A 43,249-nucleotide genomic window follows, 5' to 3' on the forward strand; every position below is an offset into this window, starting at 1 on the left:
TTGTGTACGCCCAGCATGGGCATGAACTTATGAGGTGAAAGTCCTCTGTAGGAAGATCACCGTTTACTTTGTTGAATCAATACAGTAAACGATAACTACTAGTAAATGGCAAGGGCAAAATCGCGAGGTTTTGTCTGGAGGAAGCCGCTAGCAAAACTGCGAGCTGATGAACAAAAACCTCATATGAGGCGTAGGCTGAAGGCGAGCTGGCACAAGACAGCGAAGCCAAGTGATCTAACGGCCACCGTAAATGAGGCAGTTGCGCAGTGACAGTTCATGTTCTTATCTGGGGAGATCTGTTTACCGTGCGATCGGCTCAACAACCAGTCAGGCTCTGGTATATAAGTGTCTCGGCCCTCAGAAGTCATCGCTCTGAGGGAGCAAACTAGATGAAAACCGATAGCGCGATCAGGGGTAACTCTGAATCGTGAGTAAATAGAAGTCAGCAGAGGGCATAGTAGCCAAATACCAGCCGTAATGGGCTGGACAAGGTGAATCCGATGGCGGCCCCGCCCAAACATTCAGAGAAAGGAGGAGCCTTGTCAAACTTGAACACACGAATGCCGACCGGCAATGACGTGACTCGGCATTATGACCTGAAGCCAGCCTTTAGCAACAATCTGTTCGAACAAATGCTCCAACCGGCAAACTTACAGCAGGCATGGAAACAAGTTCGAGCCAATAAAGGAGCCGCAGGAGTTGATGGCATGTCCGTCGATGAGTTTCCTGCATGGGTAAAGTCCGGTGGCTGGGAAACTGTAAAGGCGGAGTTATATTCCGGCGATTACCAACCCAAACCCGTTCGGCGCGTTGAGATCGAGAAACCTGATGGAGGTAAGCGACCGCTTGGCATCCCAACGGTAACGGATCGTGTCATTCAACAAGCCATTGCTCAAGTGCTCACGCCTATCTTCGACCCAACCTTCTCAGAACACAGCTACGGGTTCCGAGCAGGCCGAAATGGGCAACAAGCAGTAAAGCAGGTACAGCAGATCATTAAACAGAAACGACGTATTGCCGTAGATGTTGACCTGTCTAAGTTCTTTGATCGTGTCAATCACGACTTGCTTATGTCGCTGTTGAACCGACGGGTTCATGACAAACGACTAAAGCAACTGATTGCACGATATCTTCGAGCTGGGTTTATCGATAACCAGCTTTTCCATGAGACACGTGAAGGGGTGCCGCAGGGTGGTCCGTTATCACCTCTGCTGGCCAACATCATGCTTGACCCTCTGGACAAGGAACTGGAGCGGCGTAGTCACAGATTCGCCCGTTACGCTGATGATTTCATCATTCTGGTGAAAAGTCAGCGTGCAGGAGAACGTGTATTGAAAAGCGTCACTCACTACCTGCAAAACCGCTTAAAGCTTGTAATAAACACACAGAAAAGTCAGGTTGTGAAAACCAGTGAGAGTAAGTTCTTGGGATTTACATTCAAGAATGGACATATCAAATGGCACCCCAAAACGCTGCTGAAATTTAAACAGCGAATACGTGAGCTGACTAATCGAAACTGGGGCGTCAGCATGAGCTACCAGCTCTTTAAAACCAGCCAGTACATACGCGGCTGGATTAACTATTTTGGTATCGCCAACAGTTACCAGCTATGCTGTGATCTGGATCACTGGATCCGACGCAGAGTCAGGATGGCCTACTGGCGGCAATGGCGAAAGCCACGCACCAAGGTAAGAAATTTAATGAGATTGGGTGTGCATGTTCAATCCGCAGTCGCGTGTGGAATTACAAGCAAAGGTCCGTGGCGCAGCTCTAAAACCCCTGGGATCAATCAGGCATTATCTAATGAATTTTTGACGAAAGCAGGTTTAGTGTCACTGCGCGATGGATGGATCAAGCTTCACTACTCTGAATGAAACGCCCTGTGCGGATCCGCATGCAGGGTGTTGTGGGGACTGGAGGCTAGAAACCTCCGGTTACCCGATTGACCTGCTTTTCTGCCAAATGCAATTCCATCACGGCTTTTAACAAGCGAAACAGCTGAATAGACGCATTAATCTCTTCGCGCCTGTTGGTCAGGCTTTCTACGTTTAAACCCAGCGGAATGTTCAATTCAACGCAGTGTTGTAAAATCTGCTGCAAATTATCCCGGCAAATTTTAATAGATTCGGTCAGCGGATTAGCTGCATCCAAAATGCGGTACTTACTGGCCTCTGGCACAGAAATGCCCAGCCACTGCATAAACTGCAACGTCTGCTCACCACCACAGGGAGTAAAAGTTAAAATAATCCGCTGTGGGGTCAGGCCTTGCTTTTTGCAGCTTCTGGCGTAACTGGTTAATAAATCAATAGTGGCCTGAGCGTTATACACTGCCTGCGAGATAAAAAACTGGCAGCCTTGTGCGGCCTTATCGATTAAGCGCAAGTGTTCATTGCCTTTTTTAGCATGGCGCTCGGCAATGGCGACGCCACCCAAAAAATAATTTGCCGGATGTTGCTGTAGTTGCTGATACGCCTCAGGCAGGCTTAGTTTAATATCACCGGCAGAGGAGGGGCTGCCAACCAGCACCAGATTTTGCAACTGATAACCAGCTGCGGTATCGCTTAGCCACTGGTTAAATTCTAAGTTGTCGCGTTGTGCGACACTTTTGTAAGTAATCACATCCTGGGTAGACAGGTTACGCAGTAAGTGACTGTATTGTCTGGGATCCAGGGTGCTGTGAAACGGGAAGGGCCGCGCAGATTCGACCCGGCTACTTTCATCCTGAATGTCATACACTATCAGACCGTCGTATTCCACTTCATGTAAGCGAGCTAACAGCTTACTGGCAATGCGCTCGGTTTTGTCTGCCGCAGTACCAGCTTTTGGCGGAGTGGTGCCAATTAGGTAGACCCCCTGCCGCGGATCGGTAATTTTCTGCTGAAGTGATAACGCCATCTGAGTTAAATCCGAGAATGTTGATGGCATTAAGTATACAGCTATTTAGACGTCTGGCTATCTATGATGTGTGATTTTTTTTCAGTGATCTATGAATTTAAGGCATAGGTTTAGGCATGCTCCGGCAGTAAATAGCTGAGAATAGCAGTCGTCAGAAGGTGGACATAAACAGAAAAGCATTATATTGAATTAACTACAAAGCGCTGACAATAACGCCTTTTTCAGCAAGATCTGTCAGTAAAGTATCTGCCGCGACCTGAATTTGGGCCGGGCTAAGTTGTGGTAGCAATGGATACATACGCTGCAGCAGTTGATTAAATGTCAGCCCCGCGGCTTCGCTAAGATGATGCAACAGCAGTAAGCTTGCCTGATTAAGATTAACAAAGACCACATTGTCCTCAGCATTACGGTAAATTAAAAAAAAGCTGGGTTCATCAGCCGTATCAGGTTGAAAGTCTTCAGCAAGGCGTTGCACCGGAAAACGATAAGCCGCCAGCATGGCCCGCTCAGAAAGTGCCAGCGGCACTTGCTGCAGCTCAGCCAAGGTCAACGCTGGTTGCTCTGTGCTGTCTTTTACTGTGCCGACATAGAGCTCAGCCCACTCGTAATGCGCCAGTTCGGCTAAAAAGGGCGGGTGCTGGCCTTGTAGCGGACTATTTTGCACAAAGTCGACAAATTGCTCGGCAATATGCAAAAAATACGGAGACTGACAAGGGTACTGGCTGAAAAACTGCTGTTGTAAAGCCTGCCACTGCGCCTGGTATTGCGGCGTACTGTGATAAATGCGCGCTAATACCGGAAAGGCATTATTGATAAAATTGCAGACATTATTAAAAAATAACTCGCGATACACCTGCAACCGCTCGCTGGCGATGCCTTCTGGTGGCGGCTGGGTGTCCGGGCTGCGGATATAATTGGCAAACATCAGCTGGGTATGTTTTAAAGTAGCCATTACGCCTGCCTGCTGTTGCTTTGGCGGTAACGCTGTTGCAGCTGTTTAATCTGCTGCAGTTCAGTACACAGTTCAGCAAAAGGCGGCAGATTAAAATCCCGCTCGTATAAAGTTGGTTTTACCCCATGCTGCTGATAGGCCTCTGCCAATAACTGCCATACCGGAGTGGCTATTGCTGCGCCATGGGTGTCAATTAATAGCTCACTGCTTTGCTGATAATGCCCGGCCACATGATAATAAGCGATACGCTCGCTGGGCATCGCTTTTAAAAAAGCGCTGGCATCGTAGCCATGATTAACGGCATTAACGTAAATGTTATTTACATCCAACAGTAGCTGGCAGTCGGCCTGTTGTAACAGCTGGCAGATAAAGTCTTGCTCTGTTATTTGCTGGCCCGGCGCGGCATAGTAAGACACATTCTCCAGAATAAGTGGCTGCTCCAGAATATCCTGCACAGTGCGTACCCGCTGGGCCACATAGTTTACTGCTTCTTCGGTAAAGGGGATGGGCATAAGATCATACAAATGGCCATCGGCCGAGCAGTAGCTTAAATGCTCACTGTACAGCTGGATGCGGTGTTGTTTTAAAAAGGTTTTAATTTGTTTGATAAAGTCGATATCGAGCGGATCAGGGCTGCCGATAGATAAGGATAAACCATGACAGGCAAAGGCATGTTGCTCAGTCAGCTGTTGAAAGTCACGCGCTAATTTACCACCATAGGGCAGCCAGTTTTCAGGCGCCACTTCAAAAAAGTCGATGGCAGCTGGTTTTTCGGCAAGCAATTGCGGCAGCATTTCGCGGCGCAGGCCTAAACCGGCGCCGCTCAGCTTGGGGAGAGTACTCATCGTTAGTAATGACTTAGCAAACTTAACTCAACGCCACTTCAGCCAACATTAGGCCGCACCACATTTGCCTTCACCGCATTTGTGCTCTTTTGCTTTATCTGCGGCTTTTTTGCGAGCGTCTTTGGCTTTATCCTGTGCTTTTTGTTTTTGCTGATCAGCCTGTTTAGCTGCTTTATCGGCGCCGCACTTTCCTTCACCACATTTGCCTTCACCGCATTTCATTTCTTGCGCTTTATCTGCTGCTTTGTCGGAGGCTTTATCTTTGGCCATATCAGCACCGCACATGCCTTCACCGCACATGCCCTCACCACATTTCATTTCCTGTGCTTTGTCGCTGGCTTTATCGGTTTTGCTGGCGGCTTTATCAGTTTTAGCTTTGGCTTGCTGCTTCGCTTTATCAGCACCGCACTTGGCTTCATTACTGCTTATTTGATAAGCCATCGTTAATGGCTGAGCAACAAAGGGGTTGCTGTTGTCAGATGCGCCGGCCGTTGAGGCCAGGGTAAGGCTGCCGATAGCCAAGGCTAATTGCGCTTTATTCAGGGTTTTCATCAGGTGTTCCTCATAGATATAGGGTCATAGAGTATAGACTAAGCCTAAACAGATGCCGTCGTATTGTAAAGCGACGATCATCTTTGTCAGGCGACAATGTACCTTAGTGTTTTTCAATACTGGGTCACACTTTTTAACCAGAACTCCGGCAGATGGTCAGTGGCCCAGATAAGCAGTTGCTGATCCAGCCCGGTTAAGATCATCAGGCCAACCAGTAACAAACTATAGCCCAGCATTTTTCTAGCCAGTTCACTGCCAGCCGCCATTTTTGGTAAATATCGTCTGGCGGAGCCCGCAAATAAGTAAGCAATAGCGATTAACGGGATAGCCGCGCCAATGCCAAACACTAACATTTGCAGCCCCGCATACAGTATGGTTGTAGCACTGCCGGCCAATCCCAGCGCCACGCCCAACACGGGGCCAGCACAAGGGCTCCAGATCGCACCCAACAGTAGGCCCAACCAAATGGCCCCACCCGGTTTTTGCTCCAGAGTGCTGGCTAATCTATCTGCTTTAGCCGCCAGCGGTGACAATAAACCGCTACTGCCTTTTGTTAACCTGGGTACAACCAGCACCAGGCCAAACAAAATCAGTACGCTGGCAAACAAGGGGCGGGTGACGGTTTCAGTTAAGCCCAGCGCTCCGCCCAGACCGTGCAATAGCATGCCCATAATTGCAAAGCCAACAGCCAATCCCGCGCCTGTTAGTAACGGCGCAAACTTGTTTTTGGCCAGGCCGGAACTGGCCATGACCGGCAATACCGGCAAAATGCACGGTGAAAGGGTGATTAGCATACCTGCCAGCAATAGCAAGGGGAGCAAGCTATAATCGATCATGATAGCGACTCCGCTGTTATAAGGCTTTTTTCAGTTCATCTTTAATCGCCATCTCGTCAACCAGACCGCGACTGCGTGATACTTCCTTACCCTGGCGAAAGACGATAATGGTACTTTGCCCGGTCACATTGTATTTTTTGTTCAGGTTTTTTTCGGTTACCTGATTGTACTGCAGCACAGTTAACTGTTGTAAGGCGGGGTCCTGTAGTGCCGCTTGAATAGCGGGCACCTGGCGGGCGCACACCGGACAACCGGCTTTAGTGGCGACCAAAACAAAGCTGCCGTGTTGTTCCAGTTCGGCAAGTTGTGCCGCAGTATAGGCGGGTAAGCTTAAATTATTTGCGGCAACCGGCTTGAGCCAAAGCACAACGAATACCAGGGCAGCCAGTGTCAGGTAATTAAAATAGGTTTTAAACATGGTGGTTTTCTCCGTAACGAATAGTGTGGTTAGCAGCTGAATTATGCTGTCCTGACTTAATTGGCGATGAGGTGGCAAAAGGTTACAAAAAAAGCGTAAATTATTTTTGATGCCGGCTGTAACCTTTTGCGCTGTGGCTGACAATACTTAATGACAAGCTGTCTGACAGGGTAAAACATGAACGAGTGGCCAACGCTGCTACAGCGAGCCCAGCAAGGAGATAAACAGGCATATCAGGTCTTTTTAAAAGGCGTGTTGCCCTTTTTGCAAATGCGGGCGCGGCATTATGTCGCAGCACAACAACGGGATGATTTTGTACAAGAGGTGTTATTAACCATACACCGGATATTACATACCTATCAGTATGACTTACCGGTTGAACCCTGGCTGAGCGGTATTTTGCGACACAAATATTATGAAAACTGGCGTAAAACCGCTCAGCAGCAACGGGAGTCTTTGTCAGATGATGATAGCTGGCATCCGCAGGTGGCACTGGATGAGGATGAACAATATGCTGTGGTAAGCCGCATGTTAGCGCCATTACATCCGTTACAGGCGCAGGCACTTTATGCTACTAAGGTTGAGGAGTTTTCTGTGGCTGAGACCGCAAGCTTAATGCAGCGTAGCAGTAGCTGGGTAAAAGTGAATGTGCACCGGGCGATACAACTGCTTAAAAATGAACTGACTGAAGCTGAAGCGGCAACGGGAGCAAGTGATGAGTGATAACACCGATTTATTAATTGAAAAGCTGGTTGCCTCACATCGGGCTGTAACCCCATTCTCGCCGGCGCCAATACTGTTGCTGTCGGTCATGCTATTAAGCGCTGTGGCGGCATTATTTGTGCTGCCATTAGGCATTCGAACCGAATGGGGAGCGGCAGCACTATTAAAAACAGGGACCTTGCTGCTGCTTACGCTCACTATGCTAAATCTCACGCTACAGCTCAGTGGGCCACAGCAAGTGAACTGGCGGCAAGCCAGAGGGTTTTGGCTGTTATTGCTGTTGAGCATCGGCTTTTTAATGGGTTTTACGCTTCAGGCGCCGGCGCTGAGTGTGTCGCAAGCCACAGGCGTACCGTCATTTTGGGGGTGTGTCAGCTGGGTCGGTTTTATGGGTGGCGGCGCGCTGTTAGTACTGCTGCGAATGTTCCGCAGGGCCAGACCGGCCCAGCGTCAGCGATTAGCCTTGGCATTATCCTGTTGTGCGGCCTTGTTAGCCGCCAGTATCTATAGTTTGCATTGTACGGTCGATGCGGTTAGCTACCTGCTTACCGCATATTTGCTGGCGGTGATGCTGATTGTATTGTCAGGCTGGTTATGCAGCCGGCAGCTTTGGCACTGGTAACGCTTTCGTGAGCGGCAATATCAATGAACCCGGTACATCCGGCAAAAATAATCCAATACAGAATCGGCATCTAAGCGCTGAAAACGCAATTGGTATTTGCTGGCGATAGCTTCACCCAGGGTGCGCAGCGTTAACTCTAAAGGCGCGCCGGCCGGGCGTTGTAACTGATGACTTTCATATAAATAGTTCAGCGCCGCCGTGGTGTAGGACTTGCCCGGTAAAGGTTGTAGCAGTTTAAGCTCTTGTAAGCGTACGCCTAAATCGCGAATTTTCTGCAGGCAATGTTGTTCGTTCATGTGTCTTGCTCCCACTGTGCGATATTTTGAAGCTACTGTTAGCTGATAACTAGTTATCGGCACCTTGGTACTTAACTTGAATAAAAAGCCTTGATTGATAAATTCAGCAACTTTTGTGGGTGGCTTTTGGTAGTATAGGTGGCAGAGTATTTTTTAAGTAAAGGTATGGCATGACCAACACCGTTTCGCCCGTCGCATTAAGTCCAGAGCAGCTGGGACCGCAACTTAGCAAAGCGCAAATTCAACAGGCACTGCAAAGCACTGAAGTGATACCTGGCTTTATTGGCCAGGACAGGGCCAAGTCGGCACTGGCGTTTGCCATTGGCATGGATATGCCGGGCTACAACTTATACGTGATGGGTGAGCCGGCGCTGGGGCGCTTTACCTTGGTGCAGGAAATTTTACAGGCGGCAGCCAGTGAAAAAGCGACACCGCAAGAATGGTGCTACCTGAATAATTTTGATGATGAGCGGGTACCTATTACCTTGCGGCTGCTGCCGGGCGATGGCCGGGTGCTGGTAAAAAAACTTGAAGCCCTGATTGACGAGTTACTGGATACCTTTCCGGCCGCCTTTGATAACCCGGGGTATCAGCGTAAGAAAAAAGCCATTCACCGTGCCTTTGATGATCGCTACGAAGAGGCGATTGAACGGGTAGAGAAAAAAGCACTGGAAAAGCAAGTGGTGCTGTATGAAGAAAACGGTGCCGTCAGTTTTGCACCGATTATCGATGGTAAGCCGCTGGACGATCAGGAATTTACCAAGCTTACTGAAGAGCAGCGCCAATATTTTTATGGCCTGGTATCTGAGCTGGAGCTGATTTTAAATGAGCAGCTGTTAGAGCTGCCGCAATGGAAGCGGGAACTGTCAGAACAACTGCGGACGCTGCGTAAAGACACTATAGAGCAGGCGATTAAACCCTTGCTCAAACAACTTGAACACGACTATGTGGCTGAGCTGGGTGTACTAAAGTATTTGCGTGACATGCGCCAACATCTGGTCAAAGCGGTGTTAGAGCTGTTACCGGATGAGTCTGACAGTGATAAGCAGGAAGAGTCGGATAACCGCGAAATTTTTATTGATGAATTTGTGCCCAATGTGCTGGTGCATCATCAGACGATGTCCGGGGCGCCGATCATTTTTGAACCCAACCCCAGCTATGGCAATTTATTTGGCCGGGTAGAGTACAGCTCTGCCAGTGGCTCGCTGTATACCAATTACCGTATGGTGCGCCCCGGAGCCTTGCACAAAGCCAATGGCGGCTATTTGATTTTAGATGCCGATAGGTTGTTATCGCAGCATGCGGTGTGGGATGCCTTAAAGCTGGCGTTAAAGTCGGGTGAAGTGGTGATGGACACGCTAAGCGATCATGCGGTTACCCATTCCACTATTATTACCCCTAAGCCGATACCGCTCGATGTGAAGGTGGTGCTGCTCGGTTCACGTGACTTGTATTATTTAGTGCAGGATCACGATGAAGAGTTTAACGAATTATTCCGGGTACTGGCCGACTTTGAGCATTATCTGCCCTGTAATGAGCAAACCTTAAGTGTGATGTCGCTGCAAATTCAGGCGCAGCTAAAAGAACTGGGGCTGGAGAGCCTGTCTGAGTGCGGTCTACGCCAGCTGATGTTGTTTAGTTTCCGCCAGGCTGAGCATCAACGTAAGTTATCGGCACGTTTTGCTGACGTGTTAGAGCTGGTGCGAGAAGCCTGTTTTTACGCCAGTCAGCAAGGTGAGGACACGGTGAAAGCCAGCCATGTTAAACAGGCATTGGCCGGCAAGCAACACCGTACCGGCCGCATCAGTGAGAGCTTTTTAGAAGATATTCAGGAAGGACAGATTTTAATTGATACCGATGATTTGGATATCGGTAAAGTAAATGGCCTGACGGTACTGGAAATTGGTGATACCGCCTTTGGTACCCCGGCCCGTATCAGTGCCACTGTGTTTGCCGGCTCCAGTGGTGTAATAGATATCGAACGTGAAGTCGAGCTGGGTAAAGCCATCCACTCTAAAGGGGTGTTACTACTAACCGGTTATTTAGGTGCCCGTTATGCCCGCGATTTCCCTCTGACCTTAAGTGCCAATATTGCCATGGAGCAATCTTATGGTCATATTGATGGCGACAGTGCGTCATTAGCAGAAGTTTGTGCATTAATTTCGGCCATTACTGAAGTGCCGATCAAGCAAAGTCTGGCGGTAACCGGTTCCATAAACCAACATGGCCAGGTGCAGGCCATCGGCGGCGTCAATGAAAAAATTGAAGGCTTTTTCCGGCTATGTCAGTCTCGGGGGTTAACCGGTGAGCAGGGTGTGATTATTCCAGCCAGCAATCAGCTTAACCTGGTGTTGCATGATGACGTAATAGCCGCAGTTGCTGCCGGTGAGTTTCATATTTATGTGGTTAAAACCGTGGACGAAGCGCTGGGCTTGCTAACAGGCATGCTGGTCGGCGAGAAAAACAGCCGCGGTCAGTACCCGAAAAAATCGTTAAATGCGCTAGCCGTAAAACGCTTGGAGCAGATTGCCGAGCTGGTTAATGGCAGTGTGGATGAATAACTTTAGTTAAGTGGTTAACTTCACATATAAAAAACCGGCGCTATGCGCCGGTTTTTGTTTAAGTGTCCGTTAGCCGGTGCTTAGCGATTTAACCGTTTTTATTTGTCTTTTGCATTAAAAGCAGTGCAGATAGCCAAAACAGACAGAAGCCGTACAAGGGCCAGTCGCCGAAACGGCTGTATGGGGTAAAGCCAGTGGTTAAGTTGATGTCATCTTTGATAATGGCTTCAACAAATTGTGGCGCTTGCTGGCGAATGCTGCCATCAGGGTTGATGGTGGCGGTAATGCCGTTGTTGGTGGCACGCAGTAGCGGCCGGCCAAACTCCAGTGCGCGCATCTGGGCAATTTGTAAATGCTGGTGCGGGCCTATGCTGTCGCCAAACCAGGCATCGTTACTAACGGTCAACAATAATTGAGTCTTTTCGGTAAAGTTGGCTTTTATTTGCCGGGGAAAGGCAATTTCAAAGCACAGGGCAGGCAACAACTGATAGCCATTAGCAAGTAAGTTTGGCTGCACATAGTCGCCGCGGCTAAACGAGCTCATCGGTAAGTCAAAAATGGGCGCTAAGCGTCTTAGCCAATTTTCAAAGGGTACAAATTCACCAATCGGCAATAAATGGTGCTTACTAAAACGGTTCTGATGGCCATAAACATAGTGGCCCTGCTGCGCAGCAGCGCTGTCTTTTCCTACCACAATCAAATTATTCCAGGCTTGCTGGCTATGAAAGTGGTAATCCAGAATGCCGGTAATCACCGCCGTATCCTGATAAAACGCCGCACTATCCAGATTTTGCAGGTATTCCCCGGCTAAGGGCTCTAACTGCGGAATAGCGGCTTCTGGCCAAATGACGATGGCTACGTCACTGTAATGTGGCCGGGTCAGATCCAGATATTTCAGCATGGTCGGCCATTCCTGCTCCGGCTTCCAACGTAAATCTTGTTTTATATTCCCTTGGACTAATAACACTGCTACCGTATCAGCGCTGTATTGCCAGCCGTGCAGCGGCCGTAACAGCGGGCCTGAGGCTAACAGCAGGCCGGCAATCAATACCGGCACGTAGCGACGCAGCACCGCTGTTTGATGTAACCCTGAGGATGAGGTTGCGCTGTCGCGGAAAAATAATTGCGCCAGCGCAGCGGCACTAAAGGCGATAATAAAGCTTAAGCCGGTTTCACCTAGTAATGGCGCAATGGGCGCGAGCCCAGCCTGAGTTTGACTATAACCCAGTGATAACCAAGGAAAGCCAGTAAGCATAATGCTGCGTAGCCATTCAGCAAAGAGCCAGCTGATCGCAAATAATAGCGAAGTGCCGGCTAACTGGCGCTGCAATAGCCAGCTGAGTACTGCTGCCAGCGCCGGAAATAGCGCCAGATAACTTACCAGTAACGCCATCAGCGCCAGACTGGCAATCAGCGGCAAGCCACCAAACTGATCAATACTGACATGTACCCAGCTAATGCCAAGACCAAACCAACCCAGACCATAACTAAAGCCTAACAGTGCTGACTGACGCCAATGATGACTTTGCTGGTTGAAGTAAACCAGTAAGCCCAGGCTGAAAAACGGCAGCCACCACATGGTATAAGGGGCAAAGGCCAGCGTATTTAGTAAGCCGGCAATCAGTAAGCACAGGCATTGCCACAGTAAACTCCGGGTAATCAAGATTAACTACCATTCCCTGTAGCATGCTCTGTGGTTTTGCTATCAGGGGTCTTGCCACAAATGACCTGCAATTGCATTAAACGCCGGCTATTCGCTTTGCTGACTTTAAAGGTCAGGTTTTGCAATACTATGGTTTCGCCCCTTGTTGGCATATGGCCAAAAGCATGCAGCACTATACCGCCAATGGTATCTGCGTCTTCTTCATCAAACTGGGTACCAAAACTGTCATTAAATTCATCCAGAGGCGTCAGTGCACTGACCTGAAACACTCTGGAGGCCATTTTTTTGATGTCATCATCTTCTTCATCGTCGTGCTCATCTTCAATCTCGCCAACGATTTGTTCCAGAATATCTTCAATGGTCACCAGGCCAGATACGCCGCCATATTCATCCACCACTATCGCCATATGATAGCGTTTTTGCCGGAATTCTTTTAACAGTGCATCTACCCGTTTACTTTCGGGGATAATCACTGCCGGGCGCAATAAATCACGTAAGTGCCAATCGGGGTTAGCCGGATCCAGTGCGTATTGCAGCAGATCTTTAACCAGCAAAATACCTTCAATATGGTCTTTATCTTCATTGACCACCGGATAACGGCTGTGGTTATTTTCCAATAAAATCGGCAAAAACTCGCTGACCGGTTGTTCAATATCGATGGTAGCCATTTGTGAGCGTGGCACCATAATATCTCGGGCGCGCATGGTGGAGACAGACAACACTCCCTGCAGCATGGCGCGGGTGTCATGATCAATCAGTTCGCGGTCAGCTGCAGCACTGATAATATCGTCGAGATCGGAAAGGTCTTGAGGTTCTGCACTAAAAATACTGGCGATACGTTCTAACCAGCTGCGATGCGCAGAACCGCGGCTAGAGTGGGGATTGTCGTCACTCATCAGTGAACTGGTGCTCCGTTAATGAAAAGAAACCTATTCGTCATCCAACAAATAAGGGTTAGTTATGCCAAGCTGTTGTAAAATTTGGATCTCTTCTGCTTCCATTTGCTCAGCATCAGCATCATTTATATGGTCAAATCCCAATAAATGCAAGCAGCCATGTATTACCATATGCGCCCAATGCGCTTCTAACGATTTTTTTTGTGTTAAGGCTTCCTCTGCCACCACGGGCGCGCAGATCACTAAATCACCCAACAGCGGTAATTCTATGCCTGCGGGTGCCGTGAAAGGGAAGCTTAACACATTGGTCGGCTTATCTTTTTTTCGATAGCTAAGGTTAAGCTGTTGGCTCTCAGCGTTATCGACAATGCGAATGGTGACTTCTGCCTCGTCTTGAAACGGCACAATGGCGGCTTCCAGCCATAACTGAAATTGTGCTGCGTCAGGCAGATCAGCGGCAGTTGTCGCCAGTTGTAAATCAAGAAGAATACTCATGCCGGCTTGCTGCCTGCGCTTGGTATTTTAACTGCCTGAGCGGCTTTGGCCGCTTCTGCTGCTTGCTGCTCTTTGGCTGCTTCATGTGCTTCATAAGCCTGCACGATGCGCTGTACTATAGGGTGGCGCACCACATCTTTGGCATTAAAAAAATTAAAGCTGATGTCGTTTACCTCCGATAGCACGTCTATCGCATGTTTTAAGCCGGAATACTGCCCGCGAGGTAAGTCGACTTGGGTAATGTCACCGGTAATCACCGCTTTGGCACTAAAACCAATACGGGTTAAAAACATCTTCATTTGCTCGGTGGTAGTATTTTGGCTTTCATCCAGAATAATAAAAGCATCATTTAAGGTGCGGCCACGCATATAGGCCAGTGGCGCAATTTCAATAACGCCGCGCTCCAGATATTTTTCTACTTTTTCAAACCCAAGCATTTCAAACAGCGCGTCGTATAATGGCCGTAAATAAGGATCGACTTTTTGCGCTAAATCGCCGGGTAAAAAGCCTAGTTTTTCACCGGCTTCCACCGCCGGGCGGGTCAGCACTATGCGCTTTACCATACCAGACTCCAGCGCGTCTACCGCACAGGCTACCGCCAGATAAGTTTTACCGGTACCAGCAGGGCCTATGCCAAAGCTGACATCATGCTGCAGTACATTGCTGACATAAATGGCTTGGTTCTGGTTGCGCGGTTTAATCAGGCCTTTTTTGGTTTTCAGGCTGAATTCGCGGGTTGGGCCGGTATCCGCCTGATACTGGATATCAAATTGCTCGCTTATCATCAGGTGGACCTGCTCAGGCGTAATGGCAGCGGCCTGAGCATCTTTATTGGCGGTAAGTTGATACAGACTGCTCAACATATCACTGGCGGCCTGCACATTCACTTGCGGACCACTGATGGTAATAAGGTTATCCCGATGACTGATTTCTACCAGTAAGCGCCGTTCAAGATGCTTGAGGTTATCATCATAGGGGCCAACCAGGAGCGTTAGCCGGCGGTGGTCTGCCGGCGTCAGGCTAAGTTCAGTGCTGATAATCTGCTCAGACAAAGTGACCATCCTGTATTAAGGCAAAATGTGGCATCATGGCGTGTATGTAGTAACACCCAGTACGTCGGCTTTCGGCTGGCGGGCTAAAATTTGTGCCGGGCTGATGGCACGTCTTAAGCCCATCTCTGCTTCAGTGCGCAGTAGCTCACCGCGCAATGAATTACTGAACACATCGGTAATCTTCACGTCAACAAACTGGCCCACCATCTCAGGAGTACCTTCAAAGTTAACTACCCGGTTATTTTCAGTACGGCCGGTTAATTCCATAATATTCTTTTTGGAGGGGCCTTCTACCAGAATACGTTGCTCAGTGCCTAACATGCCACGGGCAATCCGCAGCGCTTGCTGATTAATACGGTCTTGCAAAATATACAGCCGTTGTTTTTTGGTGTCTTCGCTAACGTCATCTGGCAAATCTGCGGCCGGTGTGCCGGGACGGGCACTGTAGATAAAGCTGAAACTCATATCAAAATCTATCGCCTGGATCAGATCCATCGTGGCCTGAAAATCGGCATCGTCTTCACCGGGGAAGCCGATAATAAAATCAGACGACATACTTAAATTTGGCCGGATTTTCTTTAACTTGCGAATTTGTGCTTTGTATTCCAGCGCGGTATGGCCACGCTTCATCAGATTTAAAATGCGATCTGAGCCTGATTGCACCGGCAAATGCAAGTGATCCACCAGCTCAGGCACATCACGATATACCTCAATAATATCATCGGTAAATTCAATGGGGTGTGATGTGGTATAGCGAATGCGATCGATGCCATCAATAGCGGCAACTAAGCGTAATAACTCAGCAAAATGGCAGATAGCACCATCATGAGTCTGACCGCGGTAACCATTAACGTTTTGGCCCAGCAGGTTTACCTCGCGCACGCCCTGTGCTGCCAGTTGGGCAATTTCAAACAATACATCATCCAGCGGGCGGCTGACTTCTTCACCGCGGGTGTAGGGGACGACGCAAAAGGTACAGTACTTAGAACAGCCTTCCATAATAGAGACGAAGGCGGTAGGGCCTTCGGCTTTGGGCTCTGGCAGGCGATCGAATTTTTCTATTTCAGGAAATGACACATCCACTACCGGCGAGTGAGAGCCACGCACGGAATTAATCATTTCGGGTAAGCGGTGCAGAGTTTGTGGGCCAAATACGATATCAACATAGGGCGCGCGATCGCGAATCGCTTTACCTTCCTGAGAGGCTACACAGCCGCCGACACCGATAATCAGATCCGGGTTTTTCAACTTTAATGGACGCCAGCGGCCGAGTTGATGAAACACTTTTTCCTGGGCTTTTTCGCGAATAGAGCAGGTGTTCAGCAAGATCACATCTGCTTCTTCTGCTTCTTCGGTCAGGGTATAGCCATGAGTGGCATCCAGCAGGTCAGCCATTTTTGATGAGTCGTACTCATTCATCTGGCAGCCCCAGGTTTTAATGTGCAGCTTCTTGCCCATTGTCTGTCGTTACCTGTGTTGTCGCATCTAAAAAAGGGAGCGTATTTTAGCCTGTTCAGCGCCACAGTGCCAGCCTGGTGCGTAAAAGCTTTTTGTACCCTTATAGCAGGCGCTGGCGTGTGGTCACATAGCCGGCATAAAATATCACCGCCACCCCAGCCACCCAGCCCCAGGTCACCGGCTCTTGCCAGAACAGGTAACCAAAAGCCCCGGCAAACAGCACACTGCTATAGGTCCACATACCAATATCGCTGGCCGGAGCAGTAGCAAAAGCCCGGGTCATCGCCAGCTGACCAATGGCAGCAAAAATACCCATGCCGACAAAAGCCAGCCATACTTCTGTGGGTAAGGCTTGCCAGTAAAAAGGTAAGGGCGCGGCTGAAAACAGTGTGGTGAGCAGCGAAAAGTAAAACACGATCCGTACGGCTGACTCGGTGCGGGCCATGGCGCGAATAGTGGTTTTGGTAATGGCCACTAAAAATGCCGAGAACAACGCCAGCACTAATACTAAATTTAAACTGGGATCTGGGGTGGGCAGTGCCAGCACCACGCCAACAAAACCCAATGCGATACCGGTTAAGGTTAGTCGTGTTGGCCGTTCATTCAGCCAGATGCGCGCCAGCAGGGGAACAATAAAAGGCGATAACATGATGACCATCATGGCTTGAGCTAATGGCAGTTGTGATAGCACATAGAAAAAGCAGTACATCGACACCAGACCACTGATAGCGCGGCTCAGGTGTAAATACCAACGCGAGGTTTTTAGCATGCTAAAGCCATGTTGATATAAAAAGGGCAACATGAGTACCAGAGCAAACAGGTTGCGGAAAAACACGATCTGTACTTCTGAGGCCATATCACTGCTGTATTTGACCACAGCACCAATAGCGGCGAAGCAGGCTTCAGCCAGTAATAACAGTAAAGCACCTTTTACAAGATGGGGTTGCATGTGGCTTCCATAGCGGGCTCAGCGGGCGGCGCTATTATAACAGGCTACAGCCGTAACCACTGTTTGTTGCTAACTTATTTATCGCAGCCAGCGAGCAACTGGGCTTGATGACGGCACTCTTATTGCGCAGCGGGCTGGTTGAACTGATTACTGTTCAGTAAGGTTAACAATGCCTCTGCCGGCATAGGTTTGGCGAATAAAAACCCTTGTATAAAGTAGCACTGGCGCCGGGTGAAAAAGGCCAGCTGTTGTTCGGTTTCTACGCCTTCGGCTATGCAGTACATGCCCAGGCTGTTGGCCATACTGAGCATGGCATCAATAATGGTCTCATCGTTATGATCTATGCCAATATCTTTAACAAAACTGCGATCAATTTTTATTGCGTCTATTGGCAATTCTTTTAAGTATTTTAGTGAGGAGTAACCGGTACCAAAATCATCCAGAGCCAGCTCTATGCCCAGCTTATTTAACGCCAGCATAGTATCTATAGCGCTTTGGTGATCACGCATCAGCGCACTTTCGGTAATTTCAAAGCGCAGGCAACTGGCGGGCAACTGATAAGCTTTTAGTAAAGCCGCAGTATGTTCGGCCAGTTCAGCTTGCTCCAGATGCTGAGTAGATAAATTAACCGATAAATACAATTGATGGCCGGCTGCGCGCCACTGCGCTACATCTTTTAGTGCAAGCTTTAACAGGCTTTGGGTCATTTTAACAATCAGCCGGAGCTCTTCTGCCAGGGGAATAAACTCGCTTGGTGGGATCATGCCATCACGGCTTTGCCAGCGCAGTAAGACTTCAACGCCAACAATCGACTGGTTTTGACTGTTGATAATGGGTTGATAAAAGTTCACAAACTCTTGTTGCTGCAATGCCTGGCGTAGCTGAGTTTCACGCGCCAGTTGCAGATGGGCCTTTTCGTTCATTTCACTGATAAAAAACTGGAAGTTATTACGTCCGGCTTCTTTGGCATGGTACATGGCCACATCAGCATGTTTTAGTAATTCAGTGGCATTACTGGCATCATCCGGATAAATGGCTATGCCGATACTGGGTGACACACCCACCGTATGTGGCCCTAATTGCATAGGCTCACTGACTGAGGTTAGCATTTTACGCGCTACATGGCTTAGGTTGTGATTAGCTTTGTAGCCTTCCAGTAACACGACAAATTCATCCCCGCCCAGCCGGGCTACGGTATCGCTCTCCCGTAACGTCAGACTGAGTCGGCGTGCCACTTCTTTTAGCAATAAATCGCCAACGTCATGGCCAAGTGAATCATTGATATGTTTAAATTTGTCCAGATCAATAAAGCACAGTGCCAGTGGGCGTTTATCGCGGCGGGCTTGTTCAATACCATGAAGAATGCGATCCATCAATAGTGCCCGATTGGGTAAACCGGTAAGGGCGTCATAATTTGCCAGGTAGCGCAGTTCTTCTTCCGCCAGTTTTTGGGCAGTAATATCGGTAAACACCAACACATAAAAGGCCACCTGCTGCTCGCCAATGGCACTGATATTAATAAGGGTAGGGCGCTCCCGGCCATCGGGGGTTATCACCTGCTCCTCGCCCTGCCAGTGTTCGCCGAGTTTTAAACCCCTTAGCAATCGGGTATAAAAACGTCTTCGCACCAGACTAATACCCAAATGGTGAGTGCGCGGGTTATCCAGGTAATCTTCAATCTTGCCGAAGGCGGTGGTAAATGACTGATTTGCCGCTATGACTCTCTGCTGTGCATCAAGGATCACTACCCAGTCACGGGTTTGCTGAAAGGCCTCACCAAACAGCTTGGCTTGCTCCATACTGGCTCGGGTTTCGGTAATGTTACTGTAAGTGCCTACCGCAGCAGCTACACTGCCATCAGCATGCAGTTGTGTGGCGCGCCCCTGATCGCGGAACCATAACCAATGGCCTTTTTGATGTTTTAATCGGTAGGTCACGGCAAAATCATGCTCTGGCTGCTGTAAAAAACGCTGCCATTGTTGGCTGTATTTATTTTTATCTTCGGGATGAATAAGAGATAGATGCTGTGGCAATGTCATACCATCCATCATTTCGCTGTAACCAAGCATAGTACTGGGGCGAGAGGAAATCAGCATGTTACTGCTGGCTTGCCATTCAAAGGCGCCACTGTCGACCGAGTGTAAAGCTTGTTTCAAACGCTGTTCACTGGCTCTAACCTCTTGGTTTGCAGTCTGTAGCAGTTGCTGCTGGTTTCTGCGATAACGCCATAACACAATAATAAACAAGGCAGCTATTAGCAGATATAGCGATATAGCCCAATAAGACAGCCAGGGTGGCGGAGCTATAGTCAGTTGTAAGCGGGCAACCGGACTCTCTTTATTCGTATTGGGCGCAATGGCAACTACGTTAAAGGTGTAGCGGCCCGGACGAAGTTGTGGGAAGGTGACTTCAGAATGGCTTTGTATTGGGTAACTGACTGCATTCGAGCCCTCCAGCCAGAAGCGGTAGCGAATCTTATGAGCCTGATAGTAATTAAGTGGGCTAAAACGCAGTTGAATACCCAGATCCCGATGACTGAGCTTGAGTTGTTGGTTATTCAGCACGCCAACACGCGGAAGAAAGTCACCTGCCAGAACATTCACCCCGGTAATAACCACTCTGGGTTCAGGTAAGGTCTTTGGCAACAATTGAGGATCCACCAGCACTATGCCGCGCATACTGCCAAAAGCCAGCTTACCGTCAGCCATTTTAGTGCTCATACCGTCGTTAAATTCGTGAACAGCCAAATCATCAGCTTTGTTAAAATGTTCAATAGAGAGGTTTGTCGGGTTCAGACGACTCAATCCCTGATGGCTGCTAAACCAGATAAAGCCGAGTGTATCCTGTTGCAGCGCATAGACTCCGTTGGATGTCAGTATGTTTTTTGCGGAAAAATGATGGATGAGTTGCATCGTCTTAGCGTCAAAACCGAGCAGACCTATACCCTGCATCCCCACCCACAACACATCGTGCTCGTCTAGCAGCATGTTAGAGGCATTACGGTGTAAATGCGGAAGAAAGTCAGGCACCTGATAGATTAAGCTCAGTTGCTCCAGTTTGATATGGTAACGCCATATTTGATCAGAAACGGCTACCAGCAAGCTATCGTCTTGATCAGGTGCCAGGCCAAGAATGCCGTGAAAGTCACTTATCTTTAACTGGCGACTAAAAGCCTTTAGTGGTTTAATTTCACCAGTAGCCGGTTGATATTGATAAACTTGTTGACGGTATAAATAAATAAAACTGCCATCGTTATGCCGGTAAAAGTAGAAAGCGCCTTCACCAAGTAAGGTGGCATCTTCTTTATTTTTCAGGGGCAAATCAACTAACACACCTTGTTGTTTGTCAAAATAATTCAAACCAGTTGCGGAAACAAACCATAATTTTTGCGGGTTTTCAGCAAAAAGTTGTATCACTGTACCCTGGTGCCATGTTGCTTTAGGGTCATCACTGATAAAAAAACTTTGCGCCTCACCACTTTGGATATCTATAGCATGCAAGCCGTTATCGCTGCCGTACCAAAGCCGCTGCCCGCTGTGAATAATGTCATAGACCTTGTCACTGCTTATAGCTGAGACTTTGCTGGTAGCTGAATACTGGCTAAAAGCGCGACTGCTAGGGTGCCAGTAAAAAGCGCCATCATCCCGCGATGCTAACCAAAAACCGCCATGTTCATCTTGCACTATATCTAAGATATTGTTGTTATATAGATCCAATTTGCTATCGCTAAACCTCAACAGTGTTTCAGCTACACTCTGTTGCTCCCTGTGCATCTTTAATAAGCCTTGATCTGTCGCCAGCAATAATTGCTTATCTTGCCAATGTAATGCCCAAATATTGCGCTCAGGCAAAAAAATATCGGCTTGGTAAGCGGTACCTTCGGCCAGGTAGTGCTGAATTTGTGGCAAGGGTATGCGATAAAGCCCTTCAACAGTGCCCACCCATAGATAGCGATCATCAATACGAAGAAGCTTTACATGAAGTTGATCGGCATTGGTGTTGGCAAAAGGTAGGTGCTGAAGAAACTGGCTTGTTTTGCTTTTTAGTTCCAGGTGGTGCAGCCCATGACTGCCGCCCAAAAAGACAGCACCATCAGAGTATAGCAATGTTCTGAAAAAGACATCATCCTGCTGGCTGCTATCAATGCTGTATAAAATCTGAAGATTGCCTGTAGTTAACTCAAGTTGGTATAAGGTATGATTTGTCAATAAAAGCAGATTATTGATGTCAACTTCTACCATATCAAGAAAATACTCGTGGCGGTGTTGCTCAGTGTTTTCAGGTAACTTGATGATTATATCAAATACGCCATCTTCTGGATGGAACAAATACAAGCCGGCCAATGTCGACAAGGCCCAAATTCGTTGCTGGCTGTCTTCAAGAATGCGGCTGAAGGATTGCTCTTGCAGGCTATGCTGGCGGCTTTTAAGTTGCACCACCTCACGGCTATCAAATCTATTGATACCTCCTGCTGTGGCTAGCCATAAAAAGCCCTGACTATCGATGATTAAGTCGTTGACAGAGCCCTGGCTTAAACCCGAATCAGGGGTTAGTGGCATCAGTACCGGCGTGTTTGCAGAAACCGGCATAGCCGGAAAACTCAGCACACTGAGTCCAAGCAGAGCGCAGGCCAACACAGCTGCAAATTTCAAGCTAAGTCCCTCTGATTCAAAAATATATTCTTCTTTTTTTATGGCAGGTAACGACCATATAACGCAGTGCTCATCTTGTCCAGTGCTGTAACAGCGCCTTAGCAGTTAGTGCCATTATTAGCTTAGCGCGCGCCATACAAACTGCAGCAATATTACTACCAGACAACCGCATAACACTAGCCATTGCTGTTGACGCAGCAGTCGCAATAAGCGCTGAATATCTGCAGGGGTAGGTTCATTTGCTGCCTGCAGCCGCTCACGTGTCAGCTTGTGTTGAGCGTAAAACAACGGTCCACCCAAGCGCACATTTAACTTGGCTGAGGTCAACCTGAGCAGTGCGGCCTGACTCAGCCGAAAATAGCCGCCAGAGGATTGCCTAAGCGCGTTAATACTGTTGCGCAATGCACTTTGTAACAGCAATAAAAATGTCGCCAGCCAAAGACCAGGTAATTGGCCGATGGCATAGAGTACGGCACTGCAAAGGCCAAAATGGCGGTTATGCTTAAGTTTAACCGACCATTGTTGCGCCATTGCCTGCACCAGAGCATAAGTCAGGGCCAGCAAAGCGCCACCGAGAAGATACCAGAAAAAGATCGCCAGGTACTGGCTGGCAAAACGCAGGCTGGCACTTTCTATTAAGGCCTTACTTAAACCCAGTTCTGATAACTTATCGGTATCTCTTAATAGCAAAGGGCTGGCCAGTTGACGGGCCAAGCGCAATTGAGGTTGCTGTAACAAGCGGGCGATACGAGCGATTTGCACCTCATACGGCTGCCAGCTCAAGCAAATAAACAGCAGTAATATGTCAATCATCACTGGCCAGGCAGAAATCATCAGCAGACCATAAGCTATGCCTAAGGGCCAGAGCAGCATCAGTAATAAGGCAAGGCCACCGGCTAACCGTTGTTGTGCTGCCGGCCGGCTATAATCGGGATGCACTTTAGCGGCCAGCCGTTTGGCCAGCCACATAAAAGCGGTGCGTGGCTGCAGCTGCAGCCTGCTGCTTAAATAATGGCTGGCAAGTGCGGCCAAAAGCCATACAGCGGCAGGGCTGCTGATGATTGCCAGCCAGTCGGGTGTCACGCTGTTTTATCAGCCGCAAGTTTGGGTAGCATTACAGTGACCATAGCAGAGCTGTTTTTGGCAGCGATGCTCAAAAAGGCCTCAAAAGAGGTGGGAGACTCTTTACCGGCAATATCACTTAAGCTGCGGATCACCACAAAGGGGGTATTCAGCATATGGCAGACTTGTGCAATAGCTGCGCCTTCCATTTCTACTGCCAGCATGGTTGGGAATTGCTGGCGGACCCGGGCAATGCGCTCAGGGTCACACATAAAGCTATCGCCGGTAGCAATGAGGCCTTTGCGGGTTTGGCAAAAACCCAGCTCGCTGATACTTTGCTCGGCGGCACTAACCAAGGCGGCATCGGCGATAAAACTGGCCGGCATTTGCGGTACCTGGCCAGGGGCATAACCGAAGGCCGTGACATCAACATCATGGTGGATCACATCAGTGCTGATCACCACATCGCCCACCTGCAAATCGTCGGCAAAGCCGCCTGCAGAACCGGTATTGATAATACAGTCAGGCGCAAACTGGTTGATCATTAAGGTAGTTGCCACGGCTGCAGCCACCTTGCCTATTCCCGATTGCACTATCACCACTGGCTGTGATGCCAGTTCACCCAGATAAAAAGTATAGCCACCCAGTTGCTCAGTACGACAGTGTTGCAGCTGCTGTTTTAACAGAGCGACTTCTTGCTCCATCGCCCCGATAATTCCTACTAATTGCATAAAGCGCCTCTGACAATAAAATTGCCATTATAAAGCGCTGCTGCACTAAAAGCTGCTATTAAGCGTGATTTTGTTGCAGCTGTATTTGGCCAACCGTTTTGTTATCGGTCAGACGACCTTGCTGGTAGTCAGCGATGGCCTGCTCTATTTCGGCTACGGTGTTCATCACAAAGGGGCCATACTGCACTACCGGCTCATTCAGCGGCTTAGCGGCTAATACTAATAACCGGCAGTCATGCTTAGCCACCAGCGTAACCAAAGCGCCGGGCGTTAACACCCCCGCATGGTGCTCTGGCACTTGTTGTAACTCTCCGTCGGCTTTGCGCAGCGCAACACTGCCTTCAAAAGGGTAAATCATTGCCTGATGAAATTCTGGCAGCGTTAATTGGTACTCAGTATCAGCCTTAAGCGTCACATCATAATACTGTGGATCCGTGCTCAGACCACCAATAGGACCATGTTGTTGCTGGCCATTAAGTTCGATACTGCCGGCGATCAGCTTGAGGTTAACACCAGGCGCGGGTGAAAACTGCGGGATTTGCTCGGGTTTAATATCCACATAGGCCGCCGCTTTCATTTTTTCTGCCGCAGGCAGGTTTAACCACAACTGAAAGCCACGCATCAACCCTTGCTCTTGTTGCGGCATTTCTGAGTGAATAATGCCGCGCCCGGCCGTCATCCATTGGACACCGCCACTTTTTAAGTGGCCTTTATTACCCATATGATCTTCATGCAACATATGGCCATCGAGCATGTAGGTCACGGTTTCAAAACCACGATGCGGATGCGCCGGGAAGCCTTTGATATAGTCATTCGCCTGCGCTGAGCCAAAGCAATCCAGCATTAAGAACGGGTCTAGCCTCAGCTTTGGGTTTTGCCCCAGGCTGCGTTTGATTTTAACACCAGCACCATCAGATACACTGATAGCCGGAATAAGTTGGCTAAGTTGTCTCATAACACCTCCAAATAGTAATAAGTCATTTAATAACAAATTTTTCAGAATGAAAATGGCATTTATAGACAGTTATTATTCAACTTTATAGAAAGATTGTTCAGTTCTAGTTAAGTTCAAGCTGTTATAGTCCGTTCTACAACAACAAGGAGCTCATCATGAAAAAACTTATCTTATGTACAATATTAGGCGCAGCCTTATTCAGTGCTCATAGTCAGGCAGACTTACGTTGGAATTATATTGGCGCCGGTTACGCTGATGCCTTTGGCGATGGTCCCTACGTAGAGGCTTCATTTAAGCTTGATCCCTCATTCGTACTGCAGGCCGATTACAGCCGCTTGTCACGGGGCGCTGCCAATTATAATGTGATGAGCGTTGGCATAAACTATTTGTCTAACTTTAAACTGGATTTCACCCCGCGTAGCCAAACTTATTTGATGCTGGGCTTAGATAATGTATCAGGTGCGGATGACAGTACAGGAGTCTATGGTGGTGTTGGCTTGCGTCATCCGTTAACAACGCAGGTAGAATTGTTTACCCAGGCTAGCTATCATACCGTTGGTGATGATTACGGTAGTTTTGCCGGCGGCATTGCGTTCTTTTTAAGCCCTGATTGGGCTGTACGTAGCAGTATGGCCTTAAATAGCGGCAAAGTGAGTGATGAGTTCCGTTTGGGTATGTCTTATCAGTTCTAACCTAAAGGTGAAGACATAGCCTAATGTAGTCAACCAGAATGTTAAAAGCCGCTTAAAGCGGCTTTTTGTTTTTTTAACGTCTTGAACAGTTTAACGCTGAGTAATCATTGCAGATGGGCAGACTTAATCTTATTATCAAAGAGTGCGGTGGCAGGGTTTTGCTTTTTTAAAGGGCAAATGTCTGCATAGTTAAGTCTATAAAGTTGTCATAACAGGTGAGTAAATTTATGCCATTGAGGGCAAGCCGTCATTTATCAGGGAGCTTTTTATGTTAGATGCCTTTTTTATTCAGTTAAGCACTGAGCCAGAAACCATTAGTTTTGAGCAAAGCATTGAGATTATTGACCAACATTATCATTTTACGCCAACGGCGTTTCAAAATGGCCAGCAGGCGAATCAGGCCGGTGAAAACAATGGCGCCTGTAAAATTCTGGCTTTTGGACAATTACACCAGTTATCTGAGCCGCAAACCCTACAATTATTTGGGCATTTTTATCAGCAAGTCATTGCCACGCCAGCCGGCACTGATCATCAGAATATCCGTAATTTTATGCGCACCGGTTGGGATGGTGTGGTATTCAGTCAATCGCCGTTAACATTAAAACAGGACTGAATATCTCCCGCTGTTTTTTGCTTATCTTCTGTGACAGCAGGTTGACCACTTGAGGTTATCCTGCTGCATATCAGTCATTTGGCTGTTATCTTTGTGTATTAATCTGCTTTTCACTGCCTGACCAGCTAACAACTGGTAGATTATTCATTTAGTCAAAGACTATACGGGGAAGTGTGTGTGGTGTAGCCGCTGTTTAGTATTAGTATCCTTGCTGCTGGCAGGGTGTCAGCCAACAGAGACAGTTAGCTCGGATCGAGGTAATGGTGATAGTCGTGACGTTCGTTCTTTGCCAGTGGCTGCGGCTGAAGTGAAGCACCGTGATTTATCACGCCGGTTAGTGTTGTCGGCTGATGTGCGTGCCCGTCAGGTAGTGCGGCTAACGGCTCGTAGCCGCGGTTTAGTGGAACAGATACTGGTAGAAGAAGGGGATGCGGTCAGTGCTGGCCAGTTATTGCTGGTATTAGAGCTGAGTGAGCAACGCGCCGAGTTGCAGCGGGCGGCTGCGGTGTTAGAGCAGGCAAAACTGGCTTACCAGCGGCAACAACAGCTATTTGCGCGTAATTTAACCAGCGCTGCGGATTATCAGTCGCAAGCTGCGGCACTAAGGGTGGCCGAAAGTGAGCATCAGCTGTGGCAAACCCGGTTAGCCTTTGGCCAGATAGTAGCGCCGCGCAGTGGTGTGGTTAGTATGCGGGCAGTCGAGTTGGGTGAGGTGGTGCGCGAGCAGGATACCTTACTGGAAATCTCGGCCATGGATGAGTTAGTGTTGCATTTGGGCGTGTCTGAGCGCGACGTCGCTCAGTTACAGGTTGGCGCCGAACTTAGCGTGCAACTCGATGCCATGCCCGGCCTTGATTGGCCTGCGCAAGTCAGGCGTATTTTCCCCGCTACCGACAGCCTGAGCCGCTTTGTTACCGTTGAGGTAGCACTGCCGGCAGAGGCCTATAGTCAGGGAGTAAAACCTGGCTTTTTGGCCCGGGCTAATATGTTGATTGATGCCCGCGAGCAAGTCCTCGCGGTACCGGCCTCTGCGGTGGTTAATCAGGATGACAAGCCCTATGTATTCCTTATCCGTCAGGACCGGCTGCACTTGCAACATGTTGAGCTGGGTGTCAGCCGCGGCCAGTGGCTGGAAATCAGCAGTGGCCTGCAACAGGGTGATATAGTGCTGGCCAATGCCAGTCTGGATATGCAGCATAATCAGCCGGTGCGGATTGTCGGCTGGAGGGGCTAGCATGACAGCAGAGACAAAGACCACTCGCGGCGGTATCACTGGTTGGGCTATCGGCCGGCCGGTCGGTACCATGGCGTTAAGCTCGGTTATCTTAATTATTGGTTTGTTTTTTATTCAGCGCTTGCCGGTAGATCTGCTGCCTCATATTGAATATCCACAAATTAGGGTATCGGTCAATTATCCGGGAGTGGCGCCTGAGGTCATGGAAGAGCAGGTAACCCGGGTATTGGAGCGCAATCTGGCGTCGGTCGAAGATTTAGTGCATCTGGATAGCCGTGCATCTGAAGGCCGTACCAACATTAATCTGCATTTTGGCTTTGGCACTAACCTGGATATTGCGCTGCAAAACACTGCCCGGGCGATGGAGCGGGCCCGCACCCAATTGCCACCCGACATTGACCCGCCTCGGCTATTTAAATTTGACCCCTCAGAAGCGCCGGTGTGGCAGGCAGGCTTTAGCTCTGCAGTGCGCACTGAAGTGGAAGTGCGCGATTGGATTGAAAACCGCCTGACCCCCCATCTCATTTCTATTGCCGGTGTATCGTCAGTAGAAGCTGCCGGCGGCTTGCAGCGAGAGTTGGAAATTATTGTTGATCAACACCGTTTAGCCGCCTATGGCTTAACGCTGGATGATGTGGTGCAAATGCTGGCGCGTGAAAACCTTGATGTGGCCGGTGGTTGGGTCACCTCAGCCAGTTTTGATGTCATGGCCAAAACTGAGGGCCGTTTTCGCTCGGTAGCGGAGCTACAGCAATTATTGCTCAATGTGCCGGGCAGTCCGCAGCAAATACGGCTGACCGAGGTTGCCGAGGTACGCGATGGTTATCGTGAGCAACGGGTATTTTCACGCTTAAATGGGGTACCTGCGGTGCAGGTGTCTATTTTTAAACTGCCACAGGCTAATACCGTGCAGGTGGTGGAGCAGTTGCAACAAGTGTTAGCCCGTTTGCAGCGTAGCGGTTTTATTCCGGATGATATTGAATTAAATGCCATAGACGATCCGGCGTTTTTTATTCGTGGTGCTATTGCCAGTGTCAGCAGTGCTGCCTTGCTGGGTGGCGCCCTGGCGATGCTGGTGGTGGTCTTGTTTTTGGGCAGTATCCGCAAAAGTTTTGTGATTGGTTTATCTATTCCAATTGCACTGATGGCCACCTTTGCCATGATGGGACAGAGTGGGCTGACTATTAATATCATCAGCTTAGGTGGTCTGGCATTGGGTATTGGCTTGTTGCTGGATAATGCCATTGTCATGCTGGAAAACATTTACCGCCACTACAACAAGCTAGATAAATCACCGGAGCAGGCGGCTCGTGATGGCGCGGCAGAGGTAGCCTCAGCCATTGCGGCTGGCACCATGACCAACCTGGCGGCGGTAGTGCCATTTTTGCTGATCACTGGCATGGCTGCGCTGATTTTCCGGGAAATGATTTTAACGATCTCCTTTGCCATTCTCGCTACCCTGGCGGCCGCCTTGACCCTGGTGCCGATGTTAGCGGCTTTGCTGGGGAAAATACGCTGGCAAAGTGGTTTAAACCACAGCTGGCCTATTACCGCCTTTAATTCGCTAATTGAAGGCTTACGCCACCGCTATGCGGCGTTGGTGCCTTATATATTACGTGGCCGTTATCTGGTGTTGCTGTTGGTGGCCTTGTTGTTTTATGGCAGCCTGCAGCTATCTGAGCGCTTGGGTTCTGAGTTTTTACCGCCGGTGGATGATGGCTCAGTATCGGTCAGAATGCAGCTGCCCCCTGGCACACCGCCAGATGAAACCAACGCTGCGGCGCGCGTTATAGAGCAAAAGCTGCTGCAGTTACCCCATGTACAATCACGTTTTGTGCTGGTAGGGGGCCATTTAGGCAGCGGTGTAATTAACGAGCGGCCGGGCATGGCCAACTTTAGATTACAGCTGACGCCTGCCAGTCAAAGGCCCGATATGACAGCCGGAGAGTGGGTTAGCATGGCGCAGCGTGAGTTAAGGGCGCTGGCGATTCCGGGGACGCGCATCAGTGTGCGGCCGCCCAGTATTCGTGGCTTGCGTTTTGGTCGCGGCGGGGCCGATTTTTCGGTCGCCATAGTGGGTGAAGATCTACAACAATTGCGTGAAGTCAGCATTGAGGTGGCCAATCGCTTACAGGGCATAGCCGGTTTACAGGGCCTGGAAACCGCCCGGGAAGAGCAAAGCCCGCTGTTACAGGTAAGGGTGGATCGGGAGCGGGCGGCTGACTTTGGGCTTAGGGTATCAGACATTGGCCGGGCTATTCGGCAGGCCGTTAATGGTGCTGTGCCCACCCGTTACATTGATGGTACTCAGGAATACGATGTCAGGGTACGGCTACCCAGATCCCAGGTGCAGGATGCCGAGCAGTTAGGCCAATTGTTATTGTTCCGCCAAGATGGGCAAAGGGTGCAATTGCGCGATCTGGCGCATTTTGAACTGAGCGAGGGACCTGCGCATATTGAACGCGAAAACCAAAGCCGGGTGCTGCGTCTGACCGCTGATATTAATACGGCTGAGGCCGATGTTGCTGCCATTATTACCGAGGTAGAAGCGCGGCTGGCAGATTTAACCTTGCCCCCGCAGTTTAGCCTGGTGCTGGGCGGGCAATGGGAAACCATGCAAGAAAGCCAGACCGAGCTTTATACCGTGATAGCACTGGCCATTTTTCTGGTGTTTGTGGTGTTGGCGGTGCAGTACGAAAAGCTCAGTAACCCGCTGGTAATTATCTTAACTGCGCCCTTGGCACTGATTGGTGTGGTGGTGGCGTTGTGGTTAACCGATAGCCTGTTATCGGCGCCGGTATTAATAGGGGTGGTGCTACTTATTGGTATAGTGGTGAATAATGCCATTTTACTGGTAGAGTATATTGAAATAGAGCGCCGGGCGGGGGTGGCGCTAGAGCAGGCCATTGCCCATGCGGCCAGTGTGCGACTAAGACCGATTTTAATGACCACCTTAACCACGGTAATGGGTATGTTGCCATTGGCATTAGGCCTGGGTGAGGGCGCGGAAATTATGCGACCACTGGCGATCTCTGTGGTGGGGGGCTTATTAGGCTCAACCCTGTTAACCCTTATTGTGGTGCCCGCCTTGTACTATATTATCAATCAGTCAGCACAGTGGTTAGTCTGGCGTTTTACCGGGCGCTTAACCGGGCAAGGTACGGCGACGGCCGACACAGTGAAACATCCTAAATAAACACATTTAGCCTGGTATGCATAATGCTGATATCATCAGCTAAACCATTTCAGGTAAAAAGGAGCGGGGCAATGCGCAACGGGCTATTAACGGTATGCTGTGGAGTGTTGCTGGCGTTTGGCTTGCAAGCTGCGACAGTACAGGAGCAGTTAACAAAAACCGCCACGGCTCAGGCGTTATCTGAGCAGGCACTGGCACCGGTGATCGAGCGGGCCCTGCAAAGCTTTAATACCCCAGGCATGGCAGTAGGTATTAGCTTTCAGGGCGAGCGGCTTCATCTGGCGGGCTATGGTCAGCGCGATCTAGCCCAGCAATTACCGGTTAATGCCCAGACATATTTCCGGCTGGCCTCTGCCAGTAAAGCCTTTACTGCTGCCAGTGTCGCTATTTTAGTCGATGAGGGCAAACTTAACTGGGATGATAAAGTTATCAGTCACCTGCCTGCCTTCAGGTTAAAAGACCCCTGGGTGACGGCAGAATTTACCATCCGGGATTTACTCAGTCATCGTAGCGGTTTGGTCAGCGCCGCCGGCGATAGCATGATTTGGCCTGAGCCCTCAGGTTTTAGCCGCGCAGAAGTTATCCATAACCTGCGATTTTTAACGCCAGAGTTTGGGTTTCGCAGTCGCTATAGCTACAGCAATGTGCTTTACATCACCGCTGCAGAGCTGGTCGCGACGGTATCAGGTCAGCCTTGGGAGCAGTTCGTCGCTGAGCGAATTTTTAGCCCCTTGCAAATGCAATGTTTTGCCGGAGCTATGCCCAGCACATCATTAAGCAATATTGCGCTGGGTTATCGGTTTGACGCGGATAGCGGTTTTATTGAAATACCCCGTAATCATATTAATGGCCAGGGGCTGATGTCAGCGGCGGCGGGCGGCGTGGTCTGCAGTGCCGCTGATACCCTTAACTGGCTGGAATACTTGTTACAACTGCAGCAGGGGAAAGCTGTACCTCAGGTTTTCAGTGCCCGGCAGCTGGCGCAAATGTGGTCGCCACAAACCATTATGACGGCATCAGCACGGGATCAGCAGCTTAACCAAACGCATTTCAGCCATTATGGCTTGGGCTGGCGTATGCATGATATGCACGGCTTTAAAGTGATCACCCATACCGGCACCTTGTCAGGCTACCAGGCCTATGTTGCTTTAGTACCAGCACAACAACTGGCGGTGGTATTGCTCAATAATGGCTCGGACTCAGGCGCCAGAAATGCGGTGATGCAGACGATTTTAAAGGCGCTGGTGCCAGAGCTGGAGCAGGTAGACTGGATAGCCGATGAGCAGGAGCAGCAAGAGTTACGCCGGCAACGTGCGGCGGCCCGGGTCGAGTTACCTGTGGGCACCGGCCAGGTGCAATTGCCATTGGCTGACTACAGTGGTGATTTTGCCGATCAATGGTTTGGAGCTATGCAGCTGACGGAGCAGGCGGGCCAGCTTCGCATTGAATCGGCGCGTATGCTGAATCTGCGCGGCAGTTTAACGCCTTTTGTCGATCACAGTTTTGTGATCAAGTGGGATGATGCCAACGCCGCCCGTGACAGCTTTATTCATTTTCAGGTAAATGGCCTACGTCAGGTCACAGGCTTTACCTTGTCACCCTTTGCGGTAGAAGCCCCCCTTGCCCATGAATGGCGGGATATGTTGTTTTTAAAGAAACAAATGTAGGCAGTTTATCAAACAGCTGTTAGGTGTTTATGTTTATTGCTGCTACTGTTATGGATAGAGCAATAATAAATTCCTAAGGAACAGTAGCCTATGCGCAGCAACCTCCCCGTCACCATGCGTGAGCGGACCTTTTCCGCGCAGGTAAAACTGATTTCCACCACAGATTTAAATAGTAAAATTTTGCACTGCAATGACGCTTTTATTGATATCAGTGGCTTTTCTAAAGAAGAATTAATAGGACAACCACATAATATTGTGCGGCACCCGGATATGCCACCACTGGCCTATGAAATTATGTGGCAGCATCTAAAAACCGGTAAACCCTGGATGGGATTAGTTAAAAACCGCAGTAAAAATGGCGATTTTTACTGGGTCAATGCCTATATTACCCCGATAACAGAGCAGGGTAAAATAGTAGGTTATGAATCGGTGCGCTCTTGTCCCAGCCGCAGTGATGTGGCGCGGGCAGACAAACTATACAAAGCGATCAATGCCGGGGGCTTTAAATCTACCCCGTTTTATCTTAAAAAAAGCGCACTGTATTTATTAGTGGCGTTCATTGTTAATGCGCTGCTGTATAGTTTGGGTTCTTTGGGCTTGCTGCAATTAGGCTTGTTGGTCACAGTGCTCAGTTATGCGTTCTTAGCCGAGCTTAGCCGCCGGGAGTCAATACAGGCAGTTAAAGCTTTATTAGGAGATGCCTTTACTCATCCGTTAGCTTCCAGAACTTATACAGATGATCAGCCAGATGTGGGCGAACTTAAAGTCGCCATTATGAGTTCGCAGGCGCATTTAGGGGCAGTGCTGACCCGGATTGAAGATGCCGCGGTGAATGTATCGCGCCAAGCTGAGCGCGGTTTAAAGCAGGCGGATGCCACTATGTCGCGTATCAGCCAGCAGCAACAGGAAACCGAACAAGCGGCTACCGCCATTAACGAAATGACCACTACTATTGCCGAAGTATCCCAGCATGTGCAACACACCGCAGAACAAGCTGAGCAGGCCAATGAATTGGCCGGGCGCAGCAGGGAATCAGCGGCTACAACGCGCAAGTCAATAGAATCGCTGCGTAATACCGTTCAAAATATCAGTAGCTCAGTGGCCCAGGTGTCTGAGCAAACTCATAATATTGCCAGTGTCGCCCAGATGATTGAGCAAATTGCCGAGCAAACCAACTTGTTAGCTCTTAATGCGGCCATTGAAGCAGCCCGTGCCGGCGAGCAAGGACGCGGCTTTGCTGTTGTGGCTGACGAGGTACGCAACCTGGCGAAAAGGACTCAGGACTCTACCCGAGAAATTCACAGTATTATTAATGAGTTAAGTAACAGAGCTGATGCCGCGGTAAAAGTAGCTGAAGACGGCACCAAGGGTGCAGAAACCGGCTTACAACAGGTTAAAGATACCGAGCAAATGCTAAATGGTATTTCCGAGTCAGTAGAAGCTATCGCCTCAATGTCCATTCAAATGGCCACTGCTGTAGAGCAGCAAGCGCATGTGGCGGAAGATGTGAACCGCCAGGTCGTCAGTATTGCCTCGCTGGCCAATGACAGCCTGACCGAAGCAGATAATTCGGCGAAAACCACTCGCCGACTACAGCAGATAGCCAACGAGTTGCACGAATTAGTGGTGCGCTTTAAACGCTAATTTTGTCTTCTGTTACAAGTATTTTCTTATAAAAAAAAGGCCAGTATTACTGGCCTTTTACAATATGACTTTTGCTAGACGGTAACATTGATATTTTGTCCAACATTGCCCACTGGAGCGGGTAATGCCAGTGGCTCAACGGTTGCCATGGCACTTTGTACCAATAAATTGGTCATTTGTGCCTGCTGGTTTTGCTGATTTTTTGCCATCACTGCACCTAACAGCTCGAAAGCCTGGGCCGACGCTAAGGCGCCCACGGACTGACTCATAGATCCTCCTATTTAGCCAAAGGTCACCATTGTATCGGCAGGTGCAATATAAACTTTAGGCATTTTTTTGCCGCATCCATTTTATTTTTTGCTATTTAATTTTGGCTTGAGGGGAAGCAGAAAAATGAATGCCGCCCGTTGCAGCGGGCGGCATTCCAACTTAGCGCGGAGTGACTCATTTCTCCAATGCGTTAAGATGCCCGGATAAGCGCAGTTGATTGCGCTTTAATCTGTGAATGCGATAACACCGGTGTCAGTGAATTGACGGGGGTTACTGCAGGCTTTAGTGAGCGTACTGGTCGGGTAGGACCTTTTTTCACTAAACCTTTAAATAAGGGTTCGACAACAGGGGCTGGTTTACCTAATTTTGCCGCCAGCGCGCTTTGTAAATCTGCTGCAGTATAACCGGCTTTAATTTTAATACGTAAGTAGGGAATGCCTGCAGTCTCTAAGGCGCCGCTGACAAACCAATCAGGTGCCGCTTTATGACCATCCTTGCTGCTATTGTTCACTAAATCAACTACTGCGACAACTTGTAAGTCATCGGGCCGACACAGCACAAAGTCCAGATATTTGGCGTTAAGTTTAAGGTTAATACTTCGCTTGGCCTTATCTGCTGCTTGCGGTCTTACGTCAAGCAAGTCAGCCAGCTTTATGCGGTTGAGTATTTTATACTCATTGCTGACGGCTTTTTCGAGTAAGCCTAAAAATGAGCGTTCTACCGGGCTGAATAAGCTGGCACGCTTTTGCACCTGAAATGGGTTGCTATTATCAATAAAACGGCTTGCGACCATAGCGACCACTATGACCAGTAGCACCAGTAACAATAGAACAAATTCCATGCATACCTCCGACGACAAATTGACGGTAATGTGTTGTCAACTTTATATAACTGCATGCATGCATTTGCTGTGCCAATAAATTTACTTTGTGAGGTGTTTGTACATTTTTGTGGGTGATGCTTGGCATAGTGGCCATTAATAGCGTTTATATTAAAAATGCGCTTATAGTAGTGATACACCTTTATAAGCATAACGTGCTTAACTGTAACTTTCGCAATAAATGAGGCTGGATATGGCTGATACAATTACCCGGGCAGGTTTAACTATAACCGGCCAGTTTAACAGCGACTATGAGCAAATTCTGACCACTGACGCCTGTGCTTTTGTCAGCGAACTGGTGCGTGAATTCCGGCCACAACTGACCGCCTTACTGGCTAACCGCATTAGTCGTCAGCAGCAGTTTGACAAGGGCGCTTTACCGGATTTTTTACCAGAAACGGCTGCTATTCGCGCAGCTGACTGGCAGGTAGAGCCCATTCCAGCCGATTTGCAGGACCGCCGGGTAGAAATTACCGGCCCGGTTGATCGCAAAATGATCATTAACGCGCTAAATGCGGATGTAAAAGTCTTTATGGCCGATTTTGAAGACTCTCAGGCGCCCAGTTGGTCCGGGGTCATTGAAGGCCAGATTAACCTCCGCGATGCCAATCTTGGCACTATTAGTTATACCGATCCGCACAGCGGCAAGCATTATGCGCTTAACGATAACCCGGCGCTGTTGATTGCCCGGGTGCGTGGCCTGCATTTATGGGAAAAACATTTACTGGTGGATGCTGCTCAGGTGCCTGGCTCGCTGGTTGATTTTGCGCTGTACTTTTACCACAACTGGCAAACCCGGCTGAAAAATGGCTCAGGCGTTTATTATTACCTGCCAAAACTACAAAGCCATACTGAGGCCAAGTGGTGGGATGAGGTGTTTAGCTTTACTGAGCAGAAATTTAAGGTAGCTAAGGGCACCATTCGCGCCACTGTGCTGATTGAAACCCTGCCTGCTGTGTTTGAAATGGATGAAATTCTGTATAGCTTAAAAGATCATATAGTGGCGCTGAATTGCGGCCGTTGGGATTATATTTTCAGCTATATCAAAACCTTAAATAACCACGCAGATCGGGTGTTGCCAGACCGGCAGGTAGTCACCATGACCAAGCCGTTTTTAAACGCTTACTCGCGCTTATTAATTAAAACCTGCCATAAGCGCGGCGCCCTGGCGATGGGTGGTATGGCGGCCTTTATACCGGCCAAAGATGCCAGCGAAAACGAAAAAATCTTGGCGCGGGTGACTGCCGATAAAGAGTTGGAAGCCAGTAACGGCCATGATGGTACCTGGGTGGCGCACCCCGGTCTGGCGGCTACGGCTAATGGCGTGTTTGCCAAGTATTTAGCCGGTGGCAAGGTGAATCAGCTGGATGTTAGCCGCGAGCAAGACGCGGAGATAACAGCGGCTGAGCTGTTAGCCCCTTGTGAGGGCGAGCGCACTGAAGACGGTATGCGCACTAATATCCGGGTGGCGCTGCAATATATTGCCGCCTGGATCAGCGGTAAAGGCTGTGTGCCTATCTACGGCTTAATGGAAGATGCCGCTACGGCGGAGATTTCCCGCACCTCGATTTGGCAGTGGATTAAGCATGGAAAAAGTTTAAGCAACGGTAAGTTAATTACCAAGGCCCTGTTTGCCGACTTTTTAGAGGAAGAGGCAAAAGTAGTGTTGCAGGAAGTAGGAACTGAGACCTGGCAAAGTCAAAATTTTGACCGGGCACAGCAACTGCTGCTGGACATTACCACAGCTGATGAACTGGTCGAGTTTTTAACTTTGCCGGCATATCAGCTGCTTGATTAACCTGAGTAAACCAAACCAAAGGCGCTGCCATTGCTGACAGCGCCTTTTTTGTTTTGGCGCTTGTGGGAGTTGTTGCGACATGCCGGATACATCACTCTTCCTCACTCGTCAAACGCACTAATTCAACTCATCTGCCGTTTCAACAATCAACCGCCTGAACCAAATATGGCTGGCATCCTGGTGCAGTAGCGGGCTCCAAATCATCTTTAATTCAATCGACGGAATGGCAAAGGGCGGGTCCATAATAGCCATGGTAGGGTCATTCTCATATAACTTGGCTGCGCGGCTGGGCAGGGTGGCAATTAAATCTATGCCCACTGCCAGGTGCATGGCGACATGGTAGTTACGGGTAAATACTGAGATATTGCGCTGTTTGCCCAGTTTAGCCAGGGCTTCATCTACCCAGCCGAGTTTTTGTACATCTTTCGGATCCATGCCCACGCCAACACCAAAGCCGGTTTTACTGACCCAGATATGCTGCGCTTTTAAATAACTGTCTAAATTAAAGTGTTTAACCACAGGGTTACTGGCATTAATCAGGCAGGAAAAGCTGTCACGCCATACGGTTTTTTGGTGAAACGACTGCGGCAACTGATCAAAGCGGTTAATCGCCATATCAACCTTGCCGTTTTCAACATCATGAAAGGTCACATCTGAAGGTGTCATAATATCCAGGCTGGTCAATGGCGCCTGCACGCGCATCTTCTTCAATAATGCAGGTATCAGCGTTGAAGCGGCGTAATCGCTGGCCATAATCCGGAAAACCCGCTGGCTATGTAATGGCTCAAAGTCTTTATTAGGTTGCAGCGTTTCTTCTAGCGTCAGTAATACACCCCGCACCACCGGCGCCAGCTCACGGGCGCGTTCGGTCGGCACCATGCCATCAGAAGTGCGCACTAATATAGGATCATTTAATAAATCGCGCAGCCGTTTTAAGCCATTACTCATGGCCGGCTGGGTAATATTTAACTGGTTGGCGGCCCGGGTCACGTTCTTTTCGCGCAGTAACACATCCAGATAAACCAGCAGGTTTAAATCCATCTTATTAATATTCATCTGCAAAATGCCTTTGGCTATATCTATCACTGAGTTGAATCATAACATTGGCCAGGCTGTGGCCGTCAAGCTGATATTGCCATTCACCAAAAAAATGATGGACATCATTAAAATCAGCTATATGAATTGTTGTTTTGTTATCTATAGTGAATACCAACAACACGCACAACAGTTTTAGTATGAGGAAACGGCCATGACAGCTTATCAAGATGATATCAAACACTTCAACCAGGTATGCCAACAGGCTGGCGCCGCCTGGAATGCCATCAGCCCGGAATATGCGGCGCGGATGAAGCTGCAAAACCGCTTTAAAACCGGATTAGACATCGCCCAGTATACTGCAGACATTATGCGTGCTGATATGGCGGCCTATGATGCCGATGCCAGCCAGTACACCCAGTCACTGGGTTGCTGGCATGGTTTTATTGGCCAGCAGAAATTGATCGCTATTAAGAAACATTTCGGCAGCACCAAAAGAAAGTATCTGTATTTGTCGGGTTGGATGATAGCGGCGCTGCGCTCTGAATTCGGGCCACTGCCGGATCAGTCGATGCATGAGAAAACCTCAGTACCGGCCTTAATAGAAGAGCTGTACACCTTTTTACGCCAGGCCGATGCCCGTGAATTAGGTGGCTTATTTAACCAACTTGATGACGCGACTGACGACGCTAAAAAAGCAGAGATTCAGGCGAAAATAGATAACTTTGAAACCCATGTAGTGCCGATTATTGCCGATATTGATGCCGGTTTTGGTAATGCTGAAGCGACCTACTTATTGGCTAAAAAGATGATTGAAGCAGGTGCCTGTGCTATTCAGATTGAAAACCAGGTGTCGGACGAAAAACAATGTGGCCACCAGGACGGTAAGGTCACCGTACCCCATGCCGATTTTCTGGCAAAAATTAATGCGGTACGCTACGCCTTTTTAGAACTGGGCATTGATAATGGCATTATCGTTGCCCGTACCGATTCACTCGGCGCTGGTTTAACCAAGCAAATTGCAGTAACCAACCAGCCGGGCGATTTAGGCGATTTATACAACAGTTTCCTTGATGGCGATGTAATAACAGGCGCCGACGATATTGCTAATGGCGATGTCGTGGTAAAAGCCAACGGCAAACTGTTAAAGCCAAAACGTTTAGCCAGTGGTTTATTCCAGTTTAAAGCAGGCAGTGGTGTGGACAGGGTCGTGCTGGATTGTATTACCTCCTTGCAAAACGGTGCCGATTTACTGTGGATTGAAACCGAAAAACCTCATGTTGGCCAAATTGCCGAAATGGTAAACCGCATTCGTGAAGTGGTACCTAATGCCAAGCTGGTGTACAACAACAGCCCATCGTTTAACTGGACGCTTAATTTCCGCCAGCAGGTGTTCGATGCCTGGCAGCAAGCTGGTAAAGATGTCAGCCAGTATGATCGCAAGTTACTGATGAGTGCCGAGTACGACAGTACTGAGCTGGCACAGGAAGCTGATAACCGTATTCGTACCTTCCAGGCCGATGCGGCGCGTGAAGCCGGTATTTTCCACCACCTGATCACGTTGCCGACGTACCATACTGCCGCCTTGTCGACCGACAACCTGGCAAAAGAGTATTTTGGTGATGCCGGCATGCTGGGCTATGTCGCCGGGGTGCAACGCAAAGAAATCCGTCAGGGCATTGCCTGTGTCAAACACCAGAATATGTCAGGCTCTGATATTGGCGATGATCACAAAGAGTATTTCTCGGGTGAGGCTGCGTTAAAAGCCGGTGGTAAGCACAATACTATGAATCAGTTTTAAAGCTTAACCTAAGGTTATGTTTTGCTACGTGGTCAGTGGATAGACCCCAGGCAGCCGCAAGGCTGCCTTTTTTATCAAGCGATAGCGCCAAAATTTAACAGTTTGGCGTTGCTATCTTTAGTAAAGCGATGATAGGCAACATTATTCGTCGTTGTTTTCCCAGCGCATCAATAAAATGGTTAGATAAATTTTTGTAGGTAGGGATAGAATAAGGCCAAAAGTACAACAACCCGCAACAATTAATATTCCTGGCACTCCCATTTTTTGGGGCAAATCAGCAAAAGCCCACAAAAAATGCCCCAGCATGAAAATGGCAAAACCACTAAACATTATAAGTTTAAGCCAACGTATTTGATGCTCTTGGGTCATGAGAGGCATTCCACAGAATAGTTGGTATAGCCTATCCTGATGAGCTGACTATTATATTGATCTTGCTCATCAACCTGGCTGTTAAGTTAAAGCACTCAGCTGGTTATTGTTTTTGATTAATGGCTCAATATCAAAGGTGTTTCAGGCTAAACAAAAAGACTTCATCGTGTTATGTTAGCATTTAGATAACAGTTGAATAGATCTTATGGGCGAAACTTTCTTTTTTGGCGATTGGCAGGTAGATCCAGCGGCTAATACGCTGCGCCAGGGTAAATTGCTACAACAGCTTGAACCTAAAGCCATGGATGTATTGCTACTTTTGTGCCGGCAACAAGGTGAGGTAGTCAGCAGTGACGAGATTGTCAGCCAATGCTGGCCGGATACCGACACCGGCGATAATCCGCTGCATAAAGTGATTACCCAGCTGCGCAAGGCTTTAGGCGACAGTGCCACACATTCCCGTTATCTTGAAACCATCCGCAAGCGCGGCTATCGCACTGTGGCTGAAGTGCGCTTTCCGCTGGGGCAGCAGCAAAGTGCCAGCAGCCAAAGTTGGCAGCAAGGTTCACCCTTTCCGGGCTTACAAGCTTACGATGCTCGCTATGCCACAGTATTCTTCGGCCGTGGCACCCAAATCACCACCTTATTACAACGTATTGCCCAGCAAGTGAAGTTTGGCCGTGCCTTTAATTTATTATTAGGCCCCAGCGGCAGTGGTAAATCGTCACTGATTAATGCCGGTGTGATGCCAAATCTGATGCAAAGCGGCGGTTACAATGGTATTGAAGTGGTGTCTTACAGCAGCCTCGATTTAGCCGATGTGGCTAAAGGCGAATTGTTTAGCAGCCTGGCCAGTACCTTGCTGGATTGGGAGCTAAACGAGCAACCGGTGTTTGCTGGCGAAAGTGCCCTTAGTCTGGCCACTAAGTTACAGCAACACAGCGCTGAGTTGTGCGCCCACTGCATTACTTTACTGGGCAACAGCCGCCAGCAGACTAAACGCTTTACGCTCTTTGTTGATCGCTTAGAAGTCTTGCTATCCTCGCCACTTTTTAGCGAGCTAGAACGCACAGATTTTGTTGCCTTACTGGAGCAACTGGCTACCAGCGGCGCGGTACTAGTGTTAAGTGCTTGTCGCAATGAGTTTTATCCATCTTTAGTAGCATACCCGAGCTTAATGGCGGGTAAAGCGCGCGGTGCGCACTTCGATTTAGCCGCCCCGGGTCGGGCTGAGCTGCTGCAAATGATCCGCTTACCGGCGCTCGCCGCTGGTCTTAGCTTTGAAACGGATCCTTCCACTGCCATACCACTGGATGAAATACTCTGTAGCGAAGCGGCCAGTAACCCTGATGCACTGCCAATGCTGCAATATACCTTGCAGCAATTGTATTTACAGCGCAGTAGTGACAACCAGCTGCTGCTATCAGTATATAAAGCGTTGGGCGGTATTGAAGGCGCTATTGGTAAAAACGCCGAGCAGGCCATTAAGGGCTTACACAAAACCGAACAAGACAGTTTGCCTCGGGTATTGTCGTTACTGGTCACCTTGCGTGAAGACGAACAAAGCATTACCAGCCGTAGCGCCCGTTTAGCGCAACTAAAAACTGAAGCTGAGCGCGCACTGGTAAATACCATGGTTGAGCAGCGCTTGTTTGTGTCGCACCTGCAACAAGGCGTTCCCTGCTTTAGCATAGCGCACGAGGCATTGTTAAGGCGTTGGCCGCGTGCCACCGCCTGGATCAGCGAACATTTTGACAGCTTAAGCGTAAAAAGCCGCATAGTGCATTTAAGTCAGCGCTGGCGCGCTGAACAGCAAAACGGCGCCTATTTACTGGCCGAAGGTAAACCGTTGCAAGAAGCTTCACTGTTAAAGCAAAACCGCTTATTTCAGCTTGATAACGAAGAAGCTGAATTTATTCAGGCATCACAGAACAAAGCCCGGTTAAAGCGCTGGACCCGCCGCGGAACCTTCGCATTGCTCTGCCTGCTGACCTTCAGTGCAGTAACCATGGGTATCCGCAGTTTTAACGCCGAGCAACAAGCACAGCAAAAACGCCTGGCAGCTGAAAACCTGCTGGGTTTTATGGTGGGTGAATTTGCCGACAAGCTGCGTAGTATCGGCCGCATGGATTTACTCGACGGTATTAGCAATAAAGCACTGGAATACTTTACCGATTACTCTGCTGCTGAGACGAATTTAAGTAGTGCCGCAAGGCTGCAACATGGCCAAACCCTAGAAGCGCTGGGTGAAGTGGCTTATTCGCGGGGCCGAGTAGATGAAGCCACCGCAGCCTTGCAAGGGGCCAGAGTGCAGTTAGAAGCAGTACTTAGCGAACAACCAGATAATTTAGAACTGTTAAAAACCCTCGGCGCTAATGCCTTTTGGCTTGGCCAAATACAGTACGACGCCAGCAATTGGCAAGCCACCCAGACGGAGTTTGAGCGTTATTACCAGTACAGTGAACGTATGTACCAACTGGCACCAGATGATTTAGACGCCATGATGGAACTGTCCTACGCCACCAACTCCTTAGGCTCGCTGGCAATACAGCGTCAGCAATTTGCTGTAGCGCGAACACACTTTGAAGAGTCGCTGCAGCTACGGTTGTTGGTGCAGGCTCGTCAACCAGACAATCAACAGCGGTTAGCTGACATTGCGAATACCCGTTCCTGGCTGGCAAGTGCAGCGCTGGCTGAGGGAAAAGTGCATCTGGCAATTGAGATCCACCAAGAGTTGCAGGCTGATTTGATAAATGCCACTTCAACGCCAGAACCTTATTTGCTTGATATTCTGTCGAGTAGCTACACAAAACTTGTGGATCTACTGATTTACCAGGGAAAAACAAATGAAGCGCAAACCGTTTCTAGTCTGGGTGAGCAAGCTTTATCCCAAGCAATAGAACAAGATCCGGAAAATAGTCGATGGCTTAGAAATAAACATTTTATTGATTATCAAAAGTTTAATATCAATCCCGGTTCTAGTGCCAAACAAATAGAATACAAGCTTGGTTTGTTGACTGAGACATTAAATGGGCAAAGTAAGGTGCTGTCAAACACCAATACTAAAGACATACAGGCAAGACTGTGGCTTTCAACAGCAATAAAACTTCACGAGATTAACCATTTTGCGCTTAGTAAAAAATACGCTGATTTAGCTTATGCTACTTTTAGCGAACTTATCGAGCAACACCGGGAGAATCACAGTTACGGTCTCGGTCTGGCCGATACTCAGCTATTGCAAGCCAAATTTTTATTGGCAACCGATAAGCGAGATATGGCGTTAGATCTCTGCCATCAAGTTAAAGGCCATTTATCGGTGATCACCGCAAAAAATAAAGAACCAAGGTTCATTATTACGTTTGCAAAGGCGCTGAATTGCTTAGGGGAGCTGCAAGACAACCCTGACATTCTTGCCATATTGCAGCAAAATGACCTAG

At 48.9% G+C, this 43,249-nt stretch carries 34 protein-coding genes; 13 read left to right on the forward strand and 21 right to left on the reverse strand.

Annotation, left to right across the window (positions count from 1 at the left end; translation table 11 throughout):
- The first annotated feature begins 539 nt into the window (after positions 1-539).
- Positions 540-1,874 (forward strand): group II intron reverse transcriptase/maturase, encoded by a 1,335-nt coding sequence (gene ltrA, locus V7D78_RS07015; RefSeq protein ID WP_333607731.1) that lies wholly within the window; start codon positions 540-542, stop codon positions 1,872-1,874.
- 46 nt (positions 1,875-1,920) lie between these two features.
- On the opposite strand, the gene V7D78_RS07020 is transcribed toward ltrA, so the two are convergent.
- From V7D78_RS07020 to V7D78_RS07045, 6 genes are all read right to left on the reverse strand, one after another.
- The gene (locus V7D78_RS07020) at positions 1,921-2,895 is read right to left on the reverse strand and encodes a hypothetical protein (RefSeq protein ID WP_333607732.1); all 975 of its coding nucleotides are present in this window, start codon (positions 2,893-2,895) and stop codon (positions 1,921-1,923) included.
- A gap of 193 nt (positions 2,896-3,088) precedes the next feature.
- Positions 3,089-3,847, reverse strand: a complete 759-nt coding sequence (locus V7D78_RS07025; RefSeq protein WP_333607733.1) for an HvfC family RiPP maturation protein — start codon at positions 3,845-3,847, stop codon at positions 3,089-3,091.
- Positions 3,847-4,692 carry an HvfB family MNIO-type RiPP peptide maturase gene (locus V7D78_RS07030; protein WP_333607734.1) on the reverse strand — a complete coding sequence of 282 codons (846 nt, stop codon included), beginning with the start codon at positions 4,690-4,692 and terminating at the stop codon, positions 3,847-3,849. The genes V7D78_RS07025 and V7D78_RS07030 overlap by 1 nt, the downstream gene beginning before the upstream one ends.
- Before the next feature lie 48 nt (positions 4,693-4,740).
- The gene (locus tag V7D78_RS07035) at positions 4,741-5,244 is read right to left on the reverse strand and encodes an HvfA family oxazolone/thioamide-modified RiPP metallophore (RefSeq protein WP_333607735.1); all 504 of its coding nucleotides are present in this window, start codon (positions 5,242-5,244) and stop codon (positions 4,741-4,743) included.
- 113 nt (positions 5,245-5,357) lie between these two features.
- A complete protein-coding gene (locus V7D78_RS07040; RefSeq protein ID WP_333607736.1) occupies positions 5,358-6,080 on the reverse strand; it encodes a cytochrome c biogenesis CcdA family protein in 723 nt (240 codons plus the stop codon).
- Positions 6,081-6,096: 16 nt separating this feature from the next.
- Positions 6,097-6,498 (reverse strand): thioredoxin family protein, encoded by a 402-nt coding sequence (locus V7D78_RS07045; RefSeq protein WP_333607737.1) that lies wholly within the window; start codon positions 6,496-6,498, stop codon positions 6,097-6,099.
- A gap of 177 nt (positions 6,499-6,675) precedes the next feature.
- Between V7D78_RS07045 and V7D78_RS07050 the strand changes: the two genes are divergently transcribed.
- Positions 6,676-7,221, forward strand: a complete 546-nt coding sequence (locus V7D78_RS07050; RefSeq protein WP_333607738.1) for an RNA polymerase sigma factor — start codon at positions 6,676-6,678, stop codon at positions 7,219-7,221.
- On the forward strand, positions 7,214-7,843 hold the full coding sequence (locus tag V7D78_RS07055; RefSeq protein ID WP_333607739.1) for an NrsF family protein: 630 nt from the start codon (positions 7,214-7,216) through the stop codon (positions 7,841-7,843). The genes V7D78_RS07050 and V7D78_RS07055 overlap by 8 nt, the downstream gene beginning before the upstream one ends.
- Positions 7,844-7,863: 20 nt before the next feature.
- On the opposite strand, the gene V7D78_RS07060 is transcribed toward V7D78_RS07055, so the two are convergent.
- Positions 7,864-8,139 (reverse strand): hypothetical protein, encoded by a 276-nt coding sequence (locus V7D78_RS07060; RefSeq protein ID WP_333607740.1) that lies wholly within the window; start codon positions 8,137-8,139, stop codon positions 7,864-7,866.
- A gap of 170 nt (positions 8,140-8,309) precedes the next feature.
- Here V7D78_RS07060 and V7D78_RS07065 point away from each other — a divergent pair, with 170 nt between their 5' ends.
- Positions 8,310-10,700: a Lon protease family protein gene (locus V7D78_RS07065; RefSeq protein ID WP_333607741.1), complete on the forward strand. Its 2,391-nt coding sequence runs from the start codon at positions 8,310-8,312 to the stop codon at positions 10,698-10,700.
- 88 nt (positions 10,701-10,788) lie between these two features.
- Here V7D78_RS07065 and lnt read toward each other — a convergent pair whose 3' ends face one another.
- The 10 genes from lnt to V7D78_RS07115 form a co-directional block, all read right to left on the reverse strand.
- The gene (gene lnt / locus V7D78_RS07070; protein ID WP_333607742.1) at positions 10,789-12,363 is read right to left on the reverse strand and encodes an apolipoprotein N-acyltransferase; all 1,575 of its coding nucleotides are present in this window, start codon (positions 12,361-12,363) and stop codon (positions 10,789-10,791) included.
- 2 nt (positions 12,364-12,365) lie between these two features.
- The gene (locus tag V7D78_RS07075; protein WP_333607743.1) at positions 12,366-13,259 is read right to left on the reverse strand and encodes an HlyC/CorC family transporter; all 894 of its coding nucleotides are present in this window, start codon (positions 13,257-13,259) and stop codon (positions 12,366-12,368) included.
- 33 nt (positions 13,260-13,292) lie between these two features.
- Positions 13,293-13,754, reverse strand: coding sequence for an rRNA maturation RNase YbeY (gene ybeY, locus V7D78_RS07080; protein ID WP_333607744.1), 462 nt, complete (start codon positions 13,752-13,754; stop codon positions 13,293-13,295).
- Entirely contained in the window at positions 13,751-14,806 is a 1,056-nt protein-coding gene (locus tag V7D78_RS07085) for a PhoH family protein (protein WP_333607745.1), read from the reverse strand. The genes ybeY and V7D78_RS07085 overlap by 4 nt, the downstream gene beginning before the upstream one ends.
- Before the next feature lie 33 nt (positions 14,807-14,839).
- Positions 14,840-16,264 carry a tRNA (N6-isopentenyl adenosine(37)-C2)-methylthiotransferase MiaB gene (gene miaB, locus V7D78_RS07090; RefSeq protein ID WP_333607746.1) on the reverse strand — a complete coding sequence of 475 codons (1,425 nt, stop codon included), beginning with the start codon at positions 16,262-16,264 and terminating at the stop codon, positions 14,840-14,842.
- A gap of 100 nt (positions 16,265-16,364) precedes the next feature.
- Positions 16,365-17,213 (reverse strand): DMT family transporter, encoded by an 849-nt coding sequence (locus V7D78_RS07095; RefSeq protein ID WP_333607747.1) that lies wholly within the window; start codon positions 17,211-17,213, stop codon positions 16,365-16,367.
- A gap of 119 nt (positions 17,214-17,332) precedes the next feature.
- Positions 17,333-21,865 (reverse strand): EAL domain-containing protein, encoded by a 4,533-nt coding sequence (locus V7D78_RS07100; RefSeq protein ID WP_333607748.1) that lies wholly within the window; start codon positions 21,863-21,865, stop codon positions 17,333-17,335.
- A gap of 117 nt (positions 21,866-21,982) precedes the next feature.
- On the reverse strand, positions 21,983-22,948 hold the full coding sequence (locus V7D78_RS07105; protein ID WP_333607749.1) for a cobalamin biosynthesis protein: 966 nt from the start codon (positions 22,946-22,948) through the stop codon (positions 21,983-21,985).
- On the reverse strand, positions 22,945-23,658 hold the full coding sequence (gene mtnN, locus V7D78_RS07110) for a 5'-methylthioadenosine/S-adenosylhomocysteine nucleosidase (RefSeq protein WP_333607750.1): 714 nt from the start codon (positions 23,656-23,658) through the stop codon (positions 22,945-22,947). Before mtnN ends, V7D78_RS07105 begins: the two co-directional genes overlap by 4 nt.
- A 58-nt stretch (positions 23,659-23,716) precedes the next feature.
- Complete coding sequence (locus tag V7D78_RS07115) at positions 23,717-24,613, reverse strand: pirin family protein (protein WP_333607751.1); 897 nt, start codon at positions 24,611-24,613, stop codon at positions 23,717-23,719.
- A 155-nt stretch (positions 24,614-24,768) separates the two neighbouring features.
- On the opposite strand from V7D78_RS07115, the gene V7D78_RS07120 reads away from it, so the two are divergent.
- From V7D78_RS07120 to V7D78_RS07145, 6 genes are all read left to right on the forward strand, one after another.
- Complete coding sequence (locus tag V7D78_RS07120; protein ID WP_333607752.1) at positions 24,769-25,305, forward strand: hypothetical protein; 537 nt, start codon at positions 24,769-24,771, stop codon at positions 25,303-25,305.
- A gap of 268 nt (positions 25,306-25,573) precedes the next feature.
- Positions 25,574-25,918 (forward strand): HopJ type III effector protein, encoded by a 345-nt coding sequence (locus V7D78_RS07125; RefSeq protein WP_333607753.1) that lies wholly within the window; start codon positions 25,574-25,576, stop codon positions 25,916-25,918.
- A 175-nt stretch (positions 25,919-26,093) separates the two neighbouring features.
- Positions 26,094-27,152: an efflux RND transporter periplasmic adaptor subunit gene (locus tag V7D78_RS07130; RefSeq protein ID WP_333607754.1), complete on the forward strand. Its 1,059-nt coding sequence runs from the start codon at positions 26,094-26,096 to the stop codon at positions 27,150-27,152.
- A 1-nt stretch (position 27,153) separates the two neighbouring features.
- Positions 27,154-30,348, forward strand: coding sequence for an efflux RND transporter permease subunit (locus V7D78_RS07135; RefSeq protein ID WP_333607755.1), 3,195 nt, complete (start codon positions 27,154-27,156; stop codon positions 30,346-30,348).
- A 71-nt stretch (positions 30,349-30,419) separates the two neighbouring features.
- Complete coding sequence (locus tag V7D78_RS07140) at positions 30,420-32,015, forward strand: serine hydrolase (protein WP_333607756.1); 1,596 nt, start codon at positions 30,420-30,422, stop codon at positions 32,013-32,015.
- A 90-nt stretch (positions 32,016-32,105) separates the two neighbouring features.
- Positions 32,106-33,659 (forward strand): methyl-accepting chemotaxis protein, encoded by a 1,554-nt coding sequence (locus tag V7D78_RS07145; protein WP_333607757.1) that lies wholly within the window; start codon positions 32,106-32,108, stop codon positions 33,657-33,659.
- Positions 33,660-33,733: 74 nt separating this feature from the next.
- Here the strand turns inward: V7D78_RS07145 and V7D78_RS07150 are convergent, their stop codons facing one another.
- Together V7D78_RS07150 and V7D78_RS07155 are read right to left on the reverse strand one after the other, a co-directional pair.
- Positions 33,734-33,928 (reverse strand): hypothetical protein, encoded by a 195-nt coding sequence (locus V7D78_RS07150; RefSeq protein ID WP_333607758.1) that lies wholly within the window; start codon positions 33,926-33,928, stop codon positions 33,734-33,736.
- Positions 33,929-34,119: 191 nt separating this feature from the next.
- Positions 34,120-34,770 (reverse strand): DUF2726 domain-containing protein, encoded by a 651-nt coding sequence (locus tag V7D78_RS07155; protein WP_333607759.1) that lies wholly within the window; start codon positions 34,768-34,770, stop codon positions 34,120-34,122.
- Between the two features lie 232 nt (positions 34,771-35,002).
- On the opposite strand from V7D78_RS07155, the gene aceB reads away from it, so the two are divergent.
- Positions 35,003-36,607, forward strand: a complete 1,605-nt coding sequence (gene aceB, locus V7D78_RS07160) for a malate synthase A (RefSeq protein ID WP_333607760.1) — start codon at positions 35,003-35,005, stop codon at positions 36,605-36,607.
- A gap of 117 nt (positions 36,608-36,724) precedes the next feature.
- Here the strand turns inward: aceB and V7D78_RS07165 are convergent, their stop codons facing one another.
- On the reverse strand, positions 36,725-37,663 hold the full coding sequence (locus V7D78_RS07165; protein WP_333607761.1) for a LysR family transcriptional regulator: 939 nt from the start codon (positions 37,661-37,663) through the stop codon (positions 36,725-36,727).
- A 193-nt stretch (positions 37,664-37,856) separates the two neighbouring features.
- Between V7D78_RS07165 and V7D78_RS07170 the strand changes: the two genes are divergently transcribed.
- Complete coding sequence (locus V7D78_RS07170) at positions 37,857-39,443, forward strand: isocitrate lyase (RefSeq protein ID WP_333607762.1); 1,587 nt, start codon at positions 37,857-37,859, stop codon at positions 39,441-39,443.
- A 141-nt stretch (positions 39,444-39,584) separates the two neighbouring features.
- Here V7D78_RS07170 and V7D78_RS07175 read toward each other — a convergent pair whose 3' ends face one another.
- Complete coding sequence (locus tag V7D78_RS07175) at positions 39,585-39,812, reverse strand: hypothetical protein (protein WP_333607763.1); 228 nt, start codon at positions 39,810-39,812, stop codon at positions 39,585-39,587.
- A 205-nt stretch (positions 39,813-40,017) separates the two neighbouring features.
- Here V7D78_RS07175 and V7D78_RS07180 point away from each other — a divergent pair.
- The coding region (locus V7D78_RS07180) for an nSTAND1 domain-containing NTPase (protein ID WP_333607764.1) at positions 40,018-43,249 on the forward strand (3,232 nt) is incomplete at its 3' end.

It is taken from the genome of Arsukibacterium sp. (genome assembly GCF_036735525.1).
Classification (GTDB): domain Bacteria; phylum Pseudomonadota; class Gammaproteobacteria; order Enterobacterales; family Alteromonadaceae; genus Alishewanella.

Coding starts and splice junctions, on each gene's coding strand:
- V7D78_RS07020 (WP_333607732.1), bottom strand. CDS start 2,895: ATGGCGTTATCACTTCAGCAGAAAATTACCGATCCGCGGCAGGGGGTC.
- V7D78_RS07025 (WP_333607733.1), bottom strand. CDS start 3,847: ATGGCTACTTTAAAACATACCCAGCTGATGTTTGCCAATTATATCCGC.
- V7D78_RS07030 (WP_333607734.1), bottom strand. CDS start 4,692: ATGAGTACTCTCCCCAAGCTGAGCGGCGCCGGTTTAGGCCTGCGCCGC.
- V7D78_RS07035 (WP_333607735.1), bottom strand. CDS start 5,244: ATGAAAACCCTGAATAAAGCGCAATTAGCCTTGGCTATCGGCAGCCTT.
- V7D78_RS07040 (WP_333607736.1), bottom strand. CDS start 6,080: ATGATCGATTATAGCTTGCTCCCCTTGCTATTGCTGGCAGGTATGCTA.
- V7D78_RS07045 (WP_333607737.1), bottom strand. CDS start 6,498: ATGTTTAAAACCTATTTTAATTACCTGACACTGGCTGCCCTGGTATTC.
- V7D78_RS07050 (WP_333607738.1), top strand. CDS start 6,676: ATGAACGAGTGGCCAACGCTGCTACAGCGAGCCCAGCAAGGAGATAAA.
- V7D78_RS07055 (WP_333607739.1), top strand. CDS start 7,214: ATGAGTGATAACACCGATTTATTAATTGAAAAGCTGGTTGCCTCACAT.
- V7D78_RS07060 (WP_333607740.1), bottom strand. CDS start 8,139: ATGAACGAACAACATTGCCTGCAGAAAATTCGCGATTTAGGCGTACGC.
- V7D78_RS07065 (WP_333607741.1), top strand. CDS start 8,310: ATGACCAACACCGTTTCGCCCGTCGCATTAAGTCCAGAGCAGCTGGGA.
- V7D78_RS07075 (WP_333607743.1), bottom strand. CDS start 13,259: ATGAGTGACGACAATCCCCACTCTAGCCGCGGTTCTGCGCATCGCAGC.
- ybeY (WP_333607744.1), bottom strand. CDS start 13,754: ATGAGTATTCTTCTTGATTTACAACTGGCGACAACTGCCGCTGATCTG.
- miaB (WP_333607746.1), bottom strand. CDS start 16,264: ATGGGCAAGAAGCTGCACATTAAAACCTGGGGCTGCCAGATGAATGAG.
- V7D78_RS07095 (WP_333607747.1), bottom strand. CDS start 17,213: ATGCAACCCCATCTTGTAAAAGGTGCTTTACTGTTATTACTGGCTGAA.
- mtnN (WP_333607750.1), bottom strand. CDS start 23,658: ATGCAATTAGTAGGAATTATCGGGGCGATGGAGCAAGAAGTCGCTCTG.
- V7D78_RS07115 (WP_333607751.1), bottom strand. CDS start 24,613: ATGAGACAACTTAGCCAACTTATTCCGGCTATCAGTGTATCTGATGGT.
- V7D78_RS07120 (WP_333607752.1), top strand. CDS start 24,769: ATGAAAAAACTTATCTTATGTACAATATTAGGCGCAGCCTTATTCAGT.
- V7D78_RS07125 (WP_333607753.1), top strand. CDS start 25,574: ATGTTAGATGCCTTTTTTATTCAGTTAAGCACTGAGCCAGAAACCATT.
- V7D78_RS07135 (WP_333607755.1), top strand. CDS start 27,154: ATGACAGCAGAGACAAAGACCACTCGCGGCGGTATCACTGGTTGGGCT.
- V7D78_RS07140 (WP_333607756.1), top strand. CDS start 30,420: ATGCGCAACGGGCTATTAACGGTATGCTGTGGAGTGTTGCTGGCGTTT.
- V7D78_RS07145 (WP_333607757.1), top strand. CDS start 32,106: ATGCGCAGCAACCTCCCCGTCACCATGCGTGAGCGGACCTTTTCCGCG.
- V7D78_RS07150 (WP_333607758.1), bottom strand. CDS start 33,928: ATGAGTCAGTCCGTGGGCGCCTTAGCGTCGGCCCAGGCTTTCGAGCTG.
- V7D78_RS07155 (WP_333607759.1), bottom strand. CDS start 34,770: ATGGAATTTGTTCTATTGTTACTGGTGCTACTGGTCATAGTGGTCGCT.
- aceB (WP_333607760.1), top strand. CDS start 35,003: ATGGCTGATACAATTACCCGGGCAGGTTTAACTATAACCGGCCAGTTT.
- V7D78_RS07165 (WP_333607761.1), bottom strand. CDS start 37,663: ATGAATATTAATAAGATGGATTTAAACCTGCTGGTTTATCTGGATGTG.
- V7D78_RS07170 (WP_333607762.1), top strand. CDS start 37,857: ATGACAGCTTATCAAGATGATATCAAACACTTCAACCAGGTATGCCAA.
- V7D78_RS07175 (WP_333607763.1), bottom strand. CDS start 39,812: ATGACCCAAGAGCATCAAATACGTTGGCTTAAACTTATAATGTTTAGT.